The sequence below is a fragment of the Pseudomonas sp. NPDC087612 genome (assembly GCF_044743505.1).
Taxonomy (GTDB): Bacteria; Pseudomonadota; Gammaproteobacteria; order Pseudomonadales; family Pseudomonadaceae; genus Aquipseudomonas.
On sequence record NZ_JBIUWO010000010.1, the window covers coordinates 225,758 to 280,344 of the forward strand.

The window sequence follows — 54,587 nt, forward strand, 5'->3', positions numbered from 1 at the left end:
CCAGGACCAGAATGCGCCCGCTCATCCAGTTCTGCACACTACTGGCAGCCAGTGCACCGGCCTGTTTGACCGACGAGTCGATGTTCTGTTTGATGGTGTTGCGTTGCAGGTAATCGTTGTAAAGGGTGAACAGTGCAAATGCCAGAACCACGACGCCGCAGGCGCACAGCAGGATCTTGTGGCGAAATTTCAGGTTCATGTTCCGAGACCTTGTGCCAGTAAAGAGGAGTGCCGAGCGGCGCTTTTGGCGTGTGCTCGTACCTATCCAGACGGGTATCGGCCGCAAAACTGAAAAATTGATAGGAGTTTTTGCCGCAGGGGCTGACAGGATTTTCCTACTGCCTGCTCTGGAATGCGTGTTTCAGTCGGGCGCTTTATTGCACGCCCAATAAACGCACCAGCGCCTGGGCAGCTTTTTGCAGTGGCTGGTGCTGGCGCCAGAAGGCATGCACCGGCAACTGCAACTCGTTGCGGGTGTTGCTGAAGTCCAGGCGCACCAGGCGCCCGGCGCCGAGCAACGGTGCTACCCGCGACAACGGAAAGTCGCCCCAGCCAAGGCCGGCTTCGACCATTTCGATGGCCATGGCCAGGCTGTCGGTGCGCCAGTACGCCTTGCCGATCAGCGCGCGAGTGTCGCTCAGGGGCAGGTCGCGGCTGGCCACCAGGATCTGCCGGACGTTGGCCAGGTCTTCGAGGTAAACGATTTGCCGGGGGCGCTGTTGCAGGGCCGGGTGCTGCGGGCCGATACAGGCCACTAACGACTCCATGCCGATGTTCTGAAAACGCTGGCGGGCGTCCACCGACAGCCCGGCGAAGGCCAGGCACAGGCTGACGCGGCCGTCGTGCAGCAGTTGCAGGGCATCTTCCTGCGGTGCGCTCAGCACCTCGACATTCAGCAACGGGTGGCGCTCGCTGAGGGTTCTGATCGCCGCCAGCAGGCGGGTGTGGTCGATGTCCGGCACCACGCTGATGCTCAAGGTGCTTTCCAGCCCCTGGGACAGCTCCAGGGCATGCACCTGCAATTGCCCCAGCTGGTTGGCGATCATCCGTGCGTGCGGCTCCAGGGCCTGGGCCATGGCGGTGGGGCGGGTTTCCCGGTGGGTGCGTTCGAACAGGCTGAAGCCCAGTTCCGCTTCCAGGTTGCCGATGGCCATGCTCACCGCCGACGGCACCCGGCCCAAAGCCCGGGCGGCAGCGGAAAACGAGCCGCGGTCGAGTACGGCGAGAAACAGTTCGATGTTGTCGCTGGAAAAGTTCATGGCAATCTCCTGTCAGATAATCTGATAGCTGCTGACTTTGGCTGTCAAGAAGATTGACGCATGCTTGCCCGCCTCAGTTGCCCAAGAGGGCGGCGTTTTACGGCAAAACCGAGGTTAGCAACGTGCAAGGTGTCAAACGCAAACTGGTCTACGTGACCGCCTATGAACTGATCGGTCTGTGTATGTCGACCCTGGGCCTGGCCTACCTGGCCGACAGCGCGCCGAGCAATACCGGGCCGCTGGCGGTGATGATCACCACCATCGCCATGGCCTGGAACTTCATCTACAACACCCTGTTCGAGTACTGGGAAAGCCGCCAGGCCAAGCGTGGGCGCAGTGTTGGCCGGCGGCTGGCGCATGCCATCGGTTTTCAGCTGACCCTGGTGGTGTACTTGATCCCGCTGATTGCCTGGTGGCTGGACATGAGCCTGCTGGAGGCCTTTGTCGTCGACCTGGCGTTCATCATCCTGATCCCGTGCTACACCTTCATCTACAACTGGCTGTTTGACCGCATCTTCGGCCTGCCGACCTCGGCCCAGGCTCAGCCCGACAACCGCGTCGCCGCATAAGCCGCGCGTCTATTGGGCCGGCAGGGTGATCACCTGAGCCGCGGGCTGCGGCTCGCGCTCGGGGCCTTCGGCGGCCAGCAGGCTGTCTTCTATCTCCCCCGACAGGTAGTAGACCCCGGCCATGGCGCCGGTCTTGCGGTTCTCCATCAATTCCCGCCATTCCTCGTTCAGCGCGACGTTGAGGATCACCCGCAGTTGCTCGATCATCGCCGGTTGTTCGCGGTTGTGGGTCATCACCCCGATGCCGGTGGCCGCCAGGGAAATCACCGTGCCCGCCGCACGCCCGACGGCTGCCGCCACGGCGCTGGCGATGCCCCGTGGCGCCAGGGTGGCGCCGAGCTTTTCACTGGCTTGCTGGGCGACCGATGACAGGCCGATGTCGGCGCGCTGGGTGCCGGCGCGCACGGCGCTGTGCAGGCGTTTGACCAGTGCGGCGTAGGCGGGTTGCTGTTCCAGCGGCTTGCTGAACAGCAATTGATGGAGCGAGGCATTGTTGTTGGCCGGGGGGCCGAGGCCGATGGCCTGGATTCGCGTCAGGTGCAGGTTGAACTGCTCCGGCGGCGCCCGGTAGCGCTGGGCAATCTGCTGCAGTTGCTGGCCAAGCAGCTGGATATACAGCTCCATGGCCCGGTCGCGAATGGCCTCGGGGTCGATCTCCTTGGCCACCGGGTCCAGCACCCGTTCGTGGTACTGCTCCTGCAGGTACTGGGCCAGGCGCTTTTCCGGGGTTTCGCTGCCGTCGCCACTGTTCATTTTGTACCAGGCCACTTTCATAGTCAGCCATTGCTGGGTCCAGTAGCCGGTGAACCAGGGGATGAACTCGCTTTCGGTGTACTGCTGCACGCGGTCTTTCCAGACCCGCATGGAGCGCCGGGCATAGTCGTTGACTGAACTGGTGACCGCCAGCGAAGCGTCGATGATGTCGCGGTCGATCTGTTGCCAGGTCGCCGCATTGACCGGGATGGGCGGCGGCTCGCTGACCTTTTGCCGTGAGCCGCAGCCGCCCAGCGCCAGGAGCACGGCGAGCAGCAGGGCGATGAGCGGGGAACGCGGAATCAAAGCGCAGCCCCCCTGTGGTCAGGCAAGCTCGAATGGTGTGGTTACCTGAGTATAGGTGCCGTCACTCGCGCTGCTGTTCGGCCTCGGCCTCGTCCAGGGCGAGGAGGATGTCGGCCCAGATCTCCTTGCAGAAAAACCACACCCAGGTGGCGTTCAACAGGCGGTCGATATGGCGCCGCCACCAGCTGTCGCGGCGTGCCTGGAGGGTTTCTTCGATCTCCTCCTGCAGCCAGGTTTCGTCGAAACCGGTCCAGACCGGCGGTACCGGCGTCATGATGTTGCCGTAGCAGGCGGGGGCGACTTCGCTGTAGAAGATTTCCTTGAGCAGCTCGCGGTCAAAACCCACCAGGTGGCGGGCGATCCACAGGTATTCGACGTGGGTGTCGACGAAGGCATCGGACATTGCTGCGCGCACTTGCTGGCGCTGCTGCGGTGTCATGTGCGGCGCAGGTGTCATCAGGGTGCGCTCCAAGGCGATTGACGCCATGGTAAAGCGGGCAGGCTATAACTGTCGCCTGGTAGGCGAGCGCTTCGCACTCGATCGCTGGCAAGGCCAGCTCCCACAGGTTCGGTGCATGCCACTATTGTGGGAGCCGGCGTTGCCGGCGATGAGGCCATTCGGTCAATCCTCCAGGTCGAGCTTGGCCTCGATATGGTCCAGATGCTCATGCATCAATGCCAGCGCCGCCTCGCCATCGCCGTTCTCCAGCGCATCGATGATCGCCGCATGCTCCTGCCAGGCGCAATGGCTGCATGGTCGTGCTTCGTACTGGGCAATGATCAGCGAAGTCTGCGGTACCAGGCCGTTGAGAAAACGCGCCAGCGGCAGGTTGTCGGCCATGTCCGCAAGTTTGAGGTGAAACTCGCCGCCCAGGCGGATCGCCGTGCAGCGCTGGCCCTGTTCATGGTGCTGGCGCTCGCGGGCCACCAGTTCGCGCAACTGGCGGATCTTGGCCGGCCGTGCGCGCTTGGCCGCGAGGCTGATCAGGGTGGTTTCGGCCAGGCGCCGGGCGCTGAGGATCTGCCGTGCATGCTGCGGGTCAGGCGCGGCCAGGCGTGCGGTGTGGCTCGGGCGCTGGACGATCACCTGTTGGTCCGACAAACGCCCGAGCACCCGCCGGATCACCGTGCGGCTAACCCCGAAAGCATCGCCCAGGGCTTGCTCGGTCAGGGCGCTGCCAGGAGCCAGGCGCTGCTCGAGGATGGCATCGAACAGCCGTGGGTAGATCTGCTCGGCCGACAACCTGCGCTCACCTTGGGCAAGCAACGAGGGCAGGGCGGTGTCATGGGCGTGGGCGCTGGCGTTCATGGTCGCACTCCTGGGGTCAGTTGCCCGGATGATCGTCCGGGATGTTCAGTTCGATGCCCATGCGCCGGCCTTCCTGAAGGATATGGTGGCGCATCTGCGCGCTGGCCTGGGCGCTGTTCTTGTTGCGGATGGCGCGCACCACCGCTTCGTTTTCCTCAAGCCGCGCCGCCAGATGCTCGGGCGAGTTGCGCAGCACTGCGGCGCTTTGCTTGAGGGCGTTGCTGGTCTGCTGCACCACGCTCTGGAAGATCGGGTTGGCGGTCAGGGTGAACAGCTCTTCGTGAAAGGCGATGTAGGCGTTGACCCCGGCTTCGCTGTCTTCGGCCTCGAGGGCTTCGCGCATGTCCATCAGGGTCAGGCGCAACTGACCGATTTCCTTGCTGCTGATCGACTGCGCCACCAGGCCGACGATAAACGGCTCGAGGGTGTAGCGCAGTTGCAGCACATCCTCGAGGCTGGCCTCGGCGACACCGCTCTGGGGCGAGGTGCTTTGCGCCGCATCAGCGTCCAGCACCAGCACGCCCTTGCCCGGCATCGAGCGCACCAGGCCGAGGGTTTCCAGCACGGTCACCGCTTCGCGCAGGCTTGGCCGGCTGATGCCCAGTTGCTCGGCCAGTTCGCGCTGGCCCGGCAGCATGTCGCCGGAGCGCCACTGGCCACGGGCCAGGGCCTGGCGGAGTTTTTCCACCACCGAGTTGACGACGGTTGATGAAGTAATCATTGGTCACTCCATGAGAACACTTGCATGGTTTGCTCCTGTGGCCGGCAGTTTTGCTGCCGGCCCTGTTGCTCAGAACTCTTGTTGATGGGCGTTGGGGTTTTTGCGCTGGGCAAAGCCGAAGCCCTGTTTGCCCGACAGCACATTGTTGGCCCGTTCCATGTCGATATCGCCTTCCCAGCGGCCGATGGCCACGGTGGCCACGCAGTTGCCGATCAGGTTGGTCAGCGCCCGGCCGATGCCCATGAACCAGTCCACCGCCAGCACCAGCACCAGGCCGACCACCGGGATCGCCGGAATCGCGGTGAGGGTCGCGGCAAGGATCACCAGCGCCGAACCCGGAATACCGTGGGCGCCCTTGGAGGTAATCAGCGACACCAGCAGGATGGTCAGCAGGTCGGTCATCGCCAGCGGCGTGCCGGTGGCGTTGGCAATGAAGACGATGGCCAGGGTCAGGTAGATCGAGAAGCCGTCGAGGTTGAACGAGTAACCGGTAGGAATCACCAGGCCCACCGTCGAGCTGCCGATGCCCAGGTGCTCGAGCTTGCGCATGATCTGTGGCAGCACGGCGTCGGAAGAAGCGGTGCCGAGGACGATGGTCAGCTCTTCGCGCAGGTACTTGATGAACGGCAGGATCTTCAGCCCCGACAGGCGCATCACGGTGCCCAGGATCAACAGCACGAAACCGGTGCAGGTCAGGTAGAACAAGGCCACCAGGCCGCCCAGGTGCTGCAGCGATTCCAGGCCGTACTTGCTGGTGGTGAAGGCGATGGCGCCGAACACGCCGATCGGCGCCAGGCGCACGATCATGCCCATGATGCGGAAAATGATGTGGCTCAGTTCGTTGATCAGCCGCGAAATGCCCGAGGCCGCTTCACCGACCAGGTTCAGGGCGCTGCCGAACAGCACTGAAAACAGCAGGACCTGGAGGATGTTGTTGTCGGCAAAGGCGCCGACCACCGAGGTCGGGATCAGGTCCATGAGGAACGCTGCAGTGCCATGGATGTGCTGGCCGCGTTCGGCCAGGTTGCTGGCTTCGCTGCTGGCCAGTTGGTCCAGATGAATGTTGGCGCCGCTGCCAATGCCCGAGGTAAAGGCGAACACCAGGCCGATCACCAGGGCGATGGTGGTCAGGATTTCGAAGTAGATCACCGATTTCAGGCCGATGCGCCCGACCTTTTTCAGGTCGCCAGCACCGGAGATGCCGCTGACCACCACGCAGAACACGATCAGCCCGATCAACATCTTGATCAGCTTGATGAAGCCGTCACCGAGGGGTTTGAGTTGCAGGGAAACTTCAGGAAAGCTCAGGCCGCAGGCTATGCCTAGCACAAGGCCCAACACCACTTGGAGGAAGATCGAACGCGAGCACCATTTGAGCATGGGAGGGATCTCTGGTCGGTGTCCCTGCTTCGATGCCACGGCGGGCGAAAGAGCGGAGGACTTAATTATTGTGGTCTTACCGGTATGTCCAGTGCGTGGGCAGTGTAGGCGCGATTTTTTTGGGTTTGCAAGGGGTTTTCGGCTGAGCGGGCAAGAATTGGCTTTACCGGTCTGACCAGTTGCGGTGCAATAGCCAGGCAAAAAAAAAGCGGCAGGGTCGACCTGCCGCTTTTCGGGGTTGCCGCCACTAAGGCTTGGACAAGGCCAGGTCTACCGCTGCGATCAGCTTTCCCAGGTCCTGGGAGGGCGTTTTGTGAATGACGCCGAAGAGGTAGGCACGCTGCTCGTCTTCGTCGTTCTCTTCGGCGAAGAAGGCTTTGAGTTTGATCCCCAGCACTTCGGAAAAGCTCGACAGGGCTTCCACGCTGGGAGTGTAGGTGCCGGTTTCGAAGCGACTGATGGTCTTGGGGTCAAAACCGGTTTTCTCGCCAAGTTCAGCCTGAGTGAGCCCGGCTACCTTGCGGTAACGTCTGATGGCCGAACCCAAACTTGAAATTGTCATCGCTTAATTCCCATTTAGAATCAAGAACTTAACGATATCTATCGGCAAGAGGCAACGCCACAATTCATCACCTTTGTTTGCATAATGTGATGTAATTCGTAGAATTGATCGTTTGGACAGGTCAAAAGCCATCGAGTTTCAACCGCGCTGACCCAGCTGAGACTATTCAGCAAAGCACCCCGGTAGAAGGCTGATCTCGGTGTCGGACGAATGGTTTGGGCGCTGCGCAGGACAACCTGACAGACCCCTGCAAATGGAGTTTTATCGTGCGTCTCAACATGCCGGTTACCTCGGTCGAACAGACTTTCGGCGAGGATCAACGGCTTATTTCCGCCACCGACACTGCCAGCAATATTACCTATTGCAACGCCGAATTCGCCGCCATGAGCGGGTTCAGCCAGGCCGAGCTGATCGGTAGCCCGCACAACCTGGTGCGCCATCCGGACATGCCGCCAGCGGTGTTTGCCCTGATGTGGCAGTACCTCAAGGCCGGCCAGAGCTGGATGGGCATCGTCAAGAACCGCTGCAAGAACGGCAACTTCTATTGGGTCAGCGCCTATGTCACGCCGATTCTCGAGGACGGCCGCCTGGTCGGCTATGAGTCGGTGCGGGTCAAGCCCACTCGCGAGCAGGTGCGCCGTGCCGAAGCACTGTATGCACGCTTGCGCGAGGGCAAGCCGGCAGTGGCGAGCGGGCGCCGGCTGGCTCAGCTCGGCCAGGTGATGAGCCTGCCCCTGGCTGCAGGCGCGCTGGCGGTGGCGGCCAACCAGGTGCTGCCGGGCTGGCCGGGCCAGGGGATCACCCTGGGCCTGTTCGCGCTGCTCGGCCTGTGGGCGCATGGCCGTCTGGGTCGTCAGTTGGGGCAGATCGTCGGGTGTTCGACGCACACCTTTGCCGACCAGATCAGCGCCCTGACCTACAGCGACCTACTGGGCCCGGCGGCGCAGTTGCAGATGATTTTGATCAGCGAAGAAGCGCGGCTGAAAACCGCGCTCACCCGCCTGAGCGACCTGGCCACACAAATGGCCGAAGCCGCCAGCGACTCCAGCCGTTTGTCGCGCAACACTGAAACGGCACTGCTGGAGCAGCGCGGCGAAACCGACATGACCGCCACCGCCATGACTGAAATGGCCGCCTCCATCGGCGAGGTGGCCGAGCATGTGCAGCAGACCGCCGTGCAGGCGCAGACCGCCAACCAGTTGGCCGAGCAGGGCAGCCAGGTCGCCGGCACCAGTCGCGAGGCCATCCAGTTGCTGGCCACTACCGTCAGCCAGATCAACCAGGCGGTCACCCACCTGGCCGGGCAGACCCAGGACATCATGCTCGCCGCTGAAGTGATTCGCGCGATTGCCGAACAGACCAACCTGCTGGCGCTCAACGCCGCCATCGAAGCGGCCCGCGCCGGCGAGCAGGGCCGTGGCTTTGCCGTGGTCGCCGATGAGGTTCGCGCCTTGGCGGCCAAGACCCGGCACTCGACCGTGCAGATCCAGGGCATCATCGAGAACCTGCGCAGCGGCGCCGACGAGGCGGTGAGCATCGCCAGCCTCGGTATCAACGAGGCCGAGCAGGGCGTGGCCCAGGTGCTGGAGGCGCAGCGTGCCTTGCAGGGTATTCGCGCCGCGGTCGAACGCATCAGCGACATGAGCCAGCAGATGGCCGCCGCCTCGCAAGAGCAATCCTCGGTGGCCGAAGACGTGTCCGAGCAGATCAACAAGGTTGCCAGCACCGTGCAGGCCACCGCGCTCAACGCCAATGCTGCAGCCAGCCGCGGCGCCGAACTGGAAAGCATTTCTTCGGGCCTGCGGGCCCTGGTCGAGCGTTTCAATCGCTAGCCACCAGGGTGCAGAGGAATTCATGGACGATAACTACCGCGCGGCAGTCGATGCCGCTGCGATCTTTTCCGAAACCGACCTGAGCGGCCGGATCACCTACGTCAACGAGCAGTTCTGCAGCATCTCCGGCTACAGCCGCGAGGAACTGCTGGGCGCCAACCACCGGATCCTCAACTCCGGCCTGCACGGGCCGGAGTTCTTCATCGGCATGTGGCGCGCACTGGTTGCCGGGCGGGTGTGGAAGGGCGAGATCTGCAACCGCGCCAAGGACGGTTCGCTGTACTGGGTCGACAGCACCATGGTGCCGTTGATCGACCCGGCCACGGGCAAGGTGCGCAAGTACGTTTCGATCCGCTTTGACGTCACCGAAAAACGCCAGCTGCTGCATACCCTGCAATGGCGGGTCGGCCACGACGTGCTCACCGGCCTGCCCAATCGGGCCTACCTGTCTGACCTGCTTAACCAGGCCCTGGAGTTCTCGCGCAACGAGGACATTCCGCTGGCGGTGTGCATGCTCGACCTGGACGGCTTCAAGGCGGTCAACGATGGCTACGGGCATGCCAGCGGCGATCTGCTGCTGGTCGAAGTGGCCACCCGGCTCAAGGGCATCCTGCGTGGCGGCGATGCCGTGGCGCGCTTGTCGGGCGACGAGTTCGTGCTGATTCTGCGCCACGTGCAAGACCCCACCCACTTGCAGGCGGCGCTCGACCGGGTGCTGACCGCGATCGCCGCGCCATACCGGATTCGCGAGCAGGAGATTCGCGTCAGCGCCAGCATCGGCGTGACCCTGTTCCCCCAGGACAACGAAGACACCGACACCCTGGTGCGCCACGCCGACCAGGCCCTGTACGTGGCCAAGCAGAGCGGGCGCAACCGCTTTCACCTGTTCGACGTGTCGCTGGACCAGGAGGTCAAGGCCACCCACCAGACCGTGGCGCGCCTGCGCCAGGCCTTGCACCAGGGTGAGCTGTGCCTGCATTACCAACCCAAGGTCAACATGCACAGCGGCGTGGTGATCGGCTTCGAGGCGCTGCTGCGCTGGCAGCACCCGGGCAAGGGCCTGGTGCTGCCCGGCGATTTTCTGCCGCAAGTCGAACAGACCGACTTGATCGTCGAGATTGGCGAGTGGGTGATCGACCAGGCCATGAGCCAGATGCAAAGCTGGCAGGCGCTGGACCATCAGTGGCCGGTCAGCGTCAACATCGCTGCCCGCCATGTGCAGCGTGACGACTTTGTCGAGTGCCTGCAGTTGCTGCTCGGGCGTCATCCGGACGTGGCGCCGGCGATGCTCGACCTGGAGATCGTCGAGTCGGTGGCGATCGAAAACATCCAGCGCGTCAGCCAGTGCCTGGAGGCCTGCCAGCGTTTGGGCGTGCAGTTCTCCCTGGATGATTTCGGCACCGGCTATTCGTCGCTCAGCTACCTCAAGCGCCTGCCGACGCGGACCATCAAGATCGACAAATCGTTCGTGCGCGACATCCTCCACGACCACGACGACCTGGCCCTGACCCGCGCCGTCATCGGCCTGGCCCGCGCCTTTGGCCGCCAGGTAATCGCCGAAGGCCTGGAGACGGTAGAGCATGGCCAACTGCTGATGGGCCTGGGTTGCGACATCGCCCAGGGCTACTGCATCGCAAGGCCGATGCCGGCCGAGCAGGTGATCGGCTGGGTTGCCAATTACCAGCAGCCAGCGCAGTGGAAAGTCCTGTAGGCGCGGGCCTCCTGTGGGAGCGGGCCTTGCCCCGCGATCGAGCGCGTAGCGCTCGCAATCCAGGCCCCGCCGCATCGCGTTATTTACGCATTCTTTATGCCCGGCCGTGGCTCTCGATCTCGCCCCTTTACAGCCTCTCTACCGACAATGACCGTCAGCGGCACGTGCCGTAAGGACGGAGAGTTTTCATGAGCATTCTGGACGGGGTGTCACTGCTGCTGGCAGTGGCCTTGATGATCTACCTGCTGGTCGCGCTGCTGCGCGCCGATCGGGGTTAGGAGCGACCATGCACAGTTACGATTACGCGTTGCTGCTGGCGTTCTTTGCGCTGGTACTGCTCCCGGCACCCTTGCTCGGGCGTTTCTATTTCAAGGTGATGGAGGGGCAGCGCACCTGGCTGTCGCCGCTGCTGGGGCCGGTCGAGCGTGGCTGCTACCGGCTCGCCGGGGTCGATGCCAGCAAAGAGCAGAGCTGGCAGCAGTACACCCTGGCCTTGCTGGCCTTCAACCTCGCAGGCTTTGTGCTGGTGTTCGCCGTACTGCTGTTACAGGGCTACCTGCCGCTCAACCCGCAGCACCTGGCGGGGCAGGAGTGGTCGCTGGCGTTCAATACCGCCGTGAGCTTCGTCACCAACACCAACTGGCAGTCCTATAGCGGCGAAGCCTCGGTCAGTTACCTGAGCCAGATGCTCGGCCTGACCGTGCAGAACTTCGTCAGCGCCGCCACTGGCCTCGCCGTGCTGGTTGCCTTGTGCCGCGGCATCGCCCGTCGTTCGGCACAGACCCTGGGCAACTTCTGGGTCGACATGACCCGCGCCACGCTCTACGGCCTGCTGCCGCTGTGCCTGGTGCTGGCCTTGCTGCTGGTGTGGCAGGGCGTGCCGCAGACCTTCGCCGATTATGTTCATGCCCTGACCCTGCAAGGCGCCGACCAGACCATCCCGCTGGGCCCGGCTGCCAGCCAGATCGCGATCAAGCAACTGGGCACCAACGGCGGTGGCTTTTTCGGCGTCAACTCGGCGCACCCGTTCGAGAACCCGACGGCCTGGAGCAACCTGTTCGAGGTGGCCTCGATCATTCTCATTCCGGTGGCCCTGGTGTTTACCTTCGGCCATTACGTCAAGGACATGCGCCAGAGCCGGGCGATCATCGCCGGCATGCTCGCGCTGTTCCTGATCGGCGGCGGCACCGCGCTGTGGAGCGAGTACCAGGCCAACCCGAACCTGAGCAGCCCGCTGGTTGAACAGACCGCGCCGCTCGAAGGCAAGGAAAGCCGTTTCGGCACCACCGCCAGCGTGCTCTGGACGGTGACCACCACCGCCGCTTCCAACGGCTCGGTGAACAACATGCACGACAGCCTCAACCCGCTCAGCGGCATGGTCGCGCTGGTCAACATGATGGTCGGCGAGGTGATCTTCGGCGGCGTCGGCGCCGGGCTCTACGGCATGCTGCTCAACGTGCTGATCGCGGTGTTCCTCGCCGGCCTGATGATCGGCCGCACCCCGGAATACCTGGGCAAGAAACTGCAGGCGCGGGAAGTGCAGTTGCTGGTGGCGACCCTGCTGGTGATGCCGGTCGGCGTGCTGGTGCTCGGCGCCCTGGCGGCCAGTTTGCCCGGCCCTGCGGCGGCGATCAGCAACCCCGGTGCCCACGGCTTCAGCCAGTTGCTGTACGCCTACACCTCGGCCAGCGCCAACAACGGTTCGGCCTTTGCCGGCCTGGGTGCCAACACCACCTTCCACAACCTGATGATCGGCCTGGGCATGCTGATTGGCCGCTTCGGCTACATCCTGCCGGTGCTGGCCCTGGCTGGCAGCCTGGCACTGAAAAAATCCGCACCGGTGGGGCAGAACAGCTTCCCGACCCACGGCCCGCTGTTCGTCACCTTGCTGGTGGTGACCATCCTGTTGGTCGGTGGCCTGACCTTCCTGCCGGCCCTGGCCCTGGGGCCGGTGACCGAATACCTGAGCCTGGGCTTGTGAGGAACAACTGATGAACATGCCGATTCCTGAAGTAAAGGCGCAGGCCCCCGAGGCTGCGCGCACTACCTTTGCCGCCCTGTGGCGCCCGGCGCTGGTGCAGGCCTTCGTCAAGCTCGACCCGCGCCAGCTCAAGCGCTCGCCGGTGATGCTGGTGGTGGAACTGACCGCAATCTTCACCACCTTGCTGTGCTTCGTGCCCGACAGCCGCGTGCCGACCGCCGTGGCGGTGCAGATCGCCCTGTGGCTGTGGTTCACGGTGCTGTTTGCCAACTTCGCCGAAGCCCTCGCCGAGGGCCGCGGCAAGGCCCGCGCCGACAGCCTCAAGGCCGGCAGCCAAGGGCTCAGTGCCCGCCGCCGGACGGCCTCGGGCAGCTTCGAGATTGTCCCGGCCACCAGCCTGCGCAAGGGCGATGTGGTCAAGGTTTCGGCCGGGGAGATGATCCCTGGCGACGGCGAGGTGCTCGAAGGTATCGCCGCAGTCAACGAGGCGGCGATTACCGGTGAGTCTGCGCCGGTGATCCGCGAGTCCGGCGGTGATCGTTCGGCGGTGACCGGCAACACCCGGTTGGTCTCCGACTGGCTGCTGATCAGCATCACCAGCAACCCCGGCGAGTCGACCCTGGACCGCATGATCGCCCTGGTCGAAGGCGCCAAGCGGCAGAAAACCCCCAACGAAATCGCCCTGGATATTCTGCTGATCGGCCTGACCCTGATCTTTCTGGTGGTTGTGGTGACCCTGCAGCCGTTCGCCCATTTCGCCGGGGGCAGCATCCCCCTGGTATTCCTCGTGGCGCTGCTGGTCACGTTGATCCCGACCACCATCGGCGGCCTGCTGTCGGCCATCGGCATCGCCGGCATGGATCGCCTGGTACGCCTGAACGTCATCGCCCGTTCCGGCCGTGCGGTAGAAGCGGCAGGCGACGTGCATGTGCTGATGCTCGACAAGACCGGCACCATCACCTTCGGCAACCGCCGCTGCAGCGCCCTGCATGCTGCGCCTGGCGTCACCGCCCGCGAGCTTGGCGAGGGCGCCTTGCTGGCGTCGCTGGCCGACGACACCGCCGAAGGTAAATCGATTGTCGAATACCTGCGCCAGTTGCACGACTTCAACGAACCCAACGCCGAACAGTTCACGCCTGTAGCCTTCAGCGCCGAAACCCGGCTGTCCGGCATCGACTACCAGCAGCGTCGCTACCGCAAGGGCGCGGTGGACTCGGTGCTGGCCTTCGTCGCCATGCAACGCCTGGAAATGCCCGCGCCCTTGGCCCGCGAAGTGGACAAGATCGCCCAGAGCGGCGGCACGCCCTTGCTGGTCTGCGCCGACAAGCGCCTGCTAGGGGTGATTCACCTCAAGGACGTGGTCAAGCCGGGCATCCGCGAGCGCTTTGCCGAATTGCGCAAGCTGGGTATTCGCACGGTGATGGTCACCGGTGACAACCCGCTGACCGCCGCCGCGATTGCCGCCGAAGCCGGGGTCGATGACGTGCTCGCCGAAGCCACCCCGGAGAAGAAACTGGCGCGCATTCGCCAGGAACAGAACGACGGCCGCCTGGTGGCGATGTGCGGCGACGGCGCCAACGACGCCCCGGCGCTGGCCCAGGCCGATGTCGGCATGGCCATGAACGACGGCACCCAGGCCGCGCGTGAGGCGGCCAACATGGTCGACCTCGACAGCGACCCGACCAAGCTGCTGGATGTGGTCCAGGTCGGCAAGGAGCTGCTGGTGACCCGCGGCGCGCTGACCACCTTCTCGATTGCCAACGACGTAGCCAAGTACTTCGCCATCCTCCCGGCGCTGTTCGCGGCGATCTACCCGCAACTGGGCGTGCTCAACCTGATGCACCTGAACAGCCCGCAGAGTGCGATTCTCTCGGCGATCGTCTTCAACGCCCTGATCATCGTCGTGCTGATCCCGCTGGCCCTGCGCGGGGTGCGGGTACAGGCCGCCAGCGCCGCCCACCTGCTGCGTCGCAACTTGCTGATCTATGGCCTGGGCGGGCTGATCGTGCCGTTCGCCGGGATCAAGCTGATCGACCTGTTGCTCACCGCCCTGAAGCTGGTCTGAACCAAGGAGATGACCATGACTACCCCTATTCGTCCGGCCCTGAGCCTGATCCTGTTGATGACCCTGATTACCGGCGCGGTGTACCCGCTGGTGGTCACCGGGGTGGCGCAGCTGGCCTTTCCCGAGCAGGCCAATGGCAGCCTGCTGCGCGACGGCCAGGGCCAGGTGCGTGGCTCGCAGTTGATCGCGCAACGCTTCGAGGGTGACGCCTGGTTCCAGTCGCGGCCGTCGGCCGGTGACTACGCCACGGTATCGAGCAGCGCCAGCAACCTGGCGCCGAGCAACCCGGCGCTGGCCGAGCGGGTCAAGAGCAGCGCCGCGCAGTTGTATATCGAAGCGCAGGGGCCGGTGCCGCTGGCCTTGCTGACCACCTCCGGCAGCGGCCTGGACCCGCACCTGTCGCCGGCGGCGGTGGCTTACCAGCTGCCGCGGGTGGCGGCGGCGCGCAAGGTTGCCCCCGAGGCCTTGCAAGTACTGGTCGAGCAGTCCACCCTGCACCCCTTGATCGGCCCGCCGGTGGTCAATGTACTGGCCCTGAACAGCGCCCTTGAGCAGCTGTCGCCGGCGTCGAAATAAGGACAGGCAGTGAGCATGAGCAATTCCGAACGCGCTGATGCGTTGTTGGCCGGGCTGCCGCGCGAAGGGCGCGGCCGGCTCAAGGTATTTCTGGGTGCGGCACCGGGGGTAGGCAAGACCTACGCCATGCTCCAGGCCGCCCATGCCCAGCTGCGCCAGGGCGTGGCGCTGCTGGCGGCGGTGGTCGAGACCCATGGCCGCGCCGAGACCGAAGCATTGCTCGGCGGCTTGCCCCAGCAGCCGCTGCTACGCAGCGAATACCGCGGCATGCTGCTGGAAGAAATGGACCTCGACGGTTTGCTCAAGGCCCGCCCGCAACTGGTGCTGGTCGACGAGCTGGCCCACAGCAACGCCCCCGGCAGCCGTCATGCCAAGCGCTGGCAGGATGTCCAGGAACTGCTGGCCGCCGGCATCGACGTCTACACCACGGTCAACGTCCAGCACCTGGAAAGCCTCAACGACCAGGTGCGCGGCATCACCGGCGTGCAGGTGCGCGAAACCCTGCCCGACTGGGTGCTGCAGGAAGCCTTCGAACTGGTGCTGATCGACCTGCCGCCGCGCGAGCTGCTCGAGCGCCTGCGCGAGGGCAAGGTCTATGTGCCGGAGCAGGCGCGGGCGGCGATCGATGCATTCTTCACCCAGACCAACCTGACCGCCTTGCGCGAGCTGGCCATGCAAACCGCTGCGGCCCAGGTCGATGCCGACCTGGCCCACGGTTACCGCCAGCTTGGCCAGGATGCGCCGGCCTTGCGCGGGCGTTTGCTGGTTGGCGTCGATGGCGATGCCCAGGCCGAACGCCTGGTGCGTCACGCCAGCCGGGTGGCGCAGCGGCGTCATCTGCCGTGGACCCTGGTGCACGTCGACAACGGCCGGCTACGTGACGAAACCGCGCGCCAGCGCTTGCAGGCGGCCCAGCAACTGGCCGAACGGCTGGGCGGCGAAGTGGTGCTGCTGCGCGCCGGCGAGGTGGCCAAGACCCTGATTCAGCACGCCCTGGAGCGCCGCGCCAGCCTGGTGCTGGTCGGTCAGTCGCGCGATCGCCTGCGTCGGCGGCTGTTCGGCGCGGGCGTGGCGACGCGCTTGCTGCGCGATGCCCACGGCCTGGAAATCAACGTGCTCGACCGCGATACCCAGCCCGAGCCGCCCAGTGCGGCGGCGAAAAAGGTCTGGGTCTGGCGTCATTACCTGTTGGCCTTCGCCGCCACGGTGCTGGCCACCGGCCTGGCCTGGGCGGTGGCCAGCGTGCTGGCGCTGCCGAACATCTCGCTGGTGTTCCTCGCGGCGGTGTTGCTGGTGGCGGTGCGCAGCAGCCTGGGCCCGGCATTGGCCTGTGCAGTGATGTCGTTTCTGGCCTATGACTTTCTGTTCATCCCGCCGAATTTCTCCTTCAGCATCCAGCGTGAAGAAGACGTACTGACCTCGCTGTTCTTCCTGTTGATGGCGGCGCTTACCGGCAACCTGGCGGCGCGCCAGCGCCGGCAATTGCAGGCTTTGCGCGAAACTCAGGAGCAGACCAGCCAGTTGCTCGACCTGTCGCGCAAGCTCACCGCTGCCACCGATCGCCAGGCGGTATTCACCGCCGCCGGCCAGCACCTCGATGGCTGGCAGGACCTGCAGGTGTGCCTGCTCGAGCGCGACGCCGAAGGCCGTCTGCAGGTGGCCAGCGGCGGCAACCTGCAGTTCAGCGACAACGAGCGTGCCGCCGCCGACTGGGCCTGGCAGCACGACCAGGCCGCGGGTCTGGGCAGCGATACTTTGCCCAACGGCCGTTGGTGGTGGTGGCCGCTGTCGGTGGACGATGCGCGTCTGGCGCTGCTCGGCGTGCGCCCGCACAAGGGCGAGCAACTCACCGCTCAGCATCGGCGCCTGCTCAAGGCCCTGAGCCAGCCGCTGGCCCAGGCCCTGGCGCGGGCGCGCTTGGCCGAGCAGCTGGAATCGGCGCGTTTGCACGGCGAAACCGAGCAACTGCGCAGCGCCTTGCTGGCCTCGGTGTCCCACGACCTGCGCACGCCGCTGACCGCCATGCGCGGCAGCATCGACAGCCTGCTGGCCCTCGGCGAGGCGATCCCCAAGGCCGACCGCCAGGAACTGCTTGAAGGCACCCGCAATGAAGCCGAGCGCCTGGATCGCTATATCCAGAACTTGCTCGACATGACCCGCCTGGGCCATGGCGGCCTCAAGCTTGCGCGCGACTGGGTGGCGCCCGGCGACATCGTCGGCAGCGCCCTGAACCGCCTGCGGGTGGTGCTGGCGCCGTTGCAGCTGCGCACCGAAGTGCCGGCCGATCTGCCGCTGTTGTTCGTGCACGCGGCGTTGATCGAGCAGGCGCTGATCAATGTGCTGGAGAATGCCGCGCGCTTTTCGCCGGCGGCTGGCCGCCTGGACCTGCAGGTCAGCGTCGACGGCGAGTTGCTGTGCTTTGCCGTCAGTGATGAAGGCCCGGGCATTCCCGAAGCCGACCGCGAGCGGATTTTCGACATGTTCTATACCGCCGCGCGTGGTGATCGAGGCGGGCAGGGCACGGGGCTGGGCCTGGCGATCTGCCAGGGCATGATCGGCGCCCACGGTGGGCACATCCGCGTCGCTGACGGTATCGATGGCAAGGGCACCTGCATCACTCTATGCTTGCCGCTGCCGACCCAACCCGAGCCTGAAAGCGAAGCCCCATGAGCCAGAGCGCGACCCTGCTGGTCATCGATGACGAACCGCAAATCCGCAAGTTCCTGCGTATCAGCCTGAGCTCCCAGGGCTACAAGGTAGTGGAAGCCGGCAGCGGCGCCGAGGGCCTGACCCAGGCGGCACTGGCGCGCCCGGACCTGGTGGTGCTTGACCTGGGCCTGCCGGACATGGACGGCCAGCAGGTGCTGCGTGAATTGCGCGAGTGGAGCGCGGTGCCGGTGCTGGTGCTGTCGGTGCGTGCCAGTGAAGTCCAGAAGGTCGAAGCCCTGGACAACGGCGCCAACGACTACGTCACCAAGCCCTTTGGCATTCAGGAATTCCTCGCTCGCGTACGCGCCTTGCTGCGCCAGGCGCCGCAGGCATCAGCCAGCGCCTCGGCGCTGAGCTTCGGGCCGTTGACCGTCGACCTGGCGTTTCGCAAGGTGACCCTGGACGGCGTCGAGGTGGCGCTGACGCGCAAGGAATATGCACTGCTGGCGCAGCTCGCCAGCCATCCCGGGCGGGTGATTACCCAGCAGCAACTGCTCAAGGACATCTGGGGGCCGACTCATGTCGACGACAGCCATTACCTGCGCATCGTCGTCGCCCATGTGCGCCAGAAGCTTGGCGATGACCCGACGGCGCCGCGGTTCATCGTGACTGAGCCCGGGGTCGGCTATCGGTTGATCGGGCCGGAGCAGGGCTGAGAGCTGGGGTTGAATTTTGCTGGCCTCATCGCTGGCAAGCCAGCTCCCACAGGTAAAGTGCACACTGGACCTTTTGGGAGCTGGCTTGCCAGCGATGTGGCTAGAGCCGTCAACGCCGCTCCGCCTCATAGTTATCCAGCGTGTCGCGGGCAATCTCCCGCCCCAGGGCGATCAGTTCCGGCGCCTTGTAGAACTCGAAGAACCGGCACACGCGCTTGGGCACGTTGATCAGTACATCCGGCGGGTAGCCGGCAATCTTGTACTGTGCCAGTGACGTCTGCATCACCTCGAAACTCTGGTTGATCAAGTCCAGCAATGACGCCGGCCCGACGTTGTCGATGATGAACGAGCCGGTCGCCGATTTCGGCGCGCCTTCAATTTCTGGCGCTGCCGCCGGTTGCTGGGCTTCGGGGTCGGCAGCATCGCTGAGCCAGGGGTTGGGGATTTGCGCCGCCTCCGGTTGCAGGCCCTGCTCGATACGCATCAGTTGTTCGGCCGGTTTGCGCCGGAACGGCAAGTGCGAACCCAGCGAATTGATCAGGTTGTCAAAGCGCAGCTTGAACGCCGCCGGGCGTTCGATCACTGGCAACTGGTACTGCTTCTGGTTGGTCGAGTTGAGGTTCACGGCGATGATCAGGTCGCAGTGGCTGGACACCACCGGGATGATCGGCAAGGGGTTGAGGATGCCGCCGTCGACCAGCATGCGGTTGCCTTGCACCACGGGCGTGAACAGGCTGGGGATCGCCGCCGAGGCACGCATGGCCTGGTGCAGGCAGCCTTCCTGAAACCAGATTTCCTGCTGGTTGGTAAGGTCGGTGGCCACCGCCGTGTAGGGGATGCGCAGGTCTTCGATGTTGATCTCGCCGACGATCTTGCGGATCTGGCCGAAGACTTTCTCGCCACGGATCGCCCCCAGGCGAAAGCTCACGTCCACCAGGCGCAGGACGTCGAGGTAGTCCAGGCTTTCAATCCAGTTGCGGTATTCATCGAGCTTGCCGGCGGCATAAATTCCGCCAATCACCGCGCCCATGGAGCAGCCGGCGATACAGGCGATGTCATAGCCACGGCGTTCGATTTCCTCGATCACGCCGATGTGTGCATAGCCCCGGGCCCCGCCCGAACCCAGAACCAGTGCGACGCGTTTTTTCATGATGCTTCCCCGGTGTTCTGCTTCCATGGTCTAACAATGCGCCCAATTGTGTCTGTGCTTCAATCGTCACTGGCACTGGGCTACGCTGAACAGGGCACTTTTCTCGCTGTTTACCGTCGAAGTCGCCACCCTGAACTTTTTCTTTTGAGGTATTGCCGATGAAAGCCTGGATTTGCCTGCCCCTGATTGCTCTGGTTCTGACCGGTTGCGCTGGCAAGACAGCCTACCGCGACAGCTGCGCCAATCAGCTGGACTCGGCCTGGAAGGAGCTCGACCTGGCCAAGGCCGAAGGTTTCGCCGGTACTGTCAGTTATTCAAAAGCCCTGTCGTTGTTGACCGGGGCCAAGACCCAGCAGCAGTTCGAAGCGTTCGAGGGCTGCAGCAAGAAGGCCGAGAAGGCTCGCTTCTACATTCGTGAATCTCGCGCCGGGCGCTGATACAGGAGTAGACCATGTCGTCGGCCATGCTCGACCACGTCATTGCCCAGGTGCTGAGCCTGCAGGTGCGCCTTTTGGCCTGCCAGGCGCGCCTGGTTGCCGATACCGACAGCGAGGCGCTGCACGACCTGCGCATCGGCGTGCGGCGCTTGCGCAGTGTGTTGCGACCGTTACGGGCACTGCCCGGTGTCGATCAGCTGGAAGCTGCGGCCAAGGCCCTGGGCAGCTTGACGACGCCGTTGCGTGACCGTGAGGTACTGGCCGCGCAGCTGCTTGAGCGCCAGCAAGTGGCCGCGGCGCAGGCACGCCTGGCCCAGCGCCGGCAAACCTTCGCCAGCGTTGCCGCCAGTGCCGAACTGGCGCGCCTGCTGGCGATCATCGACGCCTTCCCGGTGTTCCTGCGCGCCGCCCAGCGCCAGGGCTTGATCCGCCGGCTGCAACAGCGCATCGACAAACGCCTGGAAAAACAGTGGAAGCAACTGCGTCAGGCCCTCGACGACCCGGCCCACGACCGCCATCGCCTGCGCCTGCTGATCAAACGGGTGCGCTACGCGGCTGAAGCCTACCCGCAACTGCAGCACTCCAACTCGCGCCTGCAAAAGGCTCTCAAGCGTGCCCAGAGTGACCTGGGCAGTTGGCACGACCTGTTGCAGTGGCTGCTGCAGGCCGAGCAGCAACGCGATCTGGCGCCGTGCGTCAGCCATTGGCAAGCGCAGTTGGCCAAAGCCGAACAAGGCGCCGACGCCACCCTCGAACGCCTGCAGGCGCAGCTTGCGCAGCGATAGCCCGCTGAAATGGCCGAAATGCGTGCTGTAGACCGCTTGCTGGCTGGTTAAGATCAGTTTTTTCCTGATCGCTGAGGTCGGCATGAACTTCTCACAATTGCTCACGGCGGTCCGCCAGCATCCCCAGTCGGTAGTTATTGATTCCAGCTGGGCGCAGGGCCGCGCCTGTTTCGGCGGGCTGATGGCGGCCTTGCTGTATGAGGCCATGCTGGCCAAGACCTCGCCGGGGCGCCCGGTGCGTTCCCTGGCCATCACCTTTGTCGGCCCGGCCGAGCCGCAAATGCCGATCAGTTTTGAAGTGGAACTGCTGCGCGAAGGCAAGGCGGTCAGTTCGCTGCTGGGCCGCGCCGTGCAGAACGGCCAGGTGGTTACCCTGATGCAGGGCAGCTTTGGCAGCGGCCGCGATTCGCTTATCGATGTTCCGGCCTTGCCGGCGGTAGACATGAAGCCGCTCGAGCAGTCGAGCACGGAGCTGCCGTACATCAAGGGCGTGACCCCCGAGTTCATGCGCCATGTGTCACTGCGCTGGGCCATCGGCGGCATTCCGTTCAGCAACAACAAGTCCCGCGACATGGGCGGCTGGGTGCGTTTTCGCGACAGCGAACGGGAAGAGCCGATCAGCGAGGCGCACTTGCTGGCGCTGGTCGATGCCTGGCCGCCGACCTTGCTGTCACACCTGAACAAGCCGGCGGCTGGCAGCACCCTGACCTGGACCATCGAGTTCATCCAGCCGGTGGCGAGCCTGACCACCCTGGACTGGTGCCGCTATCACGTCGAAACCGAACATGCCCGCGATGGTTACGGGCATGCGGCGGCTGCGCTGTGGAGCGACAAGGGCGAGTTGCTGGCGCTCAGCCGCCAGACCGTAACAGTGTTCGGCTGACGCCACTCAATGCCGGTGGCGGTCGCGCCAGGCGCGCCACCAGGCACCGCTGAGCACAAAGCGCGGGAAGGTGATGAACTGCTCCACCAGCAGGCGGCCGATGGCGTCCTGGCGGTTGGCGAACGGCTCGGGTTGCTGGGCCTCCAGGCGATGCCCCTGGCGTTGCAGGCCGAGCCCGGCGATCAGGGCGATGATGCCCACCGCCAGTTGCCCCAGGTCCAGCGAGAACAAACCGGACAGCACTAGCAGCACGCCGAGGATGAACAGCGGCACGGCAATCAGGTGCAGCACCAGGTTGGTCGGGTTGCGGTGGTTGTGGTGGTAGCCACGCCATTGCCAGGCGGGCAGGTTGGGCAGGCGTTTGCTCATGGAAATGTTCCTCAGGGTCTTGCCTGAAGAATAGTGCGGCCCCGGTGAAGGGGCCAATCGATGGCGGCTATGACGCCTATAGCTTGAGCTGACCGATGGCCTTGTTCAGCTCACCGGCCAGGGTCGCCAGCTCGCTGCTGGTGGTGGCCGAGTCGACAGTCTGCTGTACGGTCTCTTCGGTCACATCGCGGATGCTTACCACTGCCCGGTTCATTTCTTCGGCCACCTGGCTTTGCTGCTCGGCGGCCACGGCAATTTGCGTGTTGCTTTCGCGCATCTGCGCCACTGCGCTGGTGATTTCCGCCAGGGCGGCGCCGGCTTCCTGGGCCTGCTGCACGCAGTCGTCAGCCTTGAACGAGCTTTCCTGCATGAAGTCCACGGCGTCGCGGGTACCGGCCTGCAGCGCCGAGACCATGGTGGTGATTTCGTCGGTGGAGGCCTGTACGCGCTTGGCCAGGTTGCGCACCTCGTCGGCGACCACGGCAAAGCCGCGGCCCAGGTCACCGGCACGGGCGGCCTCGATGGCAGCGTTGAGGGCCAAAAGGTTGGTCTGCTCGGCAATGCTGTGGATCACCCCGACCACGCCGTTGATCTTCTGGCTGTCGTCGGCCAGTTGGCGAATCATCTCGGCGGTCTGCTGCACGCCGCTGGACAGCCCGGCAATCGAGGTCTGCACCCGGCTGACCACCTCCTGGCCACTGCCGGCCAGGGAGTCGGCGCTCTGCGACAGGTCGCGGGTGGCACCGGCGTGCTGGGCAATGTGGTAGACCGTGGCAGTCATTTCGTTGATGGCGGTGGCGGCCTGGTCGGTTTCGCTCTGTTGGCCGAGCATGCCGTGGCGCACATCGTTCATGCTCGCGGCCAGGCGCGCGGCGCCGGAATCCAGCTGCGCGGCAGTGCGCGCGACGGTGTTGACCACCCGGTGGTAGGTGGTTTGCATGGCGTTGAAGGCGCTGGCCATCTGTCCGACTTCATCGCCGCAAGCCAGCGGCACGCGGGCCGACAGGTCGCCGGTTTTTTCCACGTGCAGCATCACGTCCTTGAGGGTGTTGAGCTGGCTGAGCAGAAAGCGGATCAACAATTGCGAGGCACAGAGCATCGCCAGCATCAGGATCAGTACGCACACGGCGTAGTTGGTGAAGCGGTCGGTGAACACCTGGATCAGGCTGGGGGAGGGGGCGAGCACGGCAATCTGCTGGTCACCGCGGCTGATCACCTGGGCGCCGGTCAAAGGATTCTCACCCAGCAACGGCAAGCCTTCGAGTTCGACCCAGCCTTGGGCCGTGGCCAGCGCATCGAGGCTTTGCCCTTCAAATTGCGGTACCTGGCCGGGGCTGTAGGTCAGCCACAGGGCGTTGCTCGGCAAAGTTTGCCCGGCAGGCCAGGCGGCCAGCAACTGCGCCTCGGCTTCAGCTTTGCTTTGGGCGGTCTGGGCCCGCGCCTGTTGTTCCAGGTGCACGGCATACAGCACCAGGAACAACGTGGTGACAAAGGCGACCGCGTTCACGGCCCAGAATTTGTATTTCAGGGAGATATTGCTAAGCCAGGCACCCATGGTAGGTCTTCTCTGATTGAGCGGAAACATTGTTGGCAAGGTGCCATCATTGTGCCGACTCGATCATCAAGACGTTTTGATATGCGTCAAATAATCGCGGGCAGGTTAAAGAAGGCCCGTGCCGTGGCGGTGCTGTGGGCGGCCAGTTGCTCGACGCTTTCGCCACGGTGCAGGGCCACTTCACGCAGCACTTCGGTGAGGAACGCCGGTTCGTTGCGCCCGCTTTTCGGTTTGGGCCGCAGGCTGCGCGGCAGCAGGTAGGGCGCATCGCTTTCGAGCATCAGGCGGCCTTGGGGGATGCTGCTGACCAGCGGGTGCAGGTGGGTGCCGCGGCGCTCGTCGCAGATCCAGCCGGTGATACCGATGTGCAGGTCCAGGTCCAGGTAGCCGAACAACGCTGCGCGCTCGCCGGTAAAGCAGTGCACTACCGCTGCCGGCAGGCGGTCGCGAAAGTCCTTGAGGATCGCCAGCAGGCGTTCGCTGGCGTCGCGCTCGTGGAGGAACACCGGCATCTGCAACTCGACCGCCAGGGCCAGCTGTTCTTCCAGGGCCTTTTCCTGCTGCGGGCGCGGCGAAAAATCGCGGTTGAAATCCAGCCCGCATTCACCCACCGCCTGCACCCGCGGCTGTTCAAGCAAGGCCCGCAGCTGACGGCTGCTGGCACTGCTCCAGCTGCTGGCGTCATGGGGGTGCACGCCTGCGGTGCTGAACAGGTGCTGGGCGCTTTCATCGAGTTGCTGGCACAGCTCCAGGGCCTGTTCGCTGCCCTCAAGGCTGGTGCCGGTGACCATCATCTGCACCACCCCGGCGGCCAGGGCGCGTTCGAGAATTGCCTGGTGTTTGTCGGCAAAACTTGGGTTGGTCAGATTGACGCCGATGTCGATGAGTTGCATGGTGCTACCTCAGGCCGGAAGCCGGCCAGCATAACAAAGCTCGACCGAAATCGATAAAGCCAAGAACTTCAACGAGTTGTCGTGGTCTTTTGCGGTCAATTGTCATGGAACGACTGCAAACTATGGCGCCAACCCCACACGCGCGGACCTCGCAACGGATGACCCGAGCGCTGTTTTTGTTGATCGTGCTGAGCTTCTCGCTGCTGCCTGCCTGGCCGGCCAGCGCGCGTCTGGCCGGGCCGCAACAGGCGGTGCCCAAGACCCCGGCGCGCGACCTTGCGCAAATCCGCAGCAGCCGGGTACTGAAGGTGCTGGTCAACCAGAGCCGCAACAGCTCCGGTGAAGTCAAGGGCGAGCCGGTGGGGGTCGAGTATCACCGCCTGCGCGCGTTCGAGCATTACCTCAATGCCCGCGCCCGTGATGGCGAGGAAATCCGCCTGAAGATCATCCCTCGCGCCAAAGACCAGTTGCTGGCCGCCTTGCAGCGCGGCGAAGCCGACCTGGTGGCGCCTGGCGAGCTGGTCGACCCGACCTCTACCCGCGGTCTCAGCGCCAGCGATCCGGTGGTCGACAAGGTGCCGCTGGTGCTGGTCGGGCGCAAGGGCGAGCGCAGCGTCCAGCGCGTCGAGCAGTTGTCCGGGCGTACCCTGGCGCTGACCAGCTCCAGCGCGGCCGGCGACACCCTGCACGAGATTAACCAGAAACTGGCCCTGCGTAAGCTTGCGCCGATCAAGGTCGAGTGGGTCGACCCGACGCTGGCCGTGGAAGACGTGCTGGAGATGGTCCAGGCCGGGATCTTTCACCTGACCGTGGTCGAGCAGCCGATTGCCGAACGCTGGGCCAAGGTCATGCCCAAGCTGCGGGTCGAGCGCAAACTGCACCTGGCCAGCCCCGAGGCCATGCGCTGGTACGTGCGCCGGGATGCGGTGATGCTGCACGCCAGCGTCGATCGTTTTTTGCAGGGCTACAAGGCGCCGGCCAACCAGGACGCAGCGTTCGAGCGGATCTACCGGCGCCTGTACCGGGTGCACAACCCGTTGGCGCGTAGCGACCGCAAGCGCCTGGAGGCCTTGCGCCCGGTGTTGCAGCGCCATGCCAGCGCACAGAATATCGATTGGCTGAACCTGGCGGCGGTGGCCTTCAAGGAGTCTTCCCTTGACCCGAGCGCGCGCGGCGCCGGTGGCGCCCACGGGCTGATGCAGATCACTCCCAGTGCCGCCCAGCGGGTCGGGGTGAGCAATATTTCCAATGTCGATGGCAATGTTCAGGCCAGCGCCCGCTACATGGCGCTGATTCGGCGCAAGTTCTTTGCCAGTAACCAGCTCAACGAGCGTGAGCGCATGGCCTTTACTCTGGCGGCCTACAACCTGGGGCCGGAGCGGGTCCAGGCGATGCGCGCCGAGGCCCGGCGGCGGGGGCTCAATGGTAATCAGTGGTTTTTCCAGACCGAGCGCATTGCCATGGAGCAGGTGGGCATGGGGCCGGTGAGTTATGTGAACAGTGTCAACAAGTACTTCCTGGCGTTTGATCGGGAGCGGGCTTCGCTGGAGCCCAAAGGGGGGAAGGGTAGTGGGCGCAAGTAGGGGGGGTGTTGCTCATTAGGGTTCAGGGAGATCCGGATGGGGCGGGGATGCCGAGTCCTTTGCGCCCTTACGGCGCCTTACTTTTTTCAGTCGAAAAAAAAGTAAGCAAAAATTCTTGCCCCACCAGGGGCCCTGCGCTGCGCTTCGGGTCCCCTCGCTCCGGTGTCGCTACGGGGCATTGCGAACTACGAGTTGCAAGCAACTCTACGTTTCGCAACTTCGGCTATCGCCGAAGGTGCTGCGCACTCGCCCCTTCGCAACACCTGCGCTCGGCCCTTCTGGTTAACGGGGCCGGATAGATCAAGAGCAGATCAAGATCAAGAGCACAATTCGCTTCGCTCTTGCTGAGCGCGGCTTGTCGACATTCCGGGGTTTTTTAGTCCCAGGGCCGTTGACATTCCACCCGCAGCGCCTCTAGGATGCTGACTTGCGCCGATTTAAACAGCTACTTGCGGGGCGCAGGGTTACCTCTTCGGGGGTTTCACCAAATACCGCTAAAACGCTGGTTCGGTGACGCCTCCCACCGCAGCCCAGCGGGTTTTGCGAGGCGGAGATCTAACCCCATGAGTTGTCCACGTTCCAGTGTTTGCCTGACCCCGTTGCCCGCCAGCCAGGGCACGCGCACGCCGCGTATTCTTCTGGGCGGCAGCCATCAGCCAACCCTCCTGCGCTACCTTGACGGCTGGCCGCGTCGCAACAGCCGCAACACTGCCTTCCTTATCCAGTTCGCCGACAGCCGCGATTCCCTTGGCCAGTTTGCCAACGACCGTTTCGATCTCGCCGTGATCCAGTCGCCCAGCGCCGACGACGCTGCCGAAGTTATCGGCCACCTGACCCGCGTCGCCCGCCAGGGTTTGATCACCCGGGCCTGAACAGCCCGGGCCCGGGCGTCAATGCGCCTTGGCTTTCCTGATCCGTAGCAAAATCACCAGCAGGGTCAATATCACCACCGGCGCCATGCCCAGCAGCGCTTCGCGGGCAGTGATCTGTGCGCCGAGGGTGTGCAGGCCGGCATAAAAGAGCTTGAACAGGCTCAGCAGGTAGTAGCTGATGGCGATGATCGACAGGCCTTCGACTGCCCGCTGGATTTTGATCTGGGTGTCGGCGCGGGCGTTGAGGCTGCGCAGGATCTCGGCGTTCTGTTCTTCCATCTCCACCTGCACCCGCGCCTGCAACAGGTCGCCGAGGTTGGCGACGCTTTCGGCCAGGTGCTCCAGACGCTGCTCGCTGGCCGCGCAGTAACGCACGGTGGGCTTGAAGCGCCGCTCGATGAACACCCCCAGGCGCTGGCAATCGCCGACATGGCTCTCGCGCAACTCGCCCAGGCGCTCGAACACCAGTTGCGCATAGGCCTGGGTGGCGCTGAAGCGGTGGCGGTGCTTGACCGTGCTGCCGACCACCTGGCGCGACAACTGGGCGATATCGGCCAGCAGCGCCTTGGCATTGCCGCCGTCGCTGCTGACGTTACGCTCCGACAGGCTCACCAGTTTACGGTCATAGGCGTCCAGTTGCGGGCCCAGGGCCTTGGCGGCGGTCAGCGACAAAGACGCCATCATCCGGTAGGTCTCGATCTCCAGCAGGCGGCGGATCATGCGCCCCTGGCGGTAGGCATTGAGCCGGCGGTTGATGAACAGGAAGCGGTTGGTGCCATCGGCAGTCAGGCGAAAATCACTCCACACCACGGCATCGCCACCGCCCACGCACGAGCCGCTGGGGTCCTTGAAACCGTAACGGCTGAGGTCGAGGTCGTGTTCATCGCGTACCAGCACCTGCACCGAGTTGATCATCTGCTCACGGTAGGGCTCCACACCTGCAGCCAGGGCGGCGGGCAAAGTGCTCCAGTGCAGCTCGGCGCTGGCGGCGGGCACTACCAGGGTCAGGGTGAAGAACTCGGAATGGCGCTCCCATTTGAACGGATGGCCGTCCAGCGTGGTGATGCCCTGGGCGGCATCGGGCTCGAAGGCGCCCGGGCAGCAACGCTGCAACAGGGCATTGCAGTCGGCATCGGCGCCGAGAAACGCCAGGTGGAAAACATGCGCGGGCTCATCGAAATACAGCGACGGGCGGGCGTGCAACTCGTTGTGCAAGGCGGTGCGTTGGGCGTGCATGCGGGTCAGACCGTATTGTTGTGGTTGTCTGCTGTTGCAGTGCCATGAGGGCACTCTCATGGGACTGGAACAGGCATGCACGAGTCACGTTGGCGCCGATTCAGAAGCCGCTTTCGCGCAGGGCAATCGCCGCCAGGTGGATCAGCCCCTCGCCCAGAAGGCTGCGCCGGGCAGCTTCGATCTGCAGGCGCCCGCGGGTTTGCGCCAGGTGTGGCGGCGCCTGTTCAAGTTGCACCAGAACATGGAACAGCGCCGGGGTCGGGATCAGTTCCTGGCTTTTTGCCGAGGTGTTCAGCGGGCCACCAAAGCGCGCCGCGAGCATTGGATGGGCTAACTGGCTGACGCGGGTAGTGCCGATCGCCACCAGCTTGCCGACTATCGCGCTGGCCTCACCTTCGGGGTAGAAGCGCACCGCAGCACCTGGGCTCAGGCGCTGCACCTCGTCCTGCTCGATATAGGCATCGACCTGCCAGCGACTGGGGTCGACCAGCACGCCGATGGCCTGGCGGCTGTTGAGCCACTGGCCGGGTCGCCAGTCCGGGTCAAGGTCCAGCCAGCGCCCGCGAAACGGCGCCTGCAGTTGCAGGCGGTCGATTTCCAGGCGGGCGGCGCGGCGGGTTTCCAGTTGTACGTTGAGGCGCTGGCGGGTGGCCAGGTCTTCACTGAGGCCGGCCGGGTCGGCAAGCAGGCCGTTCAGGCGTGCCTGATAGCCTTTGAGGCTGGCTTCGCTGCTGTTCATCCGTGAGCTGATGTCCGGTTCCTCAAGGCTGACCAGGGTGCTGCCGGCTTCGACTACGCCACTGGGGTGCACGGCTTGCAAGCGCGCCGGGTAGGGGGCATAGACGCGCAGTTGCTGTTCGGCGCGGGCGACGCCGATCGCCTGGACATGGCTGCGCCAGGGGAGCGCCAGCAGCAACAGCAGTAACCCCGCCAGCAGCCACAGGCTGTAGCGTCGGGCGTTGCTGACCAGCTTGCGACGCTGCCACCAGGCTTTCATTTCGCGCCCGACCGGCATGAGGATGAACCAGGAAATTTCCACGATGAACAAAATGATCCCGAGCAGTTTGAAGAACAGCAGGTAGACCGCCACGGCGATCCCCAGAAACAGCACCAGGCGGTACAGCCAGGTGGCGATGGCAAAGGCGATCAGGGCTCGCCGCGGGCCGGGGGCGAAGGGCTCCGGCCAGGCTTCCGGCAAGCCCAGCAAGCTGCGGCGCAAGGCTACCCGTGCCAGGGCCGAGGAGCGTTCGTGAAGGTTGGGGAAGTCGAGCAGGTCGCAGAGGATGAAATAGCCGTCAAAGCGCATGAACGGGCTGGCGTTGAGGGCCAGCGACAGCACCCAGCTGGTGGTGGCCAGGTACAGCAGGCCGTTGCGCAGCGGGCCGGGGTCGCACAGCGCCCAGCCCAGGGTGGCGAGGCCGGCCAGGCCCAGTTCGGTCACGATGCCGGCGGCGGCGATGGCCAGGCGCTGCCGGGCATGGCGCAGTTTCCAGCTCTCGCCGGTGTCGGTGTAGAGCATCGGCCAGAGCACCACAAAGGCGATGCCCATGTGCCCGACGCGCAGGCCCAGGCGGGTTGCCACCAGGGCATGGCCAAGCTCGTGCAGGGTCTTGGCCAGAATCAGCGCCAGGGCAAAGCTGAGCAGCCCGGCGGTAGAGAACGACTCCACCAGGGCGTGGGTGAAAGTATCCCACTGCTGGATTACCAGCAGCACCCCCAGCAGGCTGAGCAGCACCACCAGTACCGCGGTCAGGGGTTGGAACAGCCAGTCCAGGCGCCCGGCCAGGCGTTGCAGCCAACGCTCTGGGTGTAGCAGCGGCACGCGAAAAAACAGGTAGTGGTGCAGCCACCAGCGCCAGGTCAGCCAGGCATTGCCCTGGCTACGGCTGGCCAGGCGCCCGACCGCTTCCGGGCCGGGGCGCAACAGTTGGTGCTGGTCGAGGAACTGGCAGAACTCCAGCACCTGCTCGACGTCCGGGCGCAGTGCGGTCCGCGCATGGATGTCCTGGCAGATCTGTGCCGGGCTCTGTTGCCAGCGCAGCAGGCATTCGAACTCCAGCCAGCCGATCCGGTAGAAGCGGTTGGTCACCGTGTCCTGCAGGGTCCAGGCCGGTTCGCCGTCCTTGCCCGGTGCCACTTCATGCAGGCGCAGGTCGTCGCGCAGGGCGGGGGTCGGCAGGCTCGCCGCAGCCGCGATCACAAGCCGCTCCAGGCCCGCAGTGCGGCAATCGGCCGGCGCAGCAGGTAATAGCCAAGGACCACCCGCTCGCCATACAGCTTGGCCGTGCCGTGCAGGCCGAGGCGGGCATGCTCGGGCGCCTCCTCGATGCTCGCCAGCAGGCGATAGGCAACCACGCCATCGTCACTGGCCTGGGCCTGGTAGCTGGTCTCCAGTACCTGGCCCTTGAGTGGCGACAAGGGGTAGGCGGTGAGGAACAGGGTGACTTCAGCGCCGGGCTCCAGGGCGATGGCATCGGCCACCGGCAGCTGGATGCGCATCGCCGGCTGGCTGGGGTCGGCGACCTGCAGGATGCGCTCACCGGTGACCACTGGCTTGCCCAGCCAGTCGTTGGGGTCGCTGAACACGGCAACGCCAGCGCGCGGCGAGCGCACCTGGGTACGTTGCAGCTGCGCCTGTACCGCGGCCAGCTCGGCGCGGCGCTGCTGGACGCGGCCGTTGAGCAGGGTCAATTCGCCTTTGCTTTGCGGGTTGTCGAAGGCACGCTGGCTGGCGGCCATGAGCTCGGCATCGGCCACCGCCAGCTCTTTGCCCAGCACTTCGGCACGGCTGCGCAGGGTGGTTTCATCCAGGCTGAACAAGGGCGCATCCTGCTCCACCGGCTGGTTGGGGCGCACCTGCATGGCCTGGATGACGCCGTCGATCGGCGAGCTGATGTTCTGCGCCTGGCGCGAGACGATCTCAGCCGGTGCCAGGGCGCTCTGGCGCACCGGCACCAGCAGCAGGCCGGCGCCGAGCAGCAAGGCCAGGCCGACCTGGCGCTTGTTCGGTCGCCAGCCCAGCAGCCGTGGCTGGCGGCTGAAGCCTGCCCAGCAATGGGCCCACGTCTGCCAGACACCTTCCATCAACGGCGCCAGGCCGGTCGGCGGGCTGTCCAGCAGGTACACCACCAGGCCCAGGCGCGTGCCGTGGCGGTCGTTCAGCGGGATGCACCAGGCACCGGCCGGCCACCACTCGGCCCAACCCTGGGCAATGTCGGCATCTGGCGCGACGGCTTCACGGGCCAGCCAGCGCGGCTGGCCATCGGTGACCTGGGCGGCCAGCCAGCGGCTGGCGCGGCGCAGCCACACCAGGTAGGGCGAATCTTCTGCGGGCTTGGCCAGGCCCGAGACGCAAAGCAGCTCCAGCGTCTGCTCGCGCTGGGCAAACACCAGTGCCTGGCGGTGCTGCAGGAGGGGGAAGGGGTCGTTGGCGATGGAGAACGCCAGGGCGTTGAGCGAGTCGGCCGCCAGCGCCCGGTCACGCAGGGCGCTCAGGCTCAGCAACAGCGGTGCCGGTGGCAGGCGTTCAGTCATGGGCCGGGCTTAAGGTGGCAGTGCCACTCATGCCGGCAATCAGTTCCGGGTATTCGGCGTCCAGGCGCGCTTCCAGTTCCACGGTCTGCGCGACCGCATCGACCCGCGCATTGATGGCACTCAGGTGCGCCGGGTAAGCCTTGCCGGTTTCGTGGATGCTGACTTGCAAGGGGTTGCCGGTCTTGAGCCCGGGCAGCAGGTTGGACGGGACGTTGAGGCGCACCTTGAGGGCGCCATCGCTGACCAGGTCAAACAGCGGTGTACCCGCCACCACGGTCTGGAACGGTTTGACATGCACCTTGGCGACCCGTCCGGCAAAGGGTGCCTGCACCTGGCAGTAGGCGTTCTGCGCCTGTGCCAGGGCCAGGGCGCCTTCGGTTTTTTTAACCTCGGTGCTGGCCATGGCCACTTCCAGATCGCCCACCGCCTCGAGTTTGCGCAGGTTGCGCTTGGCGTCGAGGTTCTGCCGGGCCATGGTCAGTTCGGCGCCGGCAACCTTGGCCCGGGCCTGGGGTTCGGCGCAGTCGAAGCGGGCCAGCACGCTGCTCTTGCCGACCGGTTGGCCGAAACTTGCCTTGAGCTCACCCAGGGTGCCGTTCATCTGGCTCGACAGGGTGGTTTCCAGGTCAGCGGCGAGCAGCACGCGAATGGCGCTGGCATCGTCACCGGCATTGACTTGCGCCGTGGCCGGCGCCATCAGGCAGGCCATCAGCAGGGCGAGCAGCGGGCGCTCAACGACGTACGACATTGGCGGTTCCTTGTTGGCTAAGCAGCAGGCTTTGGTGTTCCTGGGTGTCCAGGGTTTTTTGCAGCGCCTGCGACAGGCTCTTGATGTCGTGTTTGTCGATCTCTTCAGGCAGCACGTTGAGGCCGACCGAGTTGTACAGCCGCCCCCAGGCCGCCTGGGCACTGGAGTAGGCGGCTTCGCGCTGGTAACGCGAAAGCAGGTAGCGGCCTTCGGCGCGGATCAGCTCCAGTTCCGAGCCGTAGGTGGTGTTGCGCGCGGCCTGGGCGTAGTCGAGCAGGCTCTGGTCGACCCGCAGGCTCTGGTCGGCGAACTCCACTTCCTGGCGCGCCAGCTGATAGCGAAGGGTGCCGACCCGTACCTGGGTCAGGATCGCCATCGACAGCGCCACCCGGCGCATGTCGTCGGTCTTGCCCTGGGACTCGGCGGCGCGATTGATGGACGGCAGCTGCAGCAGGCGCAACAGGTTCAGCGACACCTGCAGACCGGTCTCGGTCCAGTTGCTGTTGTACAGGTACTTGTTGGAGTCGTAGCGGTAGCCGACATCGACGGCGACGTTGGGCCACAGCTGCGCCTTGGCGATCTTCAGGTCGTTCTCGTTGACCCGCTTGCGGTACCACTCTTCCATGATCTCCGGACGGTTTTCCAGCGACAGCTGCTCCAGCCGGCCAATGTCGGTATCGAGCACTGGCAGCGCCGGCTCGCTGCTGTCGGCGAGAATCAGCCGCGAGCCCGGTGGCAGCGACATCAGTGCGGCCAGTTCCGACTGGGCGAACTCCAGGTCCTGGCGGCGCACCGTCAGCAGGTAGATGGAGTCGAGCAGGGCGCGCTGATAGGCCAGTACCTCCTGGCGCGGCAGCAAGCCCTTGCCTTCGGCCTGGCGTGCCGAGAGCAGGGCCTGGTGCGTGCGCACCAGCAGTCGGTCGACCTGGGGCATCAGGCGCTGGGCGCCGACTGCGCGCCAGTAGGCGTTGCGCACGTCCTGAAGGACGTTTTGCGCCACCTTGCGCCGACGCTCCTCGGCCATCAGGATCTGGTCGCTTTTCTGCTGGGTGCGGTAATAGGCGACGCCGAAGTCCAGCAGGCTCCAGCTCAGGCCCAGGCCATAGAGTTCGCGGTAGCGCTCTTCGGAGGTCGACGCGCGCAGGCTTTCTTCGCGGTCTTCGATACCGATCGAGGTGCCGCCGGAGTCGTTGTTGCGCCCGGCGTAGCCTGCCGAGGCCACCAGGCGTGGCAACATCTCGTGGCTGGAAACATCGCGCAGGTCAGCGGCCAGCGCGCCTTCCATCAGTTTCAGGCGGTAATCCAGGTTGTACTTGAGGGCGCGCGCGGCGGCTTCATAGAGGGTGATGGGGGTGGTCACCGGCTCCTGCTCGGCGTACATCTGCGCCTGGTCGGCAACGATTCGCTGACGCTGTTCGTCCTTGCTGTACTCATGCGGCTTCATGGCCGAACAGGCTCCCAGCAGCAACGCACAGCCAATGGCGGTGCTCAACAGGTTCAGGGGGGCTTTTGGCATGGTCAGTCCTTGGTCCTTGCGTGTTCGGTCGGTAGGTCGGCGCTGGCGCGCAAGCGCTGCGCGGCCTCGCGCAATTGCGCGCGCAGGCCCGGGGCGGTGCGGTTTTCGGCCGCTGCGGCGAGCTGGCTGTCGCCACGGGTCAGGTTGTCGCGGCTGCTGGCAAACACCGAGGGATCGGCCAGCAGGCCGTCGGCACTCAGGTTCAGGCGGCCATGGCGGCCGAGCATCCAGGCCAGGTCCTGTTCGCTGTCGTTGCGGCTTTGCGCCACGCTGCTGGCAACGAACTGGCCGGGCACCAGGCCGAGCCTGGCCTTGAGCGTGGCACTGCGGATTTCGGGGGTGCGCCCCAGGCTCAGGTCGCTGCCATCGGCTGCCCAACCGGAAAGCTCCAGGTCCCGTTCGTCCTGCTCGACCACCGGTGTGACGAAGATCGCCGGTTCCAGCGTCGGCAGCGGCAGGCGCCCGAAGCGGTCGCGGTCGGCGCTGTCCAGGTGCGGGCCAGCCGGTGCCGGAATGAACGGCGCGGCGATGTCCAGGTCGATGACCAACTGGGCCAGGTCGGTAGCCCCGGCCCGGTCGCCGACGGTGTAGGTAAAGACATCCTGCAACACCCGGCCCAGGCCCGCGGCGGCCAGCACCTCGGGGTTGCTCAGGTCGATCTGGTAGCGGTAGCTGCCATCGGCATTGATCACCAGGGTGCCGTAGCGCCCTGCCAGCGGCTGGCCAACACTGCCGCCGGTGCCCGTGGCGGCCTCGCTGCCGGTGCGAATGCCGACTACCTGCAACTGGTCGGCGGCGTCCACGTCGGTGTCGTTGCTCAGCACGTTGCCGGTGGCGTCGCTGCCGGCAGTGCCGTTGGCAACGCCACCGGCCTCGACCGCGATGCCTTCGTCATTGACTGCCACCGGGGTGTCGTTGGCGCCATGCACGGTAACCGTCAGCGCTGCACTGCTGCTGGCGCCGGCCAGGTCGGTGGCGGTATAGACGAAGCGTTCGACCAGGGTCTGCCCGGCCAGGCGCAGGGCCTGGACCTCGGCGTTGTTGTTGTCGACCAGGTACAAAAATCCGCCGCTGGAGGACACGATCAGGCTGCCGTAGCGACCGCTGATCACGACCGCGCTGCCTGAGGCGAGGTTCTGCGCCGGCTGGCCTTCGAGGCCGATGGCGCTGACCCGCAGCACGTCGGCGTTGGTGGCGATATCGACATCCTGGTCGTTGCGCAGCAGGTTGCCGCTGGGGTTGACCCCCGGCAGGCGGTTATTGGTGCCCCCGGCTTCTACCGCATCGATGGCATCGTCAACTGCCAGTGGCGCATCGTTGACCGGTGCGAGGATGATCTGCAGGCTGTCCTGATCAGTGCGCGCGTCCTGCGGGTTTTGCCCGGGCAGGCCGTCGCCATCGCCATCGCCGAAGCCGCCGCGGTCGTTGCTGAGCACCGTGAGGGTATCGATGCCGTTGAAGTTGGCATTGCCCAGGTAGACCAGATTGGCCAGGGCCTGGTTGAGCGCTGTGAGGTTGCCGGAGAGGCTCAGGGTACCGCTGCCGTTGCCCACCACCGAAACCCCGGCGGGCAGGGCAGACAGGCTCAAGGTGCCGTGCAGCACACTGAGGGTGATGTCCATGATGCCGTTGCCGATATCGACATCGCTGACGCGAATGCCGCCGATGGCCAGTGGCGTGTCTTCAAAGCCGTTCTGGGTGCCGGGCAACTGGTTGACCGGGGCATCGTTGAGCTGCACGAAGCCGGCGTCGGCGTTGGCGCTGCTGCCTTCGCCCAGGTTGATGTCGATGCGCCCCAGCGCGCTGCCGGCATCCGAGTCGATGCGTACGCGCAGCTCGCCCAGCGGCTGCGGATAGGCGACGGTGCCGCTGGGCACGTCGATACGGAACACGCCGCTGGGCAGCACACCAAAATGGTAACGGCCATTGGCGTCGGTGGTGGTGGTAAACACCTTGTTGTCGGCGCTGCTGTCGAGGTTGCCGTCCAGGCCGGCCCAGGTCAGGGTCACGGTCTGGCCGGCCAGGCCCGGGCCATCGGGGATGGCGCTGGTCGTGGCCGAGGCGGTGTCGTCCCAGAGTGTGCCCTGGATAAGTCCCAGGCCCGCAGCGTCGCTGAGGATATAGGTGTTGGGGCTGGCGCCAGCGCCGGTGCGTTCGCCCTCGGCGCTGCCGTCGCTGCCGACGCTGGAGCCGCCCCAGCTGTTGAAACTCTCCGGCAGGCTGGTCCAGGTCAGAGTGGCATTGCTGCTGGCGATTGCGGCCAGGTTGGGCAAGGTGACCTGGTAGGTGACCTTGACCTGGTCGCCGACATTGAGCTTGGCAAAGTCGACACCGAGCCCGCCGCTGGTGCCGAACGTCACCCCCGCCGGCAGGTTGCTGGCCGTGTACAGCGTGCCGTTGAGCTCGATGCCGAGCAGGCTGTAGCTGCTGCCGGTGGGGAAGCTGTCGCGTAGCTGCGCGTCGTAGGCGGCAATGCCGCCGGTGTGGGTGAAGGACAAGGCCAGGGTGGCCGTGCCACTGCTGCCCTAGGGGTTGGGGTCGAAGTCGACCACGCGTTTGTCCAGGCTGTTGAAGCGCGGTTCGACCAGGTCCTCGTAAACCGCCTGGCTGCGCGATAACTGCACCCCGCGCGACTGGTCGATGGCAACCGCCGACAGCGACAGGCCGGCGACGTTGGACGCCTGGTTGAGCACCCGTACGTTGAACTCCAGCGACACCAGCTCTTTGTCCAGGTCATTGTCGTGGTTGACCACATCACCCAGGTGAAAGGTGATGACCGTGTTGCCGTTGGCATCGGTGCTGACGCTGATTTGTGCGCCATTGAGAATGCCGCCGGGTGCGGCGCCGAGCAGGTTGGCGCTGATCGGCTGCGCTTCCTGGGCATTCTGTGCGCCATTGATGTTCAGTTGCCCGCCGTTGATCAACGAGGCGATGCTGCTGCTGATGCCCTGGTCGGAAATGAACGCAATGCGGGTGTTGCCGTCGTTGAGAAACCCCAGGCCGTTTTGCAGGGTGACCTGCAGGCTGTAGTCGCTGGTGCTGCCCTGGGCCAGTACCGCCACCACCCGGTAACGAATGATTTCGCCGATGGCGACCTGTTCGCGCTCGCTGTTGGTCGGGTTCGGCGCGGCGCTATCGCTCAAGCCGCCGACCCGGGATATCTCCACGCCCTGGTTGACCGGCACACGAACACTGAACGCGGTCTGGTAGTCGTTGAGCACGCCGCTGTTGAGCATGCCATCGGCCCCGGTGCGCTCGCCGGCCGGGTCGAAACCGATGTTGCCGGTGCCATTGAGGCTGCTCCATTGCACGCTGGCGAGGTTGTCGAAGCTGGCCACGCTGGCGGCGCTGGCGTTCACGTCGCCGACCACGGTAATGAAGATTCGCCCGCCCTTGGCGATGTCGATGTTGGCACCGTTTACGCTGCGCAACTGGTTGCCGACCAGTTCGAAATCGCCGCCGCCGTTGTTGCTGGCGCCGCTGTAGGTCACCGACAACAGTTGCAGGTTGCTCAGTTGCGTGGGCAGGTTGTCGAGAAAGCGAATGTCGAAGGCATCGAAGTCGCTGGCACTGCTACCGTTGCTGATGACGATCAAGTAGCGCACCCGCTGGCCTTCATCGACGCCCAGGCCCGGGCCGAAGTCGGCCGCGATGTCCACCACCAGGGTCGGCTCGCGCACGGTGACGGTCGGCCGTCCGCCGCTGAGGGCGACGGTACGGTCAAGGGCGTTGCTGCCGTTGGCGGTATCGCCATCGGGGTCGCTGAAGTGGATTTGCGCACTGTTTTGCAGGGAACGGTTGCTCTGGTTGCCGTCGACGTTGCTGACCGTCAGGCGCACGCGAATGACAAAGCTGTTGTTGTCGCCGCGGTTGTCGGCGGTTGCGCCGGCATTGCTGAAGGCCAGGCGCAAGCTGACGCCGTCGCCGCCAAGGCTGCCGCCGATGGCTGAGATAGCCTGGCTGCCGAGGCTGCCATTGAAGTCGGCGGTCAGCGCCGCGCTGCCGGCCACTGTGGTGATCAACTGGTAGCCCTGGCCGCCATTGAAGCTGGTGTCCAGGCGCAGGCCCGGCGGGATCAGGTCGTCGATGCGCAGGTTGCGGGTGTCGCCTTCGGGCAGGGTGACCTTGATGTCGTAGAGCATGCTTTCGCCGACCACCAGGTCGCTGCCGCTGGTATGGCTGGCGCTGGAGTCGCCGTTGTCGAGGCTGCCGCCGGCGAAGGTCTTGCGTACCTCGGGGGTGGCCACTTGCTGGTTGGCCAGGTCTTGCAGGTCGGTGGGGGTGAAGTCGCTGCCGCCGTTGACGCTGGCATAGTTGCTCAGGGTCGCGGTGCTCTGCAGGGTACGCCCGGCCTCGATGCTGGCGACGACCTGGACGTCGTAGGTGATGACCACGATGTTGGCGCCAGTGGTGTCGGCGGCGGTCCCGCTGCGCCCGGGCAACAGGCTGGCCACGGCGCCGGCGTCGAGGAAGCTGATCTGATTGCCGTTGACCTCGTAGTCAACGCCACGCACCAGCAGGCTGCCATCGCCGCGATAGATCTGCAGGTTGGCGGCGCCCAGGCTGCCGCCGACAAAGCCCAGGCCATTGGGCAGGCTGATGCCGGTGACCACGTCGAAGGCGCCGCCGCCGCCGGTGTTCTCGATGGCGGTGGCCAGGCGCAGGGTGTCGCCGCCATCGATGCCGCTGACGTTGCCGTCGATCTGGCTCAGGCTGGTGATCTGGCCGCTGAACGGCACGCCGCTGGTGCCCGGTGCTTTCCAGCTGCCGCTGGTGCCGGTGACGCTGCCCTGGCTGCTGGACACCACGCCGTGGGTGATGGCCAGCACTGGCTCGGCGATCGAGGCAATCAGCGCGACATCGGAAGAAATCAGCGGCCGGTTGTCGATCGTGGTGAGCTGGCTGGATTGCGCCAGGACGTCGAGCGAACGTTGGTCGGCGAAGGGTTGGTCGCCGACCCGCAGGGTGAACTGCACCTCGATCCGGCTGCCATTGGTCAACGCCGTGGTGTAGTCGCCAAAGTCGAAGATTACCGCGTTGCCGGGGCCGCTGGTGACGCTGTCGACGCCGTCCGGGTTGCTGTTGCCAGCACCGAACGACCACTGGCCGACACCGTTGCCCTGGCTCCAGTTGATGGCGCCCAGGTCGAACAGTGGCAAGGGCAGGTAGGCGGTGAGCTTGAACTGCTCGTAGTCGCCGGTCACCAGGTCGTAACTCAGGCGGAACGTCACCAGGTCGCCGGGACGCAGCTCGCCGTTGGCCGGCGGCACGCCGTTGTTGACCGTCACCAGTTCGATATCCACGGTGCGCGTGGGGATGGTACTGGTGGTAGTGGAGCGGTCGCTCTGGTCGTAGCCGGTCAGGTTGAGGGCATCCTGGATCAGGGTTGCACTGACCTGGGCATTGTTGCCCAGGCTGTCGCCTTCGTTGATCTCGCTGTGCGGCGGGTAGGGCGTGGTGTAGCTCTGGGCAACCACGGCGTTGTAGCCGATTACCGCCGTGGTGGCGCCGCGGATCAGGTCCTGGAACGCCAGGTCGCCCAGCAGGGCGCCGAGGCTGCCGTTGGCATTGCGCAGCGACTGGGCAATGTCGAAGGTCAAGGTGGTGCTGCCATCGACATTGAGCGTGGTGCCGGTCACCAGCGCCACGGTCTGGGTACGACCGGCCGAGGTGATGGTCAGGGTGGCCGGGCCGGAGACGCTCAGGCCATCGCCGACCTGGTCGACGACCACGAAGCGGCCTTGCTGGAACAGGGTCTGGCCGAAGGCAAAATAGTCGGAAATCGCCAGGTTGAGACTGTAGTGCAGGGTGTCGCCGGGGGTGATGCCGGCCTGGCCGAGGTCGGTGATCAGGCTGACCTGCTTGAGCAGGGTGATCGACTTGGCAACAAAGTTGGTGTCCTGGCCGGTGGCGGTAAAGTCGATGTCGTTACCCGGGGTCGAGACGTCACGCGGGTCGAGCGGCACCCAGTTGCCACTGACGGTGGCGCCGGCAACGGTGATGGTGCGCTCGTCGCCGGTCAGGGGGTCGATGACCTGCTGGCCGTTGGCATCGACATCCGGTACATAGAAATCCACCACGGTGCTGGTAGCGGCGCTGAGGGTGGCATAAGTGACGGTGTAGGCGTCGATGAACACGTCCCTGGCGGCGATCAGGGTGGCGATCTGCGCGGGGTCGGTAATCACCCGGCCATCGTGCAGGGTGATCGAGGTCAGGCTGCCGCCGGGGCCGGGGGTGATGGCGTTGACCTGGACATTGGGCGGCAACGGCTGGGTCACCACGACATTGCTCAGGGTCTGGCCCGGCGCCGGGGTGACGGTGCTGGTCAGGGTGCGTTCGTAGTTGGGGCCGGTCGCGGTTTCGCCTTCCGGGGTGGTGACGGTCTGGGTCTGGGTCAGCACCGTGGGGTGGACCACGAAGCTTTGCAGGCTGGCCTCCACCAGGCTGGGGTTACTGGCCGGGTTGTCCAGGGCATCGTTGCCGAACTGGAAGCCGCTGCGCGCGCGAATGGTCAGGTCTGGCGAGCCGTTGGAGAAGTCGGTATCGGCCAGTTCGCTCAAGCGTGCGTTGATCTGCACGCTGATGCCCGGTTGCCCCTGGGAGACACTGGCGTACGGCAGTTGCAGCACCACCAGCTGGTCGCCGGCGCGCAATCCGAGGCTGGCGGCATCGAGAATCAGTGCGTTGCCGCTGCTGTCCTTGGCCAGCGGGTGGCTGGCCTTGCCATTGGCGTCGAAGGTAAGCACATACGATTGCACGTTCTGGCCAAGATAACTGGCCGAGACAAAGCTGACGCCGTCGTCGCCATCCTTGCCGGTGGCCGGCATGAACAGGTCGATATAGGGCGCGAAGCCGACCTGGCTTGAGGGGTTGCTGAAGGTCAGGTCAAAGCTGAATGCGCCGCCGAGCAGCACGTCCGAGCCGCCAGACGAAATGCCCAGGGTCGGGCTGGCATTGGCCAGCAGGCTGTCGAAGCTGCTCAGGGCTGTCGCAGACAGGGCGATGGCCTGGTCGATGTTGCCGTTGCGCACCTCCAGGTTCCAGTCGCCGCCCAGCCGCGCGCTGCCGCTGTCGTTGCTCGAGGCACCGACGTCGGCACCAGTCCAGCGTGCCAGTTCATCGACCAGGGTACGCCCGGCACTGCCTTCGCCCACCTTGCAGCCGTACAGCTGGATATCGGCACCCTCGCTGAGCGCCTGGCGCCACTGGCCCAGCGGCGTGGCGAACTGCTCGATATTGTCGGCGCTGAGGGTGCTGCTGCCGAGGGTGAACTGGCCGGCGGCGCCGTGGGAGAGGATCTGGATCGAATCGACCTGGCCCAGTTGCGCCAGGCTTGCGCAAATCGCCGCCAGGCCATCTTGCTGACTGTCGACCACCAGTACCTGGACATCGGCCGGCAGCTGGGCGAGCAGTTGTTCGCGGCCTTCAATGCGGCTGTCGAGCACCAGCAGGTGGCGCGCGGCCGAGGGTTGGGCCGGGGCATCGCTGCGAGCTTCGGTGTGAGTGGCGGGGGTGGCCAGGGCGCTGTCCTTGTTCCCCGCGCTGTTGTCGTCGCCAGCGTGCTGCTGGTCGGCCGCTGCGGCAGCGGCGCCGTCGAACAGGATCCGCTGCTCCAGCGCCATGGCCCGGCGCTGTGGTTTGAAAAAAGGCGGTTGTACGCCAGGTCCGGTCATCCTGTCCATTTCATCACCTCAGGCCTGCTTCGCTTGGGCAGGCCAACGCAGAACAAACACCTTCAGTGACCTGCCCGGCAGACACTGAAAAGGTCCCTATGTTTGCAACGACGGTTCTACTGTGTGCCGACCTGTATCAGGCTTGGCAGAACCCTGGCACTTCACATTCCTTGTGATTTTTTGCTGTAGGTGATTTCTATTTATATCGCCAGATGTTTCAACGCGCTAGTGGCAGTGGCGTGCTTCACGTCAAGTTTTCGCTATTTACACCGTCTGGCTGGCGCAGTTCACCTGCTCTGAGGCACAGTTGCAGCCTGAGCACATGCCGGCTGCTGGCTGGCGGTCACCGAGCGAGAACACTGTTGAGCACGAAGATCATCACACGTGGCGGCTACGACGCCTTGAAGCAGGAGCTGGATCAGTTGTGGCGGGTCACCCGCCCCGATGTCACCCAGAAAGTCACCTGGGCAGCGTCGCTGGGCGATCGCAGCGAGAACGCCGATTACCAGTACAACAAGAAGCTCTTGCGCGAGATCGACCGCCGCGTGCGCTACCTGCGCAAACGCCTGGAAGACATGCGCGTGGTCGACTATTCGCCAGAGCAGGAAGGCCGGGTGTTTTTCGGCGCCTGGGTCGAAATTGAGAACGAGGAGGGCGAGAGCAAGCGCTTTCGCATCGTTGGCTACGACGAGATCTACGGGCGCATGGACTACATCTCGATCGACTCGCCCATGGCCCGCGCCTTGCTGAAAAAAGAGGTCGGCGATGAAGTCATCGTCCAGACCCCTTCCGGCGAGATGTGCTGGTGGGTCAACGCCATCGGCTACGTCAAACCCTGATCAGCCCTCGCGCAGTACCGCCAGCGGGCTGGCATTGAGCGCCCGGCGCGTGCCGTAGACCCCGGCGCCGCCGACCAGCAGGGCGCCGAGGACCGGCAGCAACAGCAGCCATGGGTGCGGGCTCCAGTGCAGGTCGAAGGCGTAGCGGTACAGCACCAGGGTGATCAGCTCGCAGCCAATCGCCGCCAGCAGGCCGCTGGCCGCCCCGAGCAAGCCAAACTCGATGCGTCGGGCCTTGACCAGCAAACCGCGCCCGGCGCCCAGGGCGCGCAGCAGGGCGCCCTGGCGAATACGCTCGTCGAGGGTCGCCTGCAGACCGGCGAACAGCACCGCCAGGCCCGCCGCCAGCACGAACAACAGCACGTACTCCACCGCCAGGGTGACCTGGGCGAGGATGCTGCGCAGTTGTTCCAGCAACGCATCGACCTGAAGGATGGTCACCGCCGGGAACGCCCGCGACAGCGCCACCACCTGCTGGTCATGCCCGGGGGCCAGGTAGAAGCTGGTCAGGTAGGTGGTCGGCAGGTCCTGCAGGGTCTGAGGCTGGAAGATCATGTAGAAGTTGGGCTGGAAGCTGTCCCAGTTGACCGTGCGCAGGCTGCTCACCTGCACCTGACGTTGCAGGCCGCCGATGCTGAAGGTCAGCTGGTCACCGAGTTTGAGCTTGAGGCTCAGGGCCAGTTCGGCTTCCACCGAGACGCCGGGCAGGGCGTCGGCCGGCGGTTGGGCCTGCCACCACTGGCCTTCGCTCAGGGTGTTGCCCTGAGGCAGGTCGGCAGCCCAGGTCAGGCTCAGGTCGCGCTGTACCGCGCGGTCGCCGGTGGATTCCTTGCTGACGATCTGTTGCACCGGCTCGCCGTTGATTGCGGTCAGGCGTCCGGGGATGACCGGGTACAGCGGCGCGGCTTCGGCGGAAAATTCGCTCAGGCGCTGGGCGAAGCTGTTCTTGTCGTCGGGCAGGATGTTCAGGGCGAAGTAGTTGGGGGCGTCCTTGGGCAGCTGGTTCTGCCAGGTGTCGAGCAGCTCGGCGCGCAGCAGGGCAATCAGCGCCATGGCCAGCAGGATCAGGCCGAAGGCCAGCGATTGCCCGGCTGCCGCCAGCGGATGGCGCAGCAACTGGCCAAGGCCCAGGCGCCAGGCCAGCGGGCTGCCGGCGAGCAGGCGGCGCAGGCTGCGCAGGCCGAGCAACAGCAGGCCGCCCAGCAGCAAGGCGGCCACCAGGCCACCGCCGAGCAGGGCGAAGGTCAGCAGCAGGTCGAGGCTCAGCCGCCACATGATCAGCCCAAGGGCGAACAGTGCGGCGCCATACACCAGCCAGCTGCTGGCCGGTACCGGCAGCAGGTCGCGGCGCAATACCCGCAGCGGCGGCACCCGGCCCAGGGCGGCCAGCGGCGGCAGGGCGAAACCGGCCAGGGCCACCAGGCCGGTGGCAATCCCGGCCAGGGCCGGGCCGATGCCGCCAGGTGGGATCTGCGCCGGCATCAACCCCTGCAGCAACTGGAACAGGCCCAGTTGGGCCAGCCAGCCGAGCGCCGCGCCACACAGCGCAGCGATGCTGCCAAGAATCGCCAGTTGCAGGCAGAACAGGCTCAGCGCCTGGCGCCGCGACAGGCCCAGGCAGCGCAGCAGGGCGCTGGCATCGAAACGGCGGGTAGCGAAGCGGCTGGCCGACAGGGCCACGGCGACACCCGCGAGCAGCACTGCCACCAGGCTGGCCATGTTCAGGTAGCGTTCGGCCTTGCCCAGGGCGCCGCCGATTTGCTGGTTGCCATCGCGCGAATCCTGCAGGCGCTGGTTGGCGGCAAGGTTTTTACTCACCGCGTCACGGTAGCTGGCCAGGGCTTCGGGCTCGCCGCGCCAGAGTTCGCGATAGCTGACCCGGCTACCCGGTTGCACCACCCCGGTGGCCTCAAGGTCGGCAAGGTTGATCAGTACCCGTGGGGTCAGGCTATAGAAGTTGCCGGCGCGGTCGGGCTCGTAGGTCAGTACCCGGCTCATGCGCAGGGTTTTCATGCCGACATCGATGCTGTCGCCGATCTTCAGCTCCAGCGCTGCCAGCAGCCGTGGCTCGACCCAGGCCTCGCCCGGTGCCGGGCCGCCACCGGCGGTTTCGCTGGCATAGGGCTCGGCGGCGCTGCGCAGCTCACCGCGCAGCGGATAACGGTCGTTGGCCGCCTTGATGCTCGACAGCTGGATGCCGTTGTCGGTGGCGATCACGCTGGAGAACTCGACCACCTGGGCATGCTGCAGGCCCAGGGCGGTGCCGCGGCTGATCTGCTCGGAGGCGGCCGGCGAGCTGCCCTGCAGCACCAGGTCGGCGCCGAGGAATTCGGTGGCGCGCAGCAGCATGGCGCCATTGAGGCGGGCGCCGAAGTAGCCGATCGCGGTACTGGCCGCCACCGCCACCAGCAGGGCGAAGAACAGCACGCGCAACTCGCCGGCGCGGGCGTCGCGCAGCAACTGGCGCAGGGCCAGGGGGAACAACGGCAGGCGTTTCATCAGGGCTCCAGCGGCGCGACCAGGTGGCCGGCGTCCAGGCGGATCAGGCGACGGCAGCGCTGGGCCAGGCGTTCGTCATGGGTGACCAGTACCAGGGTGGTGCCGCGTTCCTTGTTCAGTTCGAACAACAGGTCGCTGATGCGCTCGCCGGTGTGGCTGTCGAGGTTGCCGGTCGGCTCGTCGGCAAACAGCACCGCAGGCTCGGCGGCAAAGGCGCGGGCGATGGCCACCCGTTGTTGCTCGCCACCGGACAACTGGCGCGGCGAGTGGCTCAGGCGCTGGCCCAGGCCCACCCGTTCGAGCAGGCTGCGGGCGTGCTCGCGGGCATCGCGGCGACCGTCCAGCTCCAGCGGCAGCATGACGTTTTCCAGGGCGTTGAGGCTGTCGAGCAACTGGAACGACTGGAACACGAAGCCGACATGCTCGGCCCGCACCCGTGCGCGCTGGTCTTCATCCAGCGGGCCGAGGTCGTGGCCGGCCAGGGTCACGGAGCCTGCGCTAGGCAGGTCGAGACCGGCCAGCAGGCCGAGCAGGGTCGATTTGCCCGAGCCCGAGGCGCCGACGATGGCCAGGCTGTCGCCTTGTTTCAATTCCAGCGAGAGTTCGTGCAGGATGGTCAGGTCGCCTTCCGCGCTGGGGACCACTTTGCTAAGGTTGCGCGCACTGAGAATGCTGGGGCCCATGGAGAATCCGATGCGAGTGTGGTTATTGAGTGCTGGCCTGGCCTTGATGTGCCTGGCCCAGGGCGCAGCCGCGGGGACCGTGCTGATTGTCGGCGATAGTATCAGTGCCGCTTTCGGCCTGGATACCCGCGAGGGGTGGGTTGCCTTGCTGGAAAAACGCCTGAAGAGCGAGGGTTTCGACGCCAAAGTGATCAATGCCTCGATCAGCGGCGACACCAGTGCCGGCGGCCAGGCGCGGCTGCCGGCGCTGCTTGCAGCGCACAAGCCAAAGTTGGTGGTGCTCGAATTGGGCGGCAACGATGGCTTGCGCGGGCAGCAACCAAAGCAATTGCAACAAAATCTTGCTTCGATGATCGACCGCTCGCGCAAAGCCGGCGCCAAGGTACTGTTGCTGGGCATGCGCCTGCCGCCCAACTATGGCAAGCGTTACAACGAGGCTTTTGCCCAGGTGTATGAAAACCTGGCGACGGAAAAACAGGTGCCGCTGGTGCCGTTTTTCCTCGAAGGGGTGGGCGGTGTACCCGAGCTGATGCAGGGCGATGGCATCCATCCGGCGCAGGGCGCCCAGGCCAGGTTGCTGGAAAATGCCTGGCCGCAACTAAAACCGCTGCTTTGACGCTTTTATAGTGACCGGCTTTCGGCTAATGTTGCGCCCCCGATTTGGAGCCCCCGATGCCGCGTCCCGCCTGGTCCCTGTATGCCTATCAATTGATCGAGCCTGACGAACAGCTTGACCTGTTCGCCTGCCAGGAGATCCGCGTCCACCTGGTAGCCCGCCAGCTCGAGCTCGGTGGCTCGGCCGACCGCACCCTCTGCGGCACCCTGTTGCCGGCGCAACCGCGCTGGTCGCAGGCCGAGCGCAGCATCTACCGTGACCGCCGCCTGTGCTCGCTGTGCCGGGCAATCCTCGATGCCCAGCGCCGTGGCACGCGGCCAGTGTGGCCCGAGCTGTAACGCGCTGATATAACCTTTCATCCCCTGCACCGCCAACTGCGCCCGGGACATCTCCCTGTTCCGCGGGGGGCGGTGTACAATCGATTGCTTGACTCAATTGAATTAGCGAAGGATTTCCCGGATGTTGCCGCGCTTTCCCGCCGTCACCCGTTGCCTGTCCCTGGCCGCCCTGCTGGCGGCAGGTCCCGCTGCTGCGCTGGAGTTCCCCCTGCCGCCTCCCGGTGAAGACGTCATCGGCCAGGTCCAAGTGATCAAGGCCAAGTACGAAGACACCTTTGCCGACATCGGCACCGCCAACGACCTTGGCTACCTGGAAATGATCGCCGCCAACCCCGGCGTCGACCCATGGCTGCCGGGCGCCGGCACCGAGATCATCCTGCCGACCCGCTTCATCCTGCCGCCGGGCCCGCGCGAAGGCATCGTCATCAACCTTGCCGAGTACCGCATGTACTACTACCCGAAAGGGCAGAACGTGGTGCATACCTACCCGCTGGGCATCGGCCGTGAAGGCTGGGGTTCGCCGATCGCCAACACCAGGGTCACCGCCAAGACCCCGAACCCGACCTGGACGCCGCCAGCCTCGATCCGCAAGGAGCACGCCGAAGACGGCGACATTCTGCCAACCGTGGTGCCGGCAGGTCCGGACAACCCGCTGGGGCCGTTCAAGTTCACCCTCGGCGTGCCGGGCTATCTGATCCACGGTTCGAACAAGAAATTCGGCATCGGCATGCGCACCAGCCACGGCTGCTTCCGCATGTTCAACAACAACGTGCTGGAACTGGCCAAGATGGCCCCGGTCGGTGTGCCGGTTCGCATCATCAACGAGCCGTACAAGTTCGGTATCAGTGCCGGCAAGGTCTATCTCGAGGCGCACACGCCGCTGGACGACAAGGGCGATCCGTCGGTGGTCGACAAGCACACCGCGGTCATCAACGCCCTGCTCAAGCGCGAAGACCTGGCCAACAACCTGCGCATGAACTGGGACATGGTTCGTGATGTGGTCGCCGCCGAAGACGGCATGCCGGTGGAGATCGCCGTGCCCAATGGCGCTGGCAACCCGGCGCCGATGGTGTCCAGCGTGCCTTACGACATGCAGTAAGCCATTCCTGCTGTACCTGAGGCCTGCCATCGTGCAGGCCTCGTCGTTTCTGCTGTTGCACTTTCACGGCGGCAATAAAAAAGCCGACCCACAAGTGGGTCGGCTTCCAATAACAATCCCGAAGGACTATTACTTGCGGCTGGCTTTGTCCAGCATACGCAGAGCGCGCTCGTTAGCTTCGTCAGCGGTCTGTTGTGCTTTTTGAGCAGCAGCCAGAGCGTCGTCAGCTTTGCGATAGGCTTCATCGGCACGAGCTTGTGCACGAGCAGCTGCGTCTTCGGTAGCGGTCAGACGAGCTTCGGTTTCTTTGGATACGCTGCTGCAACCGGTAGCCAGGACTGCGGCCAGAGCCAGAGCAGAAAATTTCAGAACGTTGTTCATCGTGTTCCCCTTCAAGGACTTTCTATTAAATAGCCATCTCTCAAGAAAGAGAAACTGGCCGGCGTACATAGTACCCATTACTTGTAGTAAGTAAACTGACAGAGCGCAAGAACTGCAAAAAAATGCGCCTGTCCCGGGTCCGCCACAGCCTTATGTAGAAAAACTGTGAAGGCGCCGCATGCGCGGGTGCTAACAAGTGTAGCAAGTGTGTAATTTGTTGAACTAAAAGTGACTTAAAGTGTCATCCTTCGTCATAGCACTACAACATCCGGCAACTGTTCAGGCCGATGCTCGCCGCCGTGTCCGCTTGCCACAAGTGGGTGAAATTTGCGACCAGCCACCTTGAGCATCCGGGCATCGGGCGCCTACTATTTGTACGTGCTCATTTGCCAGAGAACAGCCATGCTCTTCTCGTTGTCCAATGGGGCACGGGGTGGCGTAGAGGTTCCTTCGCCGGACAAACATCGGTAAGGTAGGGTCAAAGCACAAGACCCGCGAGGAGTAGTGATGAGCGAGGCGTTGTCCATCCACCATGACCAGGCTGGTCATCAGTTCGAGACCAATGTGGACGGTCATCGTGCTTACCTGACCTACATGGACCTGGGTAAGCAGACCCTGGATATCTACCGCACGTTCGTGCCCAACGCGTTGCGTGGCCGGGGTATTGCTGCGGCGCTCACCGAGCAGGCGCTCAAGTACGCCGAAGACATGGGCTATACCGTGATTCCGTCGTGCTCCTATGTTGAGCGCTACATGGAACGTCAGCAAAAGCACGCCACCAACAAGGCCTGAAGATCACGAAGGGCAGCCCTTTGCGCTGCTGTTCAACGCACCAACAAAAACGCCGGGCAATTGCCCGGCGTTTTTGTATCTGCCTGTCAGCCGCGCTGGCGTTTGGGCAACACGTCCTTGAGCTTGGCGTGCATGCTGCGCAGGGTTTTCTCGGTGGACGCCCAGTCGATACAGGCGTCGGTGATCGAGACACCGTACTGCAGGTCGTTGAGGTCTTTCGGGATTGCCTGGCAGCCCCAGTTCAGGTGGCTCTCGACCATCAGGCCGATGATTGACTGGTTGCCTTCGAGGATCTGGTTGGCGACGTTCTCCATCACCAGCGGCTGCAGGGCCGGGTCCTTGTTGGAGTTGGCGTGGCTGCAGTCGACCATGATGTTCGGCTTGATCCTGGCCTTGGCCAGGGCCTGTTCGCACAGGGCGACGCTGACCGAGTCATAGTTGGGCTTGCCGTTGCCGCCACGCAGCACCACGTGGCCGTAGGCGTTGCCCTTGGTGGTGACGATGGACACGCCGCCTTCCTGGTTGATACCAAGGAAGCGGTGCGGGCTCGACACCGACTGCAGGGCGTTGATGGCAACGGTCAGGCCGCCGTCGGTGCCGTTCTTGAAGCCGACCGCGGAGGACAGGCCCGAGGCCATTTCGCGGTGGGTCTGGGATTCGGTGGTGCGCGCGCCGATGGCCGACCAGCTGATCAGGTCCTGCAGGTACTGCGGCGAGATCGGGTCGAGGGCTTCGGTGGCGGTCGGCAGGCCCATTTCCGCCAGGTCCAGCAGCAGCTGGCGGCCAATGTGCAGGCCGTCCTGGATCTTGAACGAGTCGTCCAGGTACGGGTCGTTGATCAGGCCCTTCCAGCCGACGGTGGTACGCGGCTTTTCGAAATACACGCGCATGACCAGGTACAGGGTGTCGGACACCTCTGCCGCCAGCACCTTGAGGCGCTCGGCATACTCGTGGGCAGCCTTGATGTCGTGGATCGAGCAGGGGCCGATCACCACGAACAGGCGGTGGTCCTTGCCGTCGAGGATATTGCGCACCACTTCGCGGCCGGCAGTCACGGTCTGCAGGGCGGTAGCGCTGAGGGGGATTTCCTTCTTGAGCTGATCGGGGGTGATCAAGGTCTCGTTGGAGGCAACGTTTAGGTCATCGATCGGTAAATCAGCCATCGTGTTACTCGTCAGGTCACGGGTGCCGGCCGCCAGCGATCCCCGTGCGGCGGAGCAGCGAAAATTGTACGCAGCGGGGAGCCGAACCTTAGCGCGTTACACCGTGGCTCGACAATGGGCAAGGGCGGCTTTCCTGCAAGGAAAAGCCCACAGCCACGGGGTTTTTACCCCGGAAGGAGGATTTCCCGGGTATGGCTTGCCTCAAGGCTGGCCTCGGAGAACTCGCCGGCGTGCAGGCTGACCCACTGCTGGGCGAGGGCTTCGACATCGGTATCGGGGTTGGCGGCGTGTTCCCGGGCCTGACAGAAGTGCTGGATCTGGCACACCTGTTCGCCCATGCGTGCGCCAAACAGCGCCTGTTCGTCGATAAAGGCAATACCCACCCGGTAGCCATCCTGGTGCTTCTGGCACCAGGCCACGTAACCTGGGTAGCGCGCCTCGGCGCCGAGGGAGGGGATGAGCATTTCCACCGCCATGCCGCGTCGGTAGGCCCGAGGGTGGTTGCAGGCGATTCCGCCCAGGCTGATAGTGTGCAGCCGTTGGCGGAACAGTTTGGGCGACTGACGCAGGGTCAGCTCCACCGGAACATCGTCCGGGTGCAGCAAGAAACCACGCATGCTCGACTCCGTGTCGATTTTTTGACCTTGTTCGCCTCAGTATAGTGAAGGTTCGTAAAACGTATGATTTGCGTGTAAAAAATGTGAACAGAAAATGAACGCTTGAGGAGAGCAGGATGAACACGAGCAGCCCGCGTATCGGCGTAATCGGCACCGGTGCCATTGGTGGCTTCTATGGCCTGATGCTGGCGCGTGCCGGGTTCGAGGTGCACTTTCTCTTGCGCAGCGAGTTCGACGCCGTTCAGCTCAACGGTTTGCGCCTCGACAGCGCCGTGCATGGCATCGTGCAGATGAAGGTTTCGGCCTACGCCGACGCCGCCGACATGCCGCCCTGCGACTGGCTGCTGGTGGGCGCCAAGACCACCAGCAACACTGAATTGGCGCCGTTGATTGGCAAAGCGGCGGCGCCGGATGCCAAGGTGGTGCTGCTGCAAAACGGCCTGGGCGTCGAAGAGCAGTTGCGGCCCTTGCTGCCGGCCAACCTGCACCTGCTTGGCGGCTTGTGCTTTATCTGCGTCAACCGCGAAGCGCCGGGGGTGATCCGCCACCAGTCGCTGGGCGCGGTGAACCTGGGCTACCACAGCGGCCCGGCGGCCGATGATGACAGCCGCCAGCAGATTGTCGAGGCCGGGGCGGCGCTGTTCCATGGCGCCGGCATCGATTCCCAGGCCATGAGCAACCTGGCCCAGGCGCGCTGGCAGAAGCTGGTGTGGAATGTGCCCTACAACGGGTTGTCTGTGCTGCTCAAGGCCAGTACCACGCCGCTGATGGCCGATGCCGACAGCCGCGCATTGATCCAGGCGCTGATGGCCGAAGTAGTGCAGGGTGCCCGTGCCTGTGGCCATGAACTGCCGCAAGGCTATGCCGAGCACCTGTTTGCGGTGACCGAGAAGATGCCCGACTACTGGCCGAGCATGTACCACGATTTCGCCCAGCAGCGGCCACTGGAACTGGCGGCGATCTACGCCGAGCCGTTGGCCCAGGCGCGGGCGGCGGGCTGTGAGTTGCCGAAGATGCAGGTGTTGTATCAGGCCTTGGCTTTTATTGACCGGCAAACAGCACCGCCCCTGCAGGAGCGGGCTTGACCCGCGATGAGGCCCGCTAGAACAGCGCAAAAGGAGCAGCATATGAGCAAGAACCTCGGTGACAAACTGGTCGTCGCCATCTCCTCCCGGGCGCTGTTCGACCTCAGCGAGAGCCATCGGCTGTACCTGGCCGAGGGCGTTGAGGCGTATCGCCAGTACCAGATCGAACATGAAGACGAAGTGCTTGAACCCGGTGACGCTTTCCCGCTGGTGCAAAAGCTTCTGGGCCTGAACGCCCATCTTGGCCAGGCGCGGGTCGAGGTGGTGCTGGTGTCGCGCAACAGCGCCGATACCGGCTTGCGGGTGTTCAATTCGATCGAGCATCACGGCCTGGGTATTTACCGCGCCGCCTTCGTCGGCGGTCGTAGTCCCTATCCGTATCTGGCGGCGTTTGGTTGTCACCTGTTCCTGTCCACCGATGCCGATGACGTACGCAGCGCCCTGGAGGCTGGCTTTGCCGCCGCCACTATTCTCTCCGGTGGCGCCCAGCGTGCGGCCAGTGACGAGCTGCGCATCGCTTTTGACGGCGACGCGGTGCTGTTCTCCGATGAGTCCGAGCGGGTCTACCAGCTCGGCGGCCTCGAAGCGTTTCAGGCCAGCGAGCGTCAATCGGCGCGTGAGCCGTTGCGTGGCGGGCCGTTCAAGCCGTTCCTGGCGGCGCTGAACCTTTTGCAAAAGGAGTTCCCGCAAGGCGCCTGCCCGATCCGCACGGCGCTGGTCACCGCCCGTTCGGCACCGGCCCATGAGCGGGTGATCCGCACCTTGCGCGAATGGGATATTCGCCTGGACGAATCGCTGTTTCTTGGCGGCCTGGACAAATCGGCGTTCCTCGAAGCCTTCGCCGCCGATGTGTTCTTCGACGATCAGGCCGGCCATTGCGAACGGGCCCGCAGCGTCGTCGCCACTGGCCATGTGCCCCATGGGATCAGCAACGAACCGACCCCGGGCTGACTGGCAAACCTCGGCGCCGGACGGCCCTGCGGCCGGTCTTGGCGCTGCTAAGCTGAAGCTTGCTCTGCCGTCGTGGCAGTCGAGGAGGTCGAATGATCCGTTCCATGCTGTATGCCACTGACCTCGGTGTGTACGCGCCTTTTGTCATGCAACACGCGCTGGCGCTGGCGCGGACCTTCAACGCAGAGCTCTACGTCATTCATGCAGTCGAGCCCATGGGCCAGTTCGCCGAGTCGCTGCTGCAAAGCTACCTGGACGAGCAGACCCTCGATGAACTGCACAGCGAAGGCGTCACCACGGTGATGGCCAACATCGAGCAGCGGGTCCTGGAAAACTTTCGTGACGAATTAGGCGAGGAGGCCGACCTGGCCCTGATCAAGGCCGTGCGCGTGCGCCAGGGCGACCCGGCGCAGGTGATTCTCGAGCAGGCCCAGCGCCTGAGTGTCGACTTGCTGATCTTCGGCAGCCACAGCCAGGGCGCCGGCGTTGACATTCCGATTGGCCGCACCGCCGTGCGCTTGCTGCAGCTGTCGCCGGTGCCGGTGTACATGGTGCCGCTCGCGCAACATCTCGGCCGTAGGAAGTCTTAACTGGGTGACGTAGGTAGGTTCCTTGAAGACTGCTAAAATAGTTCTAGATTTATTCTTCAAACCACTAATATAGTTATAAATCGTCGCTGCTGCCGGTGACGCCCAGCTGATTTGAGGGATACCTATGAAGCTTCAACAATTGCGCTACATCTGGGAAGTGGCGCACCACGACCTCAACGTCTCCGCGACAGCGCAGAGCCTGTACACCTCCCAGCCGGGCATCAGTAAGCAGATCCGCCTGCTCGAGGACGAGCTGGGCGTCGAGGTGTTCGCCCGCAGCGGCAAGCACCTGACCCGCGTGACCCCGGCCGGTGAGCGCATCATCACCACCGCCGGCGAGATCCTGCGCAAGGTCGAAAGCATCAAGCAGATCGCCCAGGAATTCTCCAACGAGAAGAAGGGCACCCTGTCGATCGCCACCACCCACACCCAGGCGCGTTATGCCCTGCCACCGGTGATCAGCAGCTTCATCAAGCAGTACCCGGAAGTGGCCCTGCACATGCACCAGGGCTCGCCGATGCAGATTGCCGAAATGGCCGCCGACGGCACCGTCGATTTCGCCATCGCCACTGAAGCTCTGGAACTGTTCGGCGACCTGGTGATGATGCCGTGCTATCGCTGGAATCGCTGCGTGGTGGTGCCTCAGGGCCACCCGCTGACCAAACTGCCAAAGCTCACCCTCGAAGCCCTGGCCGAATACCCGATCGTTACCTACGTGTTTGGTTTCACCGGCCGCTCCAAGCTCGACGAAGCCTTCAGCCACCGCGGCCTGACCCCGAAAGTGGTGTTCACCGCCGCCGACGCCGACGTGATCAAGACTTACGTGCGCCTGGGCCTGGGCGTCGGTATCGTCGCCAAGATGGCGGTCGACACCAAGCTCGACAATGACCTGGTGGTGCTCGATGCCAGCGAGCTGTTCGAGTCCAGCGTGACCAAGATCGGTTTCCGTCGTGGCACTTTCCTGCGCGGTTTCATGTGCGACTTCATCGAGAAGTTCGCCCCGCACCTGACCCGCGAAGTGATGGCCAAGGCGATCGCCTGCCACAACAAGCAGGAGCTTGAAGAGCTGTTTGAAGGCGTCGAGTTGCCAGTGCACTGATTTGCGTCTTCAGTAGCTGATGTGCAGAAAGCGCCCTTCAAGGGGCGCTTTTTTTTGGTTCTTCACGGAATCCCGGGTTGGGATGTTGAGGCTGCGAGTTTATCCATTCAGTGTGGTGCTGCTGCTGGCCCCTTCCGCCTTTACGGCGGCCTACTTTTCTCTTGGGAAGAAGTAGGCAAAACCGCTTGCTCCTGCATACGGCCCTACGCTGC

46 protein-coding genes and 2 pseudogenes (1 of these 48 cut by a window edge) are annotated in these 54,587 nt (G+C 64.7%); 24 read left to right on the forward strand and 24 right to left on the reverse strand.

What is annotated here, in order from left to right:
• Positions 1–199 (reverse strand): annotated as a pseudogene (locus ACIOVF_RS21435) (cache domain-containing protein); its annotated part reaches 785 nt to the left of the window's first position; the annotation flags it as partial.
• Positions 200–374: 175 nt separating this feature from the next.
• Positions 375–1,259: a LysR family transcriptional regulator gene (locus ACIOVF_RS21440; protein WP_195884662.1), complete on the reverse strand. Its 885-nt coding sequence runs from the start codon at positions 1,257–1,259 to the stop codon at positions 375–377.
• Between the two features lie 122 nt (positions 1,260–1,381).
• On the opposite strand from ACIOVF_RS21440, the gene ACIOVF_RS21445 reads away from it, so the two are divergent.
• Positions 1,382–1,828 (forward strand): PACE efflux transporter, encoded by a 447-nt coding sequence (locus tag ACIOVF_RS21445; protein WP_045194813.1) that lies wholly within the window; start codon positions 1,382–1,384, stop codon positions 1,826–1,828.
• Between the two features lie 9 nt (positions 1,829–1,837).
• Here the strand turns inward: ACIOVF_RS21445 and ACIOVF_RS21450 are convergent, their stop codons facing one another.
• The 6 genes from ACIOVF_RS21450 to ACIOVF_RS21475 form a co-directional block, all read right to left on the reverse strand.
• Positions 1,838–2,884: a hypothetical protein gene (locus tag ACIOVF_RS21450; protein ID WP_258610732.1), complete on the reverse strand. Its 1,047-nt coding sequence runs from the start codon at positions 2,882–2,884 to the stop codon at positions 1,838–1,840.
• 64 nt (positions 2,885–2,948) lie between these two features.
• Entirely contained in the window at positions 2,949–3,359 is a 411-nt protein-coding gene (locus tag ACIOVF_RS21455) for a hypothetical protein (RefSeq protein WP_401292314.1), read from the reverse strand.
• Positions 3,360–3,509: 150 nt separating this feature from the next.
• The gene (locus tag ACIOVF_RS21460) at positions 3,510–4,196 is read right to left on the reverse strand and encodes a GntR family transcriptional regulator (RefSeq protein ID WP_195884660.1); all 687 of its coding nucleotides are present in this window, start codon (positions 4,194–4,196) and stop codon (positions 3,510–3,512) included.
• A 16-nt stretch (positions 4,197–4,212) separates the two neighbouring features.
• Positions 4,213–4,917, reverse strand: a complete 705-nt coding sequence (locus ACIOVF_RS21465) for a FadR/GntR family transcriptional regulator (protein WP_045194809.1) — start codon at positions 4,915–4,917, stop codon at positions 4,213–4,215.
• Positions 4,918–4,986: 69 nt separating this feature from the next.
• Entirely contained in the window at positions 4,987–6,297 is a 1,311-nt protein-coding gene (locus ACIOVF_RS21470; protein ID WP_401292318.1) for a C4-dicarboxylate transporter DctA, read from the reverse strand.
• Between the two features lie 247 nt (positions 6,298–6,544).
• Positions 6,545–6,859, reverse strand: a complete 315-nt coding sequence (locus tag ACIOVF_RS21475; protein ID WP_045194806.1) for a helix-turn-helix domain-containing protein — start codon at positions 6,857–6,859, stop codon at positions 6,545–6,547.
• 383 nt (positions 6,860–7,242) lie between these two features.
• Here ACIOVF_RS21475 and ACIOVF_RS21480 point away from each other — a divergent pair.
• From ACIOVF_RS21480 to ACIOVF_RS21520, 9 genes and pseudogenes are all read left to right on the forward strand, one after another.
• Positions 7,243–7,407, forward strand: a pseudogene (locus ACIOVF_RS21480) (PAS domain-containing protein); the annotation flags it as partial.
• 174 nt (positions 7,408–7,581) lie between these two features.
• A complete protein-coding gene (locus ACIOVF_RS21485; RefSeq protein WP_371128675.1) occupies positions 7,582–8,691 on the forward strand; it encodes a methyl-accepting chemotaxis protein in 1,110 nt (369 codons plus the stop codon).
• A 22-nt stretch (positions 8,692–8,713) separates the two neighbouring features.
• A complete protein-coding gene (locus tag ACIOVF_RS21490; RefSeq protein WP_401292321.1) occupies positions 8,714–10,402 on the forward strand; it encodes a putative bifunctional diguanylate cyclase/phosphodiesterase in 1,689 nt (562 codons plus the stop codon).
• Between the two features lie 188 nt (positions 10,403–10,590).
• Positions 10,591–10,680 (forward strand): K(+)-transporting ATPase subunit F, encoded by a 90-nt coding sequence (gene kdpF / locus ACIOVF_RS21495; protein ID WP_036996387.1) that lies wholly within the window; start codon positions 10,591–10,593, stop codon positions 10,678–10,680.
• Positions 10,681–10,688: 8 nt separating this feature from the next.
• Positions 10,689–12,383 (forward strand): potassium-transporting ATPase subunit KdpA, encoded by a 1,695-nt coding sequence (kdpA, locus tag ACIOVF_RS21500; protein WP_045194798.1) that lies wholly within the window; start codon positions 10,689–10,691, stop codon positions 12,381–12,383.
• Positions 12,384–12,393: 10 nt separating this feature from the next.
• Entirely contained in the window at positions 12,394–14,448 is a 2,055-nt protein-coding gene (gene kdpB, locus ACIOVF_RS21505) for a potassium-transporting ATPase subunit KdpB (RefSeq protein ID WP_401292325.1), read from the forward strand.
• Between the two features lie 15 nt (positions 14,449–14,463).
• A complete protein-coding gene (gene kdpC / locus ACIOVF_RS21510; protein WP_195884657.1) occupies positions 14,464–15,024 on the forward strand; it encodes a potassium-transporting ATPase subunit KdpC in 561 nt (186 codons plus the stop codon).
• 15 nt (positions 15,025–15,039) lie between these two features.
• Positions 15,040–17,694 (forward strand): sensor histidine kinase KdpD, encoded by a 2,655-nt coding sequence (locus ACIOVF_RS21515; protein ID WP_123565472.1) that lies wholly within the window; start codon positions 15,040–15,042, stop codon positions 17,692–17,694.
• Positions 17,691–18,389 carry a response regulator gene (locus ACIOVF_RS21520; RefSeq protein WP_401292329.1) on the forward strand — a complete coding sequence of 233 codons (699 nt, stop codon included), beginning with the start codon at positions 17,691–17,693 and terminating at the stop codon, positions 18,387–18,389. Before ACIOVF_RS21515 ends, ACIOVF_RS21520 begins: the two co-directional genes overlap by 4 nt.
• A gap of 109 nt (positions 18,390–18,498) precedes the next feature.
• Here the strand turns inward: ACIOVF_RS21520 and ACIOVF_RS21525 are convergent, their stop codons facing one another.
• Positions 18,499–19,539, reverse strand: a complete 1,041-nt coding sequence (locus tag ACIOVF_RS21525; RefSeq protein ID WP_045194791.1) for a patatin-like phospholipase family protein — start codon at positions 19,537–19,539, stop codon at positions 18,499–18,501.
• 158 nt (positions 19,540–19,697) lie between these two features.
• On the opposite strand from ACIOVF_RS21525, the gene ACIOVF_RS21530 reads away from it, so the two are divergent.
• The 3 genes from ACIOVF_RS21530 (at position 19,698) to ACIOVF_RS21540 (ending at position 21,644) form a co-directional block, all read left to right on the forward strand.
• Entirely contained in the window at positions 19,698–19,976 is a 279-nt protein-coding gene (locus tag ACIOVF_RS21530; RefSeq protein WP_028941416.1) for a hypothetical protein, read from the forward strand.
• A gap of 14 nt (positions 19,977–19,990) precedes the next feature.
• Positions 19,991–20,761 carry a CHAD domain-containing protein gene (locus ACIOVF_RS21535; protein ID WP_401292333.1) on the forward strand — a complete coding sequence of 257 codons (771 nt, stop codon included), beginning with the start codon at positions 19,991–19,993 and terminating at the stop codon, positions 20,759–20,761.
• Between the two features lie 82 nt (positions 20,762–20,843).
• The gene (locus ACIOVF_RS21540) at positions 20,844–21,644 is read left to right on the forward strand and encodes an acyl-CoA thioesterase II (RefSeq protein WP_045194787.1); all 801 of its coding nucleotides are present in this window, start codon (positions 20,844–20,846) and stop codon (positions 21,642–21,644) included.
• A gap of 6 nt (positions 21,645–21,650) precedes the next feature.
• Here ACIOVF_RS21540 and ACIOVF_RS21545 read toward each other — a convergent pair whose 3' ends face one another.
• The 3 genes from ACIOVF_RS21545 to ACIOVF_RS21555 all read right to left on the reverse strand — a co-directional run bounded on the left by ACIOVF_RS21545 (position 21,651) and on the right by ACIOVF_RS21555 (position 24,461).
• Positions 21,651–22,013: an Mpo1-like protein gene (locus tag ACIOVF_RS21545; protein ID WP_045194785.1), complete on the reverse strand. Its 363-nt coding sequence runs from the start codon at positions 22,011–22,013 to the stop codon at positions 21,651–21,653.
• A 76-nt stretch (positions 22,014–22,089) separates the two neighbouring features.
• On the reverse strand, positions 22,090–23,568 hold the full coding sequence (locus tag ACIOVF_RS21550) for a methyl-accepting chemotaxis protein (protein WP_045194783.1): 1,479 nt from the start codon (positions 23,566–23,568) through the stop codon (positions 22,090–22,092).
• 86 nt (positions 23,569–23,654) lie between these two features.
• Entirely contained in the window at positions 23,655–24,461 is an 807-nt protein-coding gene (locus tag ACIOVF_RS21555) for a TatD family hydrolase (RefSeq protein WP_045194781.1), read from the reverse strand.
• A gap of 158 nt (positions 24,462–24,619) precedes the next feature.
• On the opposite strand from ACIOVF_RS21555, the gene ACIOVF_RS21560 reads away from it, so the two are divergent.
• The gene (locus ACIOVF_RS21560) at positions 24,620–26,044 is read left to right on the forward strand and encodes a transglycosylase SLT domain-containing protein (protein WP_401292383.1); all 1,425 of its coding nucleotides are present in this window, start codon (positions 24,620–24,622) and stop codon (positions 26,042–26,044) included.
• 563 nt (positions 26,045–26,607) lie between these two features.
• On the forward strand, positions 26,608–26,916 hold the full coding sequence (locus ACIOVF_RS21565) for a hypothetical protein (protein WP_045194777.1): 309 nt from the start codon (positions 26,608–26,610) through the stop codon (positions 26,914–26,916).
• 18 nt (positions 26,917–26,934) lie between these two features.
• On the opposite strand, the gene ACIOVF_RS21570 is transcribed toward ACIOVF_RS21565, so the two are convergent.
• From ACIOVF_RS21570 to ACIOVF_RS21600, 7 genes are all read right to left on the reverse strand, one after another.
• Positions 26,935–28,152: a DUF3422 domain-containing protein gene (locus tag ACIOVF_RS21570; protein ID WP_045194776.1), complete on the reverse strand. Its 1,218-nt coding sequence runs from the start codon at positions 28,150–28,152 to the stop codon at positions 26,935–26,937.
• 100 nt (positions 28,153–28,252) lie between these two features.
• Complete coding sequence (locus ACIOVF_RS21575) at positions 28,253–30,349, reverse strand: HlyD family efflux transporter periplasmic adaptor subunit (protein WP_401292386.1); 2,097 nt, start codon at positions 30,347–30,349, stop codon at positions 28,253–28,255.
• Entirely contained in the window at positions 30,349–31,686 is a 1,338-nt protein-coding gene (locus ACIOVF_RS21580; RefSeq protein ID WP_045194774.1) for an efflux RND transporter periplasmic adaptor subunit, read from the reverse strand. Before ACIOVF_RS21580 ends, ACIOVF_RS21575 begins: the two co-directional genes overlap by 1 nt.
• Positions 31,679–32,434 carry an efflux RND transporter periplasmic adaptor subunit gene (locus ACIOVF_RS21585; RefSeq protein WP_045194772.1) on the reverse strand — a complete coding sequence of 252 codons (756 nt, stop codon included), beginning with the start codon at positions 32,432–32,434 and terminating at the stop codon, positions 31,679–31,681. The genes ACIOVF_RS21580 and ACIOVF_RS21585 overlap by 8 nt, the downstream gene beginning before the upstream one ends.
• Positions 32,418–33,950, reverse strand: coding sequence for a TolC family protein (locus ACIOVF_RS21590; RefSeq protein WP_045194770.1), 1,533 nt, complete (start codon positions 33,948–33,950; stop codon positions 32,418–32,420). The genes ACIOVF_RS21585 and ACIOVF_RS21590 overlap by 17 nt, the downstream gene beginning before the upstream one ends.
• A gap of 2 nt (positions 33,951–33,952) precedes the next feature.
• Positions 33,953–36,448: a VCBS domain-containing protein gene (locus ACIOVF_RS21595; protein ID WP_401292342.1), complete on the reverse strand. Its 2,496-nt coding sequence runs from the start codon at positions 36,446–36,448 to the stop codon at positions 33,953–33,955.
• 27 nt (positions 36,449–36,475) lie between these two features.
• The gene (locus tag ACIOVF_RS21600; protein WP_401292345.1) at positions 36,476–41,632 is read right to left on the reverse strand and encodes a DUF4347 domain-containing protein; all 5,157 of its coding nucleotides are present in this window, start codon (positions 41,630–41,632) and stop codon (positions 36,476–36,478) included.
• Positions 41,633–41,985: 353 nt separating this feature from the next.
• Here ACIOVF_RS21600 and greB point away from each other — a divergent pair, with 353 nt between their 5' ends.
• Positions 41,986–42,462: a transcription elongation factor GreB gene (gene greB / locus ACIOVF_RS21605; protein WP_401292348.1), complete on the forward strand. Its 477-nt coding sequence runs from the start codon at positions 41,986–41,988 to the stop codon at positions 42,460–42,462.
• On the opposite strand, the gene ACIOVF_RS21610 is transcribed toward greB, so the two are convergent.
• Both ACIOVF_RS21610 and ACIOVF_RS21615 read right to left on the reverse strand, forming a co-directional pair.
• Positions 42,463–44,961, reverse strand: a complete 2,499-nt coding sequence (locus ACIOVF_RS21610; protein WP_401292350.1) for an ABC transporter permease — start codon at positions 44,959–44,961, stop codon at positions 42,463–42,465.
• Positions 44,961–45,644, reverse strand: a complete 684-nt coding sequence (locus ACIOVF_RS21615) for an ABC transporter ATP-binding protein (protein WP_045194762.1) — start codon at positions 45,642–45,644, stop codon at positions 44,961–44,963. Before ACIOVF_RS21615 ends, ACIOVF_RS21610 begins: the two co-directional genes overlap by 1 nt.
• Positions 45,645–45,654: 10 nt before the next feature.
• Between ACIOVF_RS21615 and ACIOVF_RS21620 the strand changes: the two genes are divergently transcribed.
• The 3 genes from ACIOVF_RS21620 (at position 45,655) to ACIOVF_RS21630 (ending at position 47,697) form a co-directional block, all read left to right on the forward strand.
• Positions 45,655–46,260, forward strand: a complete 606-nt coding sequence (locus ACIOVF_RS21620) for an arylesterase (protein WP_045194760.1) — start codon at positions 45,655–45,657, stop codon at positions 46,258–46,260.
• A gap of 56 nt (positions 46,261–46,316) precedes the next feature.
• Entirely contained in the window at positions 46,317–46,598 is a 282-nt protein-coding gene (locus tag ACIOVF_RS21625; RefSeq protein WP_010222548.1) for a hypothetical protein, read from the forward strand.
• 121 nt (positions 46,599–46,719) lie between these two features.
• Positions 46,720–47,697: a L,D-transpeptidase family protein gene (locus ACIOVF_RS21630; protein WP_045194756.1), complete on the forward strand. Its 978-nt coding sequence runs from the start codon at positions 46,720–46,722 to the stop codon at positions 47,695–47,697.
• 129 nt (positions 47,698–47,826) lie between these two features.
• On the opposite strand, the gene oprI is transcribed toward ACIOVF_RS21630, so the two are convergent.
• Positions 47,827–48,078 carry an outer membrane lipoprotei OprI gene (gene oprI, locus ACIOVF_RS21635; protein WP_003259780.1) on the reverse strand — a complete coding sequence of 84 codons (252 nt, stop codon included), beginning with the start codon at positions 48,076–48,078 and terminating at the stop codon, positions 47,827–47,829.
• 507 nt (positions 48,079–48,585) lie between these two features.
• Between oprI and ACIOVF_RS21640 the strand changes: the two genes are divergently transcribed.
• Positions 48,586–48,870: a GNAT family N-acetyltransferase gene (locus ACIOVF_RS21640; RefSeq protein WP_010222546.1), complete on the forward strand. Its 285-nt coding sequence runs from the start codon at positions 48,586–48,588 to the stop codon at positions 48,868–48,870.
• An 86-nt stretch (positions 48,871–48,956) separates the two neighbouring features.
• Here the strand turns inward: ACIOVF_RS21640 and ACIOVF_RS21645 are convergent, their stop codons facing one another.
• Together ACIOVF_RS21645 and ACIOVF_RS21650 are read right to left on the reverse strand one after the other, a co-directional pair.
• Positions 48,957–50,033 carry a 3-deoxy-7-phosphoheptulonate synthase gene (locus ACIOVF_RS21645; RefSeq protein ID WP_045194753.1) on the reverse strand — a complete coding sequence of 359 codons (1,077 nt, stop codon included), beginning with the start codon at positions 50,031–50,033 and terminating at the stop codon, positions 48,957–48,959.
• A gap of 164 nt (positions 50,034–50,197) precedes the next feature.
• Positions 50,198–50,650: a PilZ domain-containing protein gene (locus ACIOVF_RS21650; protein WP_045194748.1), complete on the reverse strand. Its 453-nt coding sequence runs from the start codon at positions 50,648–50,650 to the stop codon at positions 50,198–50,200.
• Between the two features lie 116 nt (positions 50,651–50,766).
• Here ACIOVF_RS21650 and ACIOVF_RS21655 point away from each other — a divergent pair, with 116 nt between their 5' ends.
• From ACIOVF_RS21655 to cysB, 4 genes are all read left to right on the forward strand, one after another.
• Positions 50,767–51,735: a putative 2-dehydropantoate 2-reductase gene (locus tag ACIOVF_RS21655; RefSeq protein ID WP_401292357.1), complete on the forward strand. Its 969-nt coding sequence runs from the start codon at positions 50,767–50,769 to the stop codon at positions 51,733–51,735.
• A 42-nt stretch (positions 51,736–51,777) separates the two neighbouring features.
• Positions 51,778–52,686, forward strand: coding sequence for a 5'-nucleotidase (locus tag ACIOVF_RS21660; RefSeq protein ID WP_401292360.1), 909 nt, complete (start codon positions 51,778–51,780; stop codon positions 52,684–52,686).
• 92 nt (positions 52,687–52,778) lie between these two features.
• Positions 52,779–53,276 carry a universal stress protein gene (locus tag ACIOVF_RS21665; protein ID WP_045194744.1) on the forward strand — a complete coding sequence of 166 codons (498 nt, stop codon included), beginning with the start codon at positions 52,779–52,781 and terminating at the stop codon, positions 53,274–53,276.
• A 124-nt stretch (positions 53,277–53,400) separates the two neighbouring features.
• Positions 53,401–54,375: an HTH-type transcriptional regulator CysB gene (gene cysB, locus ACIOVF_RS21670; protein WP_010222540.1), complete on the forward strand. Its 975-nt coding sequence runs from the start codon at positions 53,401–53,403 to the stop codon at positions 54,373–54,375.
• The last annotated feature ends 212 nt before the right edge of the window (positions 54,376–54,587 follow it).

Bases quoted from the DNA above. Each gene is read 5' to 3' on its own strand.
- ACIOVF_RS21465 (WP_045194809.1), bottom strand. From the start codon at position 4,917: ATGATTACTTCATCAACCGTCGTCAACTCGGTGGTGGAAAAACTCCGC.
- ACIOVF_RS21645 (WP_045194753.1), bottom strand. From the start codon at position 50,033: ATGGCTGATTTACCGATCGATGACCTAAACGTTGCCTCCAACGAGACC.
- ACIOVF_RS21655 (WP_401292357.1), top strand. From the start codon at position 50,767: ATGAACACGAGCAGCCCGCGTATCGGCGTAATCGGCACCGGTGCCATT.
- ACIOVF_RS21630 (WP_045194756.1), top strand. From the start codon at position 46,720: ATGTTGCCGCGCTTTCCCGCCGTCACCCGTTGCCTGTCCCTGGCCGCC.
- ACIOVF_RS21625 (WP_010222548.1), top strand. From the start codon at position 46,317: ATGCCGCGTCCCGCCTGGTCCCTGTATGCCTATCAATTGATCGAGCCT.
- ACIOVF_RS21555 (WP_045194781.1), bottom strand. From the start codon at position 24,461: ATGCAACTCATCGACATCGGCGTCAATCTGACCAACCCAAGTTTTGCC.
- ACIOVF_RS21600 (WP_401292345.1), bottom strand. From the start codon at position 41,632: ATGGACAGGATGACCGGACCTGGCGTACAACCGCCTTTTTTCAAACCA.
- ACIOVF_RS21660 (WP_401292360.1), top strand. From the start codon at position 51,778: ATGAGCAAGAACCTCGGTGACAAACTGGTCGTCGCCATCTCCTCCCGG.
- ACIOVF_RS21665 (WP_045194744.1), top strand. From the start codon at position 52,779: ATGATCCGTTCCATGCTGTATGCCACTGACCTCGGTGTGTACGCGCCT.
- cysB (WP_010222540.1), top strand. From the start codon at position 53,401: ATGAAGCTTCAACAATTGCGCTACATCTGGGAAGTGGCGCACCACGAC.
- kdpB (WP_401292325.1), top strand. From the start codon at position 12,394: ATGAACATGCCGATTCCTGAAGTAAAGGCGCAGGCCCCCGAGGCTGCG.
- kdpF (WP_036996387.1), top strand. From the start codon at position 10,591: ATGAGCATTCTGGACGGGGTGTCACTGCTGCTGGCAGTGGCCTTGATG.
- ACIOVF_RS21540 (WP_045194787.1), top strand. From the start codon at position 20,844: ATGAACTTCTCACAATTGCTCACGGCGGTCCGCCAGCATCCCCAGTCG.
- ACIOVF_RS21475 (WP_045194806.1), bottom strand. From the start codon at position 6,859: ATGACAATTTCAAGTTTGGGTTCGGCCATCAGACGTTACCGCAAGGTA.
- ACIOVF_RS21585 (WP_045194772.1), bottom strand. From the start codon at position 32,434: ATGTCGTACGTCGTTGAGCGCCCGCTGCTCGCCCTGCTGATGGCCTGC.
- ACIOVF_RS21620 (WP_045194760.1), top strand. From the start codon at position 45,655: ATGCGAGTGTGGTTATTGAGTGCTGGCCTGGCCTTGATGTGCCTGGCC.
- ACIOVF_RS21565 (WP_045194777.1), top strand. From the start codon at position 26,608: ATGAGTTGTCCACGTTCCAGTGTTTGCCTGACCCCGTTGCCCGCCAGC.
- ACIOVF_RS21580 (WP_045194774.1), bottom strand. From the start codon at position 31,686: ATGACTGAACGCCTGCCACCGGCACCGCTGTTGCTGAGCCTGAGCGCC.
- ACIOVF_RS21525 (WP_045194791.1), bottom strand. From the start codon at position 19,539: ATGAAAAAACGCGTCGCACTGGTTCTGGGTTCGGGCGGGGCCCGGGGC.
- ACIOVF_RS21485 (WP_371128675.1), top strand. From the start codon at position 7,582: ATGAGCCTGCCCCTGGCTGCAGGCGCGCTGGCGGTGGCGGCCAACCAG.
- ACIOVF_RS21560 (WP_401292383.1), top strand. From the start codon at position 24,620: ATGACCCGAGCGCTGTTTTTGTTGATCGTGCTGAGCTTCTCGCTGCTG.
- ACIOVF_RS21640 (WP_010222546.1), top strand. From the start codon at position 48,586: ATGAGCGAGGCGTTGTCCATCCACCATGACCAGGCTGGTCATCAGTTC.
- ACIOVF_RS21650 (WP_045194748.1), bottom strand. From the start codon at position 50,650: ATGCGTGGTTTCTTGCTGCACCCGGACGATGTTCCGGTGGAGCTGACC.
- oprI (WP_003259780.1), bottom strand. From the start codon at position 48,078: ATGAACAACGTTCTGAAATTTTCTGCTCTGGCTCTGGCCGCAGTCCTG.
- ACIOVF_RS21545 (WP_045194785.1), bottom strand. From the start codon at position 22,013: ATGAGCAAACGCCTGCCCAACCTGCCCGCCTGGCAATGGCGTGGCTAC.
- ACIOVF_RS21570 (WP_045194776.1), bottom strand. From the start codon at position 28,152: ATGCACGCCCAACGCACCGCCTTGCACAACGAGTTGCACGCCCGCCCG.
- ACIOVF_RS21590 (WP_045194770.1), bottom strand. From the start codon at position 33,950: ATGCCAAAAGCCCCCCTGAACCTGTTGAGCACCGCCATTGGCTGTGCG.
- ACIOVF_RS21530 (WP_028941416.1), top strand. From the start codon at position 19,698: ATGAAAGCCTGGATTTGCCTGCCCCTGATTGCTCTGGTTCTGACCGGT.
- kdpA (WP_045194798.1), top strand. From the start codon at position 10,689: ATGCACAGTTACGATTACGCGTTGCTGCTGGCGTTCTTTGCGCTGGTA.
- ACIOVF_RS21550 (WP_045194783.1), bottom strand. From the start codon at position 23,568: ATGGGTGCCTGGCTTAGCAATATCTCCCTGAAATACAAATTCTGGGCC.
- ACIOVF_RS21460 (WP_195884660.1), bottom strand. From the start codon at position 4,196: ATGAACGCCAGCGCCCACGCCCATGACACCGCCCTGCCCTCGTTGCTT.
- ACIOVF_RS21440 (WP_195884662.1), bottom strand. From the start codon at position 1,259: ATGAACTTTTCCAGCGACAACATCGAACTGTTTCTCGCCGTACTCGAC.
- ACIOVF_RS21470 (WP_401292318.1), bottom strand. From the start codon at position 6,297: ATGCTCAAATGGTGCTCGCGTTCGATCTTCCTCCAAGTGGTGTTGGGC.
- ACIOVF_RS21515 (WP_123565472.1), top strand. From the start codon at position 15,040: ATGAGCAATTCCGAACGCGCTGATGCGTTGTTGGCCGGGCTGCCGCGC.
- ACIOVF_RS21490 (WP_401292321.1), top strand. From the start codon at position 8,714: ATGGACGATAACTACCGCGCGGCAGTCGATGCCGCTGCGATCTTTTCC.
- kdpC (WP_195884657.1), top strand. From the start codon at position 14,464: ATGACTACCCCTATTCGTCCGGCCCTGAGCCTGATCCTGTTGATGACC.
- ACIOVF_RS21520 (WP_401292329.1), top strand. From the start codon at position 17,691: ATGAGCCAGAGCGCGACCCTGCTGGTCATCGATGACGAACCGCAAATC.
- ACIOVF_RS21535 (WP_401292333.1), top strand. From the start codon at position 19,991: ATGTCGTCGGCCATGCTCGACCACGTCATTGCCCAGGTGCTGAGCCTG.
- ACIOVF_RS21610 (WP_401292350.1), bottom strand. From the start codon at position 44,961: ATGAAACGCCTGCCGTTGTTCCCCCTGGCCCTGCGCCAGTTGCTGCGC.
- ACIOVF_RS21615 (WP_045194762.1), bottom strand. From the start codon at position 45,644: ATGGGCCCCAGCATTCTCAGTGCGCGCAACCTTAGCAAAGTGGTCCCC.